This is a genomic window from Azohydromonas aeria (assembly GCF_009760915.1).
Classification (GTDB): Bacteria; Pseudomonadota; Gammaproteobacteria; order Burkholderiales; family Burkholderiaceae_C; genus Azohydromonas; species Azohydromonas aeria.
Map to the genome: position 1 here is coordinate 1 of NZ_VIDQ01000036.1, position 54,944 is coordinate 54,944.

Annotated in this window: 57 protein-coding genes and 1 pseudogene; 26 read left to right on the forward strand and 32 right to left on the reverse strand. The window is 65.5% G+C overall.

Annotated elements, in window-relative coordinates:
- Positions 1–151: 151 nt before the first annotated feature.
- From FJ694_RS19935 to FJ694_RS19950, 4 genes are read right to left on the reverse strand one after another with little or no spacing between them, the layout of a single operon-like run.
- Positions 152–706 carry a PD-(D/E)XK nuclease family protein gene (locus FJ694_RS19935; protein ID WP_157269077.1) on the reverse strand — a complete coding sequence of 185 codons (555 nt, stop codon included), beginning with the start codon at positions 704–706 and terminating at the stop codon, positions 152–154.
- Positions 706–1,164, reverse strand: a complete 459-nt coding sequence (locus tag FJ694_RS19940) for a CFI-box extended C-terminal domain-containing protein (RefSeq protein ID WP_157269078.1) — start codon at positions 1,162–1,164, stop codon at positions 706–708. Before FJ694_RS19940 ends, FJ694_RS19935 begins: the two co-directional genes overlap by 1 nt.
- Before the next feature lie 11 nt (positions 1,165–1,175).
- Positions 1,176–1,466 (reverse strand): hypothetical protein, encoded by a 291-nt coding sequence (locus FJ694_RS19945; RefSeq protein ID WP_157269079.1) that lies wholly within the window; start codon positions 1,464–1,466, stop codon positions 1,176–1,178.
- A 13-nt stretch (positions 1,467–1,479) separates the two neighbouring features.
- Positions 1,480–2,616, reverse strand: coding sequence for a PRTRC system protein D (locus FJ694_RS19950; RefSeq protein WP_157269080.1), 1,137 nt, complete (start codon positions 2,614–2,616; stop codon positions 1,480–1,482).
- A 1,206-nt stretch (positions 2,617–3,822) separates the two neighbouring features.
- Between FJ694_RS19950 and FJ694_RS19955 the strand changes: the two genes are divergently transcribed.
- Positions 3,823–5,013: an integrase domain-containing protein gene (locus FJ694_RS19955; protein ID WP_157269081.1), complete on the forward strand. Its 1,191-nt coding sequence runs from the start codon at positions 3,823–3,825 to the stop codon at positions 5,011–5,013.
- Between the two features lie 40 nt (positions 5,014–5,053).
- Here FJ694_RS19955 and FJ694_RS19960 read toward each other — a convergent pair whose 3' ends face one another.
- From FJ694_RS19960 to FJ694_RS19985, 6 genes are all read right to left on the reverse strand, one after another.
- Positions 5,054–5,713, reverse strand: coding sequence for a YkgJ family cysteine cluster protein (locus tag FJ694_RS19960; protein ID WP_157269082.1), 660 nt, complete (start codon positions 5,711–5,713; stop codon positions 5,054–5,056).
- An 8-nt stretch (positions 5,714–5,721) separates the two neighbouring features.
- Positions 5,722–6,873: a beta family protein gene (locus FJ694_RS19965; RefSeq protein ID WP_157269083.1), complete on the reverse strand. Its 1,152-nt coding sequence runs from the start codon at positions 6,871–6,873 to the stop codon at positions 5,722–5,724.
- Positions 6,866–8,161 (reverse strand): XRE family transcriptional regulator, encoded by a 1,296-nt coding sequence (locus FJ694_RS19970; protein WP_157269084.1) that lies wholly within the window; start codon positions 8,159–8,161, stop codon positions 6,866–6,868. Before FJ694_RS19970 ends, FJ694_RS19965 begins: the two co-directional genes overlap by 8 nt.
- A gap of 550 nt (positions 8,162–8,711) precedes the next feature.
- Positions 8,712–9,998: an RNA-guided endonuclease IscB gene (gene iscB / locus FJ694_RS19975; RefSeq protein WP_157269085.1), complete on the reverse strand. Its 1,287-nt coding sequence runs from the start codon at positions 9,996–9,998 to the stop codon at positions 8,712–8,714.
- A gap of 469 nt (positions 9,999–10,467) precedes the next feature.
- Positions 10,468–11,847 carry a hypothetical protein gene (locus FJ694_RS19980; protein WP_157269086.1) on the reverse strand — a complete coding sequence of 460 codons (1,380 nt, stop codon included), beginning with the start codon at positions 11,845–11,847 and terminating at the stop codon, positions 10,468–10,470.
- Positions 11,848–11,892: 45 nt separating this feature from the next.
- Complete coding sequence (locus tag FJ694_RS19985; protein ID WP_157269087.1) at positions 11,893–12,654, reverse strand: hypothetical protein; 762 nt, start codon at positions 12,652–12,654, stop codon at positions 11,893–11,895.
- Between the two features lie 683 nt (positions 12,655–13,337).
- On the opposite strand from FJ694_RS19985, the gene FJ694_RS19990 reads away from it, so the two are divergent.
- From FJ694_RS19990 to FJ694_RS20000, 3 genes are all read left to right on the forward strand, one after another.
- Positions 13,338–13,511: a hypothetical protein gene (locus tag FJ694_RS19990; RefSeq protein ID WP_157269088.1), complete on the forward strand. Its 174-nt coding sequence runs from the start codon at positions 13,338–13,340 to the stop codon at positions 13,509–13,511.
- Positions 13,512–13,519: 8 nt separating this feature from the next.
- A complete protein-coding gene (locus FJ694_RS19995; protein ID WP_157269089.1) occupies positions 13,520–13,747 on the forward strand; it encodes a hypothetical protein in 228 nt (75 codons plus the stop codon).
- Between the two features lie 238 nt (positions 13,748–13,985).
- The gene (locus tag FJ694_RS20000; protein ID WP_157269090.1) at positions 13,986–14,597 is read left to right on the forward strand and encodes a hypothetical protein; all 612 of its coding nucleotides are present in this window, start codon (positions 13,986–13,988) and stop codon (positions 14,595–14,597) included.
- Here the strand turns inward: FJ694_RS20000 and FJ694_RS20005 are convergent.
- Positions 14,580–15,221, reverse strand: coding sequence for an RNA-guided endonuclease InsQ/TnpB family protein (locus FJ694_RS20005; RefSeq protein WP_157269091.1), 642 nt, complete (start codon positions 15,219–15,221; stop codon positions 14,580–14,582). The genes FJ694_RS20000 and FJ694_RS20005 overlap by 18 nt on opposite strands.
- On the opposite strand from FJ694_RS20005, the gene FJ694_RS20010 reads away from it, so the two are divergent.
- Positions 15,220–16,022, forward strand: a protein-coding gene (locus FJ694_RS20010) for an IS5 family transposase (RefSeq protein ID WP_375140241.1) whose coding sequence is annotated in 2 segments (ribosomal slippage) — positions 15,220–15,550 and positions 15,550–16,022 — 804 coding nt in all. Because the reading frame shifts where the segments join, the coding sequence is not laid out codon by codon here. The genes FJ694_RS20005 and FJ694_RS20010 overlap by 2 nt on opposite strands.
- On the opposite strand, the gene FJ694_RS20015 is transcribed toward FJ694_RS20010, so the two are convergent.
- A complete protein-coding gene (locus FJ694_RS20015) occupies positions 16,019–16,699 on the reverse strand; it encodes an RNA-guided endonuclease InsQ/TnpB family protein (RefSeq protein ID WP_157269093.1) in 681 nt (226 codons plus the stop codon). The genes FJ694_RS20010 and FJ694_RS20015 overlap by 4 nt on opposite strands.
- A gap of 559 nt (positions 16,700–17,258) precedes the next feature.
- On the opposite strand from FJ694_RS20015, the gene FJ694_RS20020 reads away from it, so the two are divergent.
- The 5 genes from FJ694_RS20020 (at position 17,259) to FJ694_RS20035 (ending at position 19,877) form a co-directional block, all read left to right on the forward strand.
- Entirely contained in the window at positions 17,259–17,441 is a 183-nt protein-coding gene (locus FJ694_RS20020; protein ID WP_157269094.1) for a hypothetical protein, read from the forward strand.
- Between the two features lie 205 nt (positions 17,442–17,646).
- Positions 17,647–18,009, forward strand: a complete 363-nt coding sequence (locus FJ694_RS20025) for a hypothetical protein (protein WP_198320913.1) — start codon at positions 17,647–17,649, stop codon at positions 18,007–18,009.
- Positions 18,010–18,012: 3 nt separating this feature from the next.
- Positions 18,013–18,138, forward strand: a complete 126-nt coding sequence (locus FJ694_RS37630) for a hypothetical protein (RefSeq protein WP_259373173.1) — start codon at positions 18,013–18,015, stop codon at positions 18,136–18,138.
- 82 nt (positions 18,139–18,220) lie between these two features.
- Entirely contained in the window at positions 18,221–19,519 is a 1,299-nt protein-coding gene (locus FJ694_RS20030) for an IS256 family transposase (protein ID WP_157269095.1), read from the forward strand.
- A 1-nt stretch (position 19,520) separates the two neighbouring features.
- Positions 19,521–19,877 carry a hypothetical protein gene (locus tag FJ694_RS20035; RefSeq protein WP_157269096.1) on the forward strand — a complete coding sequence of 119 codons (357 nt, stop codon included), beginning with the start codon at positions 19,521–19,523 and terminating at the stop codon, positions 19,875–19,877.
- Between the two features lie 82 nt (positions 19,878–19,959).
- On the opposite strand, the gene FJ694_RS20040 is transcribed toward FJ694_RS20035, so the two are convergent.
- From FJ694_RS20040 to FJ694_RS20080, 9 genes are all read right to left on the reverse strand, one after another.
- Entirely contained in the window at positions 19,960–20,385 is a 426-nt protein-coding gene (locus FJ694_RS20040; protein WP_157269097.1) for a hypothetical protein, read from the reverse strand.
- A gap of 34 nt (positions 20,386–20,419) precedes the next feature.
- Positions 20,420–21,889, reverse strand: a complete 1,470-nt coding sequence (locus tag FJ694_RS20045) for a UvrD-helicase domain-containing protein (protein WP_157269098.1) — start codon at positions 21,887–21,889, stop codon at positions 20,420–20,422.
- Positions 21,890–22,060: 171 nt separating this feature from the next.
- Positions 22,061–22,876, reverse strand: coding sequence for a hypothetical protein (locus FJ694_RS20050; RefSeq protein WP_157269099.1), 816 nt, complete (start codon positions 22,874–22,876; stop codon positions 22,061–22,063).
- Between the two features lie 11 nt (positions 22,877–22,887).
- Positions 22,888–23,736: a PRTRC system ThiF family protein gene (locus tag FJ694_RS20055; protein WP_157269100.1), complete on the reverse strand. Its 849-nt coding sequence runs from the start codon at positions 23,734–23,736 to the stop codon at positions 22,888–22,890.
- 87 nt (positions 23,737–23,823) lie between these two features.
- On the reverse strand, positions 23,824–24,558 hold the full coding sequence (locus FJ694_RS20060; protein ID WP_157269101.1) for a PRTRC system protein B: 735 nt from the start codon (positions 24,556–24,558) through the stop codon (positions 23,824–23,826).
- 10 nt (positions 24,559–24,568) lie between these two features.
- Positions 24,569–25,597, reverse strand: coding sequence for a PRTRC system protein F (locus FJ694_RS20065; protein ID WP_157269102.1), 1,029 nt, complete (start codon positions 25,595–25,597; stop codon positions 24,569–24,571).
- Between the two features lie 228 nt (positions 25,598–25,825).
- Positions 25,826–26,032, reverse strand: a complete 207-nt coding sequence (locus tag FJ694_RS20070) for a PRTRC system protein C (RefSeq protein WP_157269103.1) — start codon at positions 26,030–26,032, stop codon at positions 25,826–25,828.
- Between the two features lie 11 nt (positions 26,033–26,043).
- Entirely contained in the window at positions 26,044–26,556 is a 513-nt protein-coding gene (locus tag FJ694_RS20075) for a PRTRC system protein E (protein WP_157269104.1), read from the reverse strand.
- 94 nt (positions 26,557–26,650) lie between these two features.
- Entirely contained in the window at positions 26,651–28,609 is a 1,959-nt protein-coding gene (locus FJ694_RS20080; RefSeq protein ID WP_157269105.1) for a PRTRC system ParB family protein, read from the reverse strand.
- 492 nt (positions 28,610–29,101) lie between these two features.
- On the opposite strand from FJ694_RS20080, the gene FJ694_RS20085 reads away from it, so the two are divergent.
- From FJ694_RS20085 to FJ694_RS20095, 3 genes are read left to right on the forward strand one after another with little or no spacing between them, the layout of a single operon-like run.
- Entirely contained in the window at positions 29,102–29,800 is a 699-nt protein-coding gene (locus tag FJ694_RS20085; RefSeq protein WP_157269106.1) for an RNA-guided endonuclease InsQ/TnpB family protein, read from the forward strand.
- Positions 29,801–29,818: 18 nt separating this feature from the next.
- The gene (locus FJ694_RS20090) at positions 29,819–30,376 is read left to right on the forward strand and encodes a zinc ribbon domain-containing protein (protein WP_157269107.1); all 558 of its coding nucleotides are present in this window, start codon (positions 29,819–29,821) and stop codon (positions 30,374–30,376) included.
- Between the two features lie 26 nt (positions 30,377–30,402).
- Complete coding sequence (locus FJ694_RS20095) at positions 30,403–30,705, forward strand: hypothetical protein (protein ID WP_157269108.1); 303 nt, start codon at positions 30,403–30,405, stop codon at positions 30,703–30,705.
- 36 nt (positions 30,706–30,741) lie between these two features.
- On the opposite strand, the gene FJ694_RS20100 is transcribed toward FJ694_RS20095, so the two are convergent.
- Positions 30,742–31,626, reverse strand: a complete 885-nt coding sequence (locus FJ694_RS20100; RefSeq protein ID WP_157269109.1) for an N-6 DNA methylase — start codon at positions 31,624–31,626, stop codon at positions 30,742–30,744.
- 366 nt (positions 31,627–31,992) lie between these two features.
- On the opposite strand from FJ694_RS20100, the gene FJ694_RS20105 reads away from it, so the two are divergent.
- From FJ694_RS20105 to FJ694_RS20115, 3 genes are read left to right on the forward strand one after another with little or no spacing between them, the layout of a single operon-like run.
- Positions 31,993–32,586 carry a JAB domain-containing protein gene (locus FJ694_RS20105; protein WP_157269110.1) on the forward strand — a complete coding sequence of 198 codons (594 nt, stop codon included), beginning with the start codon at positions 31,993–31,995 and terminating at the stop codon, positions 32,584–32,586.
- Entirely contained in the window at positions 32,583–32,777 is a 195-nt protein-coding gene (locus FJ694_RS20110; protein ID WP_157269111.1) for a hypothetical protein, read from the forward strand. Before FJ694_RS20105 ends, FJ694_RS20110 begins: the two co-directional genes overlap by 4 nt.
- Positions 32,778–32,820: 43 nt before the next feature.
- The gene (locus tag FJ694_RS20115; RefSeq protein ID WP_157269112.1) at positions 32,821–33,279 is read left to right on the forward strand and encodes a hypothetical protein; all 459 of its coding nucleotides are present in this window, start codon (positions 32,821–32,823) and stop codon (positions 33,277–33,279) included.
- A 337-nt stretch (positions 33,280–33,616) separates the two neighbouring features.
- On the opposite strand, the gene FJ694_RS20120 is transcribed toward FJ694_RS20115, so the two are convergent.
- Positions 33,617–34,366 carry a hypothetical protein gene (locus tag FJ694_RS20120; RefSeq protein WP_157269113.1) on the reverse strand — a complete coding sequence of 250 codons (750 nt, stop codon included), beginning with the start codon at positions 34,364–34,366 and terminating at the stop codon, positions 33,617–33,619.
- Positions 34,367–34,957: 591 nt separating this feature from the next.
- Here FJ694_RS20120 and FJ694_RS20125 point away from each other — a divergent pair.
- The 5 genes and pseudogenes from FJ694_RS20125 (at position 34,958) to FJ694_RS37180 (ending at position 37,241) form a co-directional block, all read left to right on the forward strand.
- Entirely contained in the window at positions 34,958–35,332 is a 375-nt protein-coding gene (locus FJ694_RS20125) for an antitoxin Xre/MbcA/ParS toxin-binding domain-containing protein (RefSeq protein ID WP_157269114.1), read from the forward strand.
- Complete coding sequence (locus FJ694_RS20130; protein WP_157269115.1) at positions 35,329–35,862, forward strand: RES family NAD+ phosphorylase; 534 nt, start codon at positions 35,329–35,331, stop codon at positions 35,860–35,862. The genes FJ694_RS20125 and FJ694_RS20130 overlap by 4 nt, the downstream gene beginning before the upstream one ends.
- Before the next feature lie 405 nt (positions 35,863–36,267).
- Positions 36,268–36,699, forward strand: a complete 432-nt coding sequence (locus tag FJ694_RS20135; RefSeq protein ID WP_157269116.1) for a nucleotidyltransferase family protein — start codon at positions 36,268–36,270, stop codon at positions 36,697–36,699.
- Between the two features lie 12 nt (positions 36,700–36,711).
- Positions 36,712–36,960: pseudogene (locus tag FJ694_RS37980) on the forward strand (class I SAM-dependent methyltransferase); the annotation flags it as partial.
- A gap of 14 nt (positions 36,961–36,974) precedes the next feature.
- The gene (locus FJ694_RS37180) at positions 36,975–37,241 is read left to right on the forward strand and encodes a hypothetical protein (protein WP_232540141.1); all 267 of its coding nucleotides are present in this window, start codon (positions 36,975–36,977) and stop codon (positions 37,239–37,241) included.
- Between the two features lie 208 nt (positions 37,242–37,449).
- Here the strand turns inward: FJ694_RS37180 and FJ694_RS20145 are convergent, their stop codons facing one another.
- The 7 genes from FJ694_RS20145 to FJ694_RS20175 all read right to left on the reverse strand — a co-directional run bounded on the left by FJ694_RS20145 (position 37,450) and on the right by FJ694_RS20175 (position 46,618).
- Entirely contained in the window at positions 37,450–40,038 is a 2,589-nt protein-coding gene (locus FJ694_RS20145) for an AcrVA2 family anti-CRISPR protein (protein WP_157269118.1), read from the reverse strand.
- 704 nt (positions 40,039–40,742) lie between these two features.
- Complete coding sequence (locus tag FJ694_RS20150; RefSeq protein WP_232540142.1) at positions 40,743–41,228, reverse strand: HNH endonuclease; 486 nt, start codon at positions 41,226–41,228, stop codon at positions 40,743–40,745.
- A 33-nt stretch (positions 41,229–41,261) separates the two neighbouring features.
- Positions 41,262–42,059, reverse strand: coding sequence for a hypothetical protein (locus FJ694_RS20155; RefSeq protein WP_157269119.1), 798 nt, complete (start codon positions 42,057–42,059; stop codon positions 41,262–41,264).
- Positions 42,060–42,163: 104 nt separating this feature from the next.
- On the reverse strand, positions 42,164–43,420 hold the full coding sequence (locus FJ694_RS20160) for a DUF1173 family protein (protein WP_157269120.1): 1,257 nt from the start codon (positions 43,418–43,420) through the stop codon (positions 42,164–42,166).
- Between the two features lie 27 nt (positions 43,421–43,447).
- Positions 43,448–44,326, reverse strand: a complete 879-nt coding sequence (locus tag FJ694_RS20165) for a site-specific integrase (RefSeq protein ID WP_157269121.1) — start codon at positions 44,324–44,326, stop codon at positions 43,448–43,450.
- Between the two features lie 299 nt (positions 44,327–44,625).
- Positions 44,626–45,564, reverse strand: a complete 939-nt coding sequence (locus FJ694_RS20170; RefSeq protein WP_157269122.1) for a hypothetical protein — start codon at positions 45,562–45,564, stop codon at positions 44,626–44,628.
- Positions 45,565–46,300: 736 nt separating this feature from the next.
- Positions 46,301–46,618 carry a hypothetical protein gene (locus FJ694_RS20175; RefSeq protein ID WP_157269123.1) on the reverse strand — a complete coding sequence of 106 codons (318 nt, stop codon included), beginning with the start codon at positions 46,616–46,618 and terminating at the stop codon, positions 46,301–46,303.
- Positions 46,619–48,190: 1,572 nt separating this feature from the next.
- Between FJ694_RS20175 and FJ694_RS20180 the strand changes: the two genes are divergently transcribed.
- From FJ694_RS20180 to FJ694_RS20190, 3 genes are all read left to right on the forward strand, one after another.
- Positions 48,191–48,577, forward strand: coding sequence for an HU family DNA-binding protein (locus tag FJ694_RS20180; RefSeq protein ID WP_157269124.1), 387 nt, complete (start codon positions 48,191–48,193; stop codon positions 48,575–48,577).
- A gap of 590 nt (positions 48,578–49,167) precedes the next feature.
- Positions 49,168–49,392 (forward strand): hypothetical protein, encoded by a 225-nt coding sequence (locus FJ694_RS20185; RefSeq protein WP_157269125.1) that lies wholly within the window; start codon positions 49,168–49,170, stop codon positions 49,390–49,392.
- 278 nt (positions 49,393–49,670) lie between these two features.
- Entirely contained in the window at positions 49,671–50,621 is a 951-nt protein-coding gene (locus tag FJ694_RS20190; protein WP_157269126.1) for a DUF6685 family protein, read from the forward strand.
- Between the two features lie 188 nt (positions 50,622–50,809).
- On the opposite strand, the gene FJ694_RS20195 is transcribed toward FJ694_RS20190, so the two are convergent.
- Together FJ694_RS20195 and FJ694_RS20200 are read right to left on the reverse strand one after the other, a co-directional pair.
- Positions 50,810–51,073: an SWIB/MDM2 domain-containing protein gene (locus FJ694_RS20195; RefSeq protein WP_157269127.1), complete on the reverse strand. Its 264-nt coding sequence runs from the start codon at positions 51,071–51,073 to the stop codon at positions 50,810–50,812.
- Positions 51,074–51,288: 215 nt separating this feature from the next.
- Entirely contained in the window at positions 51,289–52,029 is a 741-nt protein-coding gene (locus tag FJ694_RS20200; protein ID WP_157269128.1) for an endonuclease/exonuclease/phosphatase family protein, read from the reverse strand.
- Between the two features lie 454 nt (positions 52,030–52,483).
- Between FJ694_RS20200 and FJ694_RS20205 the strand changes: the two genes are divergently transcribed.
- Positions 52,484–52,783, forward strand: a complete 300-nt coding sequence (locus FJ694_RS20205) for a helix-turn-helix domain-containing protein (protein WP_157269129.1) — start codon at positions 52,484–52,486, stop codon at positions 52,781–52,783.
- Positions 52,784–53,254: 471 nt separating this feature from the next.
- Positions 53,255–54,859, forward strand: a complete 1,605-nt coding sequence (locus tag FJ694_RS20210; protein WP_157269130.1) for a helix-turn-helix domain-containing protein — start codon at positions 53,255–53,257, stop codon at positions 54,857–54,859.
- Positions 54,860–54,944 lie beyond the last annotated feature (85 nt).

A 54,944-nucleotide genomic window follows, 5' to 3' on the forward strand; every position in this document is an offset into this window, starting at 1 on the left:
CACCCGGCAGCACGCGTGGCCGAGCTCACGCCACGGCTGTGGAAGCAGCACTTCGCCGCCAGCCCGCTGCGTTCGGCCTTGCACGGCGTGAGCGTTTAGGCAAGGACGCCGCGCAGCGGCCGCTTACCGTCGAGGCGCTCTAAAGCCTGGGTCAAATTGCTGTGCCCGAAGGGCGGTCCTGATACACGCTGCGGCATCTGGCCAAGTGGCCGCAGCTTCTGCACATCGTTGTCCTCGCCGCCGGCTGAAGCTCAAGTGCTCGCCCTGCACGAATGCTTCGGTACCTCACGATCAACGCATCGAGCGCTTCGTCGGACAGCAACTCCACCTTGTGCGGCCGTCTGTTCTTTGTCGTAGTGCTCTCCACCAGCACCCAAGCGGTCCTTGATACCGCCTCCCCGGTCTGGTCCGACAGTGCCGCCCGCTGGACGGAAAGCTCAATCACGTCGGTGGTGAAGGCAGCGTCCCAGGCCCGCGTCTTGAGCTCCACGAGAACGATCTGGCCACCATGACGATAAGCGCGGTCGACTCTGGCCACCAACCGGCGTCTCATTGACCGAAACGTCGTTTCCGCGAAGGCCAGCGTGGCGCCGTGCAATGCATGCGGCAGCCACTGTTCTTGGGCCGATCCCCTTCGTGGCCTGATCCGCAGCAAGGGGACAAGCAGTCCAAGGAGCGCTGCAGTTGCAGCGAGCAGTAGCCACATCAGCGTCTCCGGTTCATGTGCCTGTCTACGGCTTTTGCCGCGATCGAAGCCAGTTTCTTCAGCAGCGCACGGACAACTGCCAGCGCAAGTGGGCGGCGCTCCATCCAACGACACAACCACGGGGAGAAGCGGTAGTAGGCCGCTATCAGCCATCTGCCCTTCCGTGTTCTGCGAAGGCACAGATCTCGAAAGGCTCTCAGGGCTCGCGTTTCCTCACCATCACCGAACGCTGCGGTTGCGATGAAGCAGTAGCCCTTGCGTGCACTCGCGGCTATAACCTGCTTGCTTTCCTCAAAGAACTCCGCGTGCGAGGCCAGTCCGTGCTCCTTTGCCTTTCTTTGCTCCAGGGTGTCGCGAGGACCGAGCCTGGCATAAAACTCGATTCGGCGCTCGCAGTAGCTCATCTGCGCCAGTTCACTGGCGCTGATGAAATTGTTGTCCTCTCGCTCGATGCGCACCCTTTCTCCTCTTACGTTGCGTCGGCGTCCCATTCGAGCACGTCGCCCAGGAATTTCCTTCCAGCAACTGGCCCGGTCTCGGGTGTGGGAGGAACCTGCAATTCCGGATTCATGCCTGCAGTGGGCGGCGCTGCAAGGCCATGGCTTTCCAGCAGCAGCCCCTTCGCGGCAAGCTCGCGTAGTCGGCTCGCCCGGCGTCTGGGCTCGCGTATCGCTGACAGCGCGCTATGTAGGCCCGGGCACTCCTCCCTCGCGATGGTCAGCTTGATTTCGTAGCTCGACCGATCTTGCTCTGTGCGCATGCGCAGCCTCCCATCAGGATTGGCTGCCAGGGGCAGTGCCGGATACCACATCAGCGGCTGGAAGCTGCGACGACTTCTCTTCGGGTTCCTCTTGTGGCGCTGACGGGGCAGCAGAAGGCGAAGCTGGTAGTCCGTTTGTCGCGGCGTGGTTGCGTTGGTCCTTTCGCTCTCGTACCCATTCTTCGCCTATGAGCTGGAACCCGCGGACGTTCGCATATATCGGCTGTTCGATTTCGTGTAGTGGATGCCGCGGAAACCTTCTCTTGATTGCTTTGCGGTAAAGGTACGACCCGCCTCCAACGAGCACGATCTGGTCGACGTCGTGAGTGCCGCCCAACCGTTCTGCCAGTGAGTCGAGCGCTTGGTCAGTGACTTTCTGGATCAGTGAGTCGTATCGCTTGAGGTCATGCGCCTTGCCATAGATCTTGATGGGCTTGTTCGTGCGTAGCCCAGTGTCGATCGCTTCCAGGTCTCGGTAGTCTTCCTCGATGTCGTGACTAATGGCCTCGGCGATGGTGCGCAAGATGTCAGAGACACCGCGATTCACCGAGTCGCTGAGCTTCGGGATGACACGGGTGCCGCGCGTCACAAGCCAGTCGAACGTCTTCGCACCTGGGTCGATCACCAGCTTCTTGTTTTCCGAAGAGCCATCTCCGAGACCGCCCGCAGCCGTAAACGCAATAAGCGCTCCATGCGGCTGGGCAACCGCCAGGACTTTCTTGACAAGGACAGTCCGCTTTTTCCCTACCTGAAATTCGCCGGCGAGGCTCTTCTCCAATGCGGCACGCTTGGCCAGGAACTGTGCCACCGGCAGTCCCACAACGAGAAGGTCCACCTCATCCACTTTCATGTAGTGCAAGGCGCCGGCCGTGAGAGCTCGGTACTCGGGCGTTTCGAAATAGTGGTCGTGCAGCTGCCGCGTGCGGAACCGGTCGGTGGCGAGTTCCACGTCAGGTCCTACCTCGTAGTAGAGGCCATCCACCGGCACCAAAACCGTCCGACGCCGGCCGCCAATGTCGTTGGACTTGTCAGCGTGGCTGAAGAAGGCCAGCGACGGAAAGTGGTCACAGTCCACGCGCCCCGCGGTCGACTGCTTGGTGAACTTGGTATTGCCTCGGCCCACGTCGATGGCTCTGACGATTGCGCTCATGACTGGCTCCAGTCAGTTCGGAAGTCCAGAGCATGCGGAATGCGCCGTCTCCAATCAAAGAAAAATCCCGCCGTTTTTTGCAAAGTTGCGAGCCAACCGGTCTATTGGTGTCAGCTAAGTCACCGCTAGCGGTGACTTAGCCCTGATCCAAGCCTCGTCCGGCCGAATGCTTTTCACCGTTAGCGGTGAGCTAGGTCACCGCAGGCTTGTCGCTCCTTTGCAACCGCCTAATCGGCCGTAACTAGAGGCCGACTTTTTCTGCTGTAAAGCCCCGTGGCGGTTGGCCTACGAAAATTCCGGCAAATAACGGCGGCTAGACAGGAAATTACGTTTTTCAAGGCGCGCTTGACAGCCGTGCGGGGCGAGAGTCAACTTCGCATCGAGCCTTGTGCGCCTGCCGCAAGACATCGCGTCATCGCGTTGAAGCAGGCCGGGAGATGCCCCGCAAGCACCGTAGCGCTCGTTACGCGCCCTATAGTCCCCAGCCCTGTGCTGGCAAGCAGACCGCGTCAGTCGCGGTGAGTTGAAGTACTTCGAGCTCGAGGCCGCACTTGGCCCCGAGCACTGTCGCTGTTCTGTGCTTGACGCAGTTCGGTGGCACAGCCCTTGGCGCCCGGCGTTGTCTGGCGTGCCCCTTGGGCCGCGATCGCTCCTTGAGGGCGGATTGCGGCCGCGCGTGTCGTCCCTTGGAAGAGGCTCGCGCTCAAACCCTGTTGTCGTCACCTGTCCCCTGCGAGGGGGCCTTTGCATGGCGGGCCGTCCGAATGGAGACGGCACGTGCAGAGCCAGACGGCATCCCCGAGGCGGCCTGGTGGTAGGGCTGCACTTGCACCGGGAGAGTGGGTTTCAGATCAATCCCAATTCGAAGCGTCCTGTGGGCCTGGAGCCCTGGGCGTTGCGTCATCCACCCTTGAGGTGGTTGGCGCTGGCGCTGTCATGCGCCGTGGGGAGCGTCTCGCCGAAATGCGAGCCGTTCTTCGGGATGTGTTTTTTAAAGATTACCGCTGGGCCCGTGGAGGCCCGAAACCTTGCAAGCACCCGCCAGCTCGTCGAAGGCCGAGCAGCAGGCGGACCGGTCCTATCAGCCTTTGTGAAGCCGTGCGGCCTTGGGGCGCGTCGCAGGGCTCACCAGCTCGTTGGCGCTCCCTGTCGTTGTTCTGACTTTCGGTGGCCGCCGTGGCTCGGGCGGTCCGGTTGGAGATAGAGATGGCAGTGATTCCTTTCGATCCGTCGCGCCGGCGTACGACTCAGACCCCGGTGGGCGGCGGTAGCGCTGAAGTCGCCGCTGCGCCGCAAGGCGGCCGCGACCCGGATGAGGATCTGCGGCGGCTGCCGTTGGGCACGCCAGACTACGTGCGGGTGGTGGACGCGATCCTGCGCAAGAACAACTGGCGCCACAGTACGAAGGACAAGAACGTGTCACGCAAGACGATGCGCGACCGCAGTACCTTCCTGGTGGCGTTCTTCCGCGCGCTGCGCCACGAAACCGAGTTCAAGGACGCTGATCCCAGGGAGTTGGGCGGCAGGCACGTCGAGGCCATGGTCCGGCGTTGGGTGTCCCTAGGCCGATCCACGGCAACGATCCACAACTACCTCAGCTTCTTGCGCACCTACGCAGGCTGGATCGGTAAGCCGGGCATGGTGCTCGCGCCACAACATTACGTGGGCGAAGCGTCACCACATGCTCATCGCTACCAAGTCGCGGTGAAGGACAAGAGTTGGTCTGCGGCCGACGTCGATATCGACGGCCTGATCAAGCGCGTCGGAGAGTTCGACATGTGGGTGGGCGTGCAGTTGGAGCTCTGCGCCAAGCTGGGCCTGCGCCCCAAGGAAGCGCGGCATTTCCGGCCACACGGCGCAATTGTTCCCCGCGAGCAGGCCATGGAGCGTGATGCGCAGGCGTTCCCGCACGCTCAGTGGTTCGTTCGGGTCGTGCATGGCACAAAGGGCGGGAGGCCGCGCCATGTGCCTCTGGCTAACCCGGCGCAGCGCGAATTGATCGAGCGGCTGCAGGCGCTGGTGCCCAGCGGCCTGTTCGTCGGCCGTGCGGAGCACTCGGCCGCGCAAAGCCAGCGCCGCTTCTACTACGTGCTGCAGCAGTTCGGCATCACCAAGTCGGCGCTTGGTGTGGTGGCGCACGGCCTGCGGCACCAACACGCCAACGATCTGTATGAGGCTTTGGCAAGCAGCCCTTCCCCGGTGCGGGGCGGTCAGCTTCAACCGGCGCAGGACGTGGAGGCCAGGAGCGCCACCGCTCGCGTGCTCGGGCACAACCGCCCCAGGGTGACTGGCTGCTACTTGGGTTCGAGCTGCGCTTTCACCGACCGCCTCAACCGCAATAGTGTCGATGCCGCCGATGCAGACCAGGCGTTGCCTGACCTCGGTTCACGCACTTGAGCGGTGCCTCGCAGGTGCTGTCCAGCCCTGCAGCCTTGCGCTACCGCGTGGGGAACCAATCCCGGATGTCGGCCACCTGGTCGTCGAAGAGCAACTTGGCCAACACCACCTGGAAGTCGTGCGTGTCGTAGCGCGGCATGGGCACCAGGGCGTCGGGGATCAGCTGGCACAGCAGCTCGTCCACGTCGACGTTGAGCAGCAGCCGGCAGACCAAGGGACGGTGCTGGTGGATCGAGCATCGCCCGTCCGCGTCCAGAAACGTGCACGGCATGTGGTAGCCGTAGTTCGTCGGGCCGACCGTGGGCTTCTTCACTTTCCTGGGCTTTCGACGGATCTCCCAGCCGATGAGCTGTGCCTCCGCTTCCGTCACGGACACGTGCAGGTGGCAGCAGTGGCTGCAGCCCTTGGCGCAAGCCAGGTGCGGGGCAACGATGTCCGACACCTGCCCGGCCAGGGCCCGCAGCTGCGCCAGCGCCACGCGTGGCGGCTGGCGCCTGTGCTGGATGGCCTGGAATTCGCGCTCGATGCCAGCCAGGTGAGGCGCCGACGCGGCGCGTGCACGCTCGACGCCGGCTGTCGCGTTCACGGGGATGGCGGTGAGGCGCACACGCACCGGCTGCGGCAGGGCTGAAGCTTTGGCAGCCGTAGGCTGGTCCATCGGCGCCAGCGCTGCCTGCAGCATGGATTCGCCCAGCTTCACCGTTGGCGTCAGGCGTACAAGATTGCCTGTTGCATGCCGGCTGGAGCGCTCGGCAGCCTTGAAATCCGGATTCTGCGAACCTTTGCGATATCAGCGACCACCTGAGTAATATGGTGGGTGGTATTGAGCTGGCGCCAAATTGTCGCGTTACCCGCGCTCGGGGCATTATTGCGCGCTACATCAAAAATGTAGGCGTCTGCGGCCGAGAACGTCGGTCCAGCAAAGCTCCCGCTGGCGACTATCCGCTCGAACACATTCTTCATCACCTCGTGGGTAGAACCGGTGCTATCGCCCCGAACGACCAGCCAGCTTGATGCGGTGGTATATCTTGTGTGTGGGATAGGACGTCCCCCGTTGCCACCGAATGCCATCTTGGAGCAGTCGGCTGCAAAGTCCCCGAAGACCATGTGCTCCGCGGTTGAGGGATCAAATTTCACCGCGTCGCTCCAGGCATGCCATTCGTTGCGCGGCTGGGTAATGGTCTGGCCAGGTTCTGCTGGATTTTTCTCCGGGTAGTTTGTCCCAAGGAAGACGACAACGTACCATCGGCCGAGCATCTGCAACTGCTCCAGGGCCGCACGGATGATCGGAGAAACGAGCGCAGGGTCGGATAGATCCGCATCCGAAAAATCTGCAAAGACTGCGCATTTTTCTGCCGACACATCCATGTTCTTCAGAACCTTGCGGACCCGATCGTCAAGCGACGGATCCGTCAGATCGCCGGATTCAATACGGAGACCGAACTTCAAACCAGTAACTATCGCAACCGCACTTTTAAAGGCATCCACCCCCATTCGTTCAAGCTCACCGAGGCTCGCGACCGGAACGGCCAGAACACCTTGGCTACGAGCACGGCTGAAGAGCGAGGGCAGCCAAGAGATCGCCGTGTCCACGCCGCACTCCTTAAACAGCGCCCGCGGGTCAATAAAAACTTCGCGGTCGCGCCAGTATCTGGAGAGAACGCCGCCAACATCGGGGACATCTCGGTCTGCCGCAAAAAGTGACTCCTGACTACTGCTCTTGCGCTCCTTGGCCGGTGGCACGACGAGCATCGGTGCGATGCAATCGGCGATGTCGTTTTGCAGCGACCGCAGCCCGTCCAACTCCCCCATTTTCATTCGAAGAACCGGAACGTAGATCGTCTTCTTTCGACTAACCATTGGCTACCTCGGGTACGAAGAGTTTGCGGACACTGCCTTGGCCTATCTTATCTGCGAAGATTGAATAGTTCTTTCGCTCAAATCTGATGCGGCCAAAGAGAATAGCGGGTGCAATGCCTAACTGTTTAGCAAGGTTTTCAATTGGTTTTGCTACCTTGGCAATGCGAGCCGGCGAACGAGACCAGGTTTCTTCCGGAACAAGCAGGTCAGCTGCGAACTTGTTAGCTTCCTCTTCAAGTTCGTCCACCTCGACGTTCTCAACATCATCGAAGAAACCCGCTGCCAACCCCGTCCTGTAGTGCAAGATGACGTGGGCAACCTCGTGCATCAGCGTGAACCAGAAGTTGTCCAGCGCATCACGCCGCAGGGTCAACCCGATGACTGGAATGTCTTCGACCAAGAAGGCTGCACCGTCGACTTCCATACCTGGAATGTTTCTCTCGATGACGAGCAGTACGCCATGATCCTTCAATAGCGCTTGGGCGAGCAGTGGACCGTTCTCTCGTTCGCTGAGTTTGGCCAATTGCTTTAGCCAAGAAAGTTCCAAAGGGCGGTAGGCCGGCTTTTCTTCATGGATAATTCGCTCTGCTTTCCTTGTGATTTGCGCTTTCCACGAAAGCAAAGCCCAATCCTCCGGGTGGCCTTTTACATTGAGGCCGGTGCGCAAAAGGGAAGGTGTTCCGTACCTTGCAACATGCTCTGATACGTACCGAATCAGCCGCTTGGTTCCGTCCTTCTCGTCGGATTCCACCTCTTCCAGCCATCCATGAGCACGGGCGTGCTTGAGCACCTTCTGAACTTCACTTGGATTGACATCGATTGGTGTCATCCACTTTGATAACTCAGGAGAATGGAATGTGGCCGAAAAATCAACCGACAATGCTCTCGCAACTTTCATGAAGTTGGCGAGGTTGATGTTTCGGTATCGCTCGGATTCCCACCGCTGGACTGCTTGTTCCTGCAGCCCCAACTTCCTGGCCAAATCTTTTTGCTTCCAGTTCTGCGCCAGCCGCGCAACGATTAGGATGTCGCCTAAATCGTTGCCTGCCTGTTGCTTGATTGGTTCGGTGTTTCCTGCTTGCGCCTGCCGGAACGCCTCTAACTTCTTCGAGAGTTCGCGCCGGTCTGTGGTCAGCGATCGCCGGATGCCCTCGATCGCCAACTCCGGAAGTCCGCCGATGATGGACTTGAGCGTTTGTTCGGACGACAAGGCCTGCGAGATCTGAGTGATCTCAGCCTCAAGCTCGCGCGCTTGGCGCTCGTTATAGACAAGTTCTTTGAAAGCCACTCGCTCATTCTACACAACGAAAATGTTGTGTGATCGGATGTGCGTGGCAAGCTTGCGAGGTCGACATCCTGCGCGCGCTGCCGCAGCACCCGGGCCAAGAAGGACTCCCTTGCCATCTAGCAAGCCGCTGCTTGGTGTTCGTGGGCAACCCGATCGGCCGCAGTCCTGACAGCTCGGCGGTGCTGGTACTGGTGCAGCAGTTGTTGCGCATCTTGTCCCTTGTTGGGTAAGCGCTCCGGGCATTTGGCTTTGTTTGCGTGATGCAGCGCCTTCCCGGCCAGGTGCGCGAGCAGCCAAGGCCAGTCCGCAGGCGTTTTCCCGCCATTGGCGCTGGGCGCCGCAGTGCTCACAGGTGACGGGCTGCCTGCCCGGCATACCTGCCCATTGCGTCTTGGTCGGCCGCATTCAGGGTAGCGGCGAACGCCAAATTGCCCCCTTCCATCATGTTCTCCGCGAGGGGACGCCATCCAATGAGATCAGCCGCACAGCGGCCTGGAGGCAGGCCGTGCGCACTGGGTGGCGGGGATTCGTGGAGTGAGGGTTCGTGTTCTCAGAAGTAGGCATAGCCGTCAGCCCTTTGCACGGCGGTGAGGTACTTGGGATGCACGTCGAACGTGGTGTCCTTGGAGGTCAGGCGAAATGAGGGGCGGAACCGGATGGCAATGCGTCCTGTGTGCCGGCCGGCGTACTTGCCTGTAGGCACGCGGGCGTTGACCAGATCGCCCGTCTGGAATCCCAAGAAGAACTTGGCCCTCGGCGCAGCCGTCCTAGGAAACCCGTATTTGTCGGGGCGGCACCGCTGGCGCAGGCCATGGCCGCATGCCTTGATGCGCAACGGGCGCAGGGCGGGATCGAGCGCGACCAGGGCGCCGCTCTCACCCACGCATGCCGCGTCGATCCAGTGTGCCTTGGGGTAGCCCTGTCGCGTGCGGTTGAACTTCGTGCGCGCGCCCGATCCTGCCTCGACGGCCAGCTCCGTTGCGGCAAGCGCGCTGAACAACGCCCAACGTGTCGCGTTCACGGCGGTGGTGTCCTTGAGCGGCTGCTTGAGCTTCGCCTTGATGTGTGCCAGCACGTCCGGCTTCCTGCACAGGAACTGCTCCACCGGATCGGCGCCCTTGGCCCGGTTGCAAGGCCCGCAAGACAGGGTGAGGTTGCTCACCCGGTTGGTGCCGCCGCGCGAGCGCGCCACGACATGCTCGATCTGGAGCGGCACGCGGCTGGCATCGCAGTAGGCACAGCGGCGCTGCCACTTCTCAAGCAGGTACTCCCGCACTTCGTTGCCGGCCAACTCACCCTGCTGGTATTCGGCGCCGCTGACTTCAGGGTTCTGCATCGCCTGCGTGTCGAACTTGACGCGCTCAACCGACAGCTGCGCGACGTTGGAACTGCTCCAAATGCGCCGCACCCAGGTCATGGTCGTGTCCACGCGGTGTTGCAGGGATGGCGGCAGCCAACCGTTCGCGCGGCGCCGGTTGTCAAAGCGCGGGGCGCGGTAGCGGGTCTTGCGGCTGCGGCGGTTGCGCCGGTACATGCGCCGGTCGTCCAGCCCCTTCTTGATCGACTCGCCGCGATGCTCCAACTCGGCTGCGAACACCACGCGGCCCGCCTTGTCCAGCAGCGCCAGGCCGGTCGCCTTGGAGCCCGGGTCGATCTTGAACGCCAGCGGCTTCGGGTCAGCCTGCGGCTTTTCTTCGGTGAGGATGATGGTGAACGGGTAGCGGCGCAGCACTGCGGCCTTCCCGTCGCGCAGGAGTCGGCGAGCCTGCGCTGGGCGGCAAGGCGAAAGGGGCCGCCTTGCCGCATCCAGCACGAACACAGAGTTCTCGGAATACATGGTTTCAAAACTCCTTCACGGCCTTGCGGCCGGTAATGTTTGCCTCGGCAATGTCCCAACGGCTTGTTGAGGCGGGAACCTTCGCCAGCCTTCTCCCTGCTGGCACCATGATTCCTGCCGACAGAGCCTGGGACTGGCACGCATCCTAGGGTGTCATGACCGTCTGAACGTAGTTCATCAAGATCGCTCCTGAATCACTGAGCCTGGTCAACCGGGGAGCCTGCTTTCGCAAGCTCCATCCAATTCATCGAATCGGGTGGAGTGGTTGACTTGAGAGGCGGGACGCCGAGCTGGCGGCGCTGCGGTTGCCCGGCGGCTGCTGGACTGGCCGTTGTGTCGCTCGCCACTTCCCACGTCGCCAGGTTGTCGCTGGCGCCGCTGTCCGGTCGCGGCCTGGATGTGCCGGGAGCTTCCACTGCTGATTCTTCGAGGCTGGATGTCGGAAGGTCGTCACCGGCGTGGCCATCGCTCATGCCGTGGCTTCTTGTGCCGCTATTGTCTCCTCCAACCGCGGCAGGCCTGGGACGCCTTGCGGATCGTCGTCGCACGCGATCCGCGCGACTTCCCAAGCCCGGATGGGCCCTGCGAGCACGCGGCGCAGCCACGGCCGGTAGAGGCGCTCTGCGACGACGCTGGCCATGGCCTGGGGCATCCATGTCTCGTCCGGGTCCAGCGGAGCCAGTACTTCCCGCAGTCCCTGGCCGGCTGCCGCAGCGATGAAGCGGCTGCGCCAAGCCGAATCCCGGTAGCCCAGGTGGTGCGCCACGCACTCGACCTGTTCGTCCGACAGGAACCCCGGCGTGTACAGCACATCCGTCAGGTACGTCGACAAGTCCGGCAGCACGTCGCCGTAGTCGCCCTGCTCGGCGGCTGCCACCGCGCTCTCGAGCCGCGACTTGGCCCGATCCGTCAGCCGGCGGCCGCGGCCAGCGTGCGCTGTGAGTGCGCAGGCGTCGCAGCTCAGGCGTGTCGCCGGGCTGTGCTCACCGATGTCGCGCGCCAGCTGCTGCAGGACCGAGTCGCGTGCCAGTCCCAGCAGGTGCACGCGGTCCGGACGGGCGCGGCGCACGAAGTCAACCACCTGATGCGGCCGCCACGCCCTGGCGTTTGAAGGAATGCCCAGCGTGTGTGGCCGGTCGTCCAGCAGCGCCAGCAACCGCTCGTATGCGTGCAGCGGCGCCACATTGGCATCCTGGAGGGGAAAGACCGCTTCGGCCCCGGAGTCGATCCACCGGTGGATGCGCTCGATGTGCAACTGCTGCAGCTCCAGCGTGCGCCGCTGGTCGCCTACGCAGTCAGGCATGACCAGCAGCAGCCCTTGCCGCCTTCGGGCACGGCGACACAGTTCGTCGTAGACCGGGAACACCAGTTCCTCGAAGTCCATTTCCTTGCCCGCGCGGAACGCACCGAACGCGCCCGAATCGACGAAGACGCGACCGCCGCGGTCAACGTAGGAGACGATCTTCGCTCTCACCTTCACCGTGACCTCGGTGGCCGTCACGCCCACAGGCATGCCTACGAGCGCGTACCCCAGGAAATCCCAGAACGCCGAGGCGCCCGAGCCAAAGCGCTCGATGCGCACCGGGATGCCGGCGCTGAAGAGATACAGGTTGGGGGGAGTCGCGGTCTGCTGCTCAGCGTGCCACCAGGGGTAGCGGCCAGGGCCGCTTGGGCAGCGTCGGTCGCCGGCGGCGGCGTCATCGTCAGTCAGGCCGAACATGTCGATTTGCGCAGTTGCCATCTCGCGCTCCACCATGGATCCGAACGTGGTTGCGCAAAAAACGGGCAACGCAACCAAACTCTTTTGCTGACAGCCACTTGCGGTACGTTTGCCGGTCTTGCGCGGCAAGTTCTCCACAGCGGCAGGGGATAACTCGCGACTGGGCGGCCGGTCTCAACGCAGCCACTCGTGCTCACGAAGCACCTTGACCCACATGGCGAACCCGTCGCCGCTGGACGCGTTCAGGCAGCCATCGGGCATGCGGTCCCAGCCGGCACGTATGAGCTCGAACGGCACCACGTCGGCCCTCTTGCGCCACACGAGGCGGCGAAATCCGCATTCCAGCGCCGCGCGCGAGATGGCGGCCAGGAGCAGCGACGCGCCGCCCGGCACGTCGTCCGCCACGGCGATGCCGCGAAGCTCGGCCGTCAATGCATCGTCCAGGCATTCCAGCCGCGGCTTTGACGCCACGGCAGCGCCCGCGATCGTGCCGTCACAGGCACGTGCGACGCCGACGGCCACCTCGTGGCCATGCAGCTTTCCAAGGGACCGCTGGTGCTGGCGGAACACATCGTTGGCCTCGCGCAGCTCGATCCGCTCCATCGTCCAGGCCCGCCGTTGGGACAGGGCGTGCCGGACAGCGCCGGCGCGCACGCGACGGGCGCGGGAAGTGAGGTTGCCCGGGCAGTCGTGGCCAGCCGGCACGCAAAGGGCCGACGGCGCGGCGCCTGGTGCGTCCAGGTGCAGCGCGCCTTGGGCGGCGGGCGCGGCCGCAGCAGGCAACTGCTGCAGGCCCTGGCGGCGTACCGCAGTCTCCCCGTGGTGAGTGAAAGCCTGCCGCACGCCGGCCAGCAGGCCCTTGGCGGACAGGCGGAGTTGCAATGCAGAGGGCCGTTGCGGCTCGCCGACGGCGAGCCTCTGTACGAGGGCATTCATGGATACGCTCCTTGGTGCCTTGCACCTGGCGCTGATGGGCTGGTGCTGGCAGTCGGTGGGGGTGCCGGTTGCGGTGCGTCCGCATCGACACGCTGGAGACAGGCTATGAGCCCAAGGACCGGCCTCAAGGTGGCGCTGGCCGGCGGGGCGGTGCCGTAACTGCGTAGCGCTCTGTAACCATTGCCTGCGCAAGTCGCATGAACAGCTGCCGCGTTCGGTGCAAGTGAGCATGCGACGCGATGTGATGGCCTCTACCGTGCCAACAGTCTGGGTGGCAGACTGGTTGCGCTTTGCAGTTGGCGTTCGTGCCGACTTGGCCCTTGCTTCCGCGCTCTCACGGCGCTGGTCAAGGTCTGCGGTTGCTCATGGGCACCGCGGCGTAGCGGTCGTTACCCGCCCTTGAAGGGACGTCCCTGTGACGTCCACTCGGCTGCCTTCGCAGCCGACAAGCCTGCTGCCTGCACAAGGCACACGCTCTGTGCGTCCGTACTTCGGTCGGCTGCCAGAGTTGGGACGCAAGTCCTGCTCGCGCGACGGTCTCGCCGCAGCTTCGGCTGTGCCTGCTCGTTGCCTCTTCGGAGCGAACCACCCTTGGTGCGTGACGCTCTTCAACCCGGCATGGGGAACATCGTTTCCCGTGCGGGGACTGGTGTTCCCTTTTGCTCACGCGAAAGAGAACCGCCATGTCCTGCATCGTTCACAACAACGTGATCACGTGCCGCCTGCTGGGTGGCTCTGGCCGGCCTCAGCCTCGTGCTGCGGTCGCGGTGAAGGTACCGGTCCTGTTCAAGGCAGCCGCCTGTCCGACGAAGTCGGATGCGGTTGAAGTGCTCCAAGCGTGGCCGCTGGCTGCGTGAGTTGTCCCTTGGACAAGGACGAGTGGAAGAGCTTCCTGCGCTGGCTCGATGAGGCCAATCTGCAGGAGCTGCGCGCGCGCCAGCAGCGGATCGTCGACGTCCTGGTGGAAATCAGGGATCGCGACGTTCGCAGCGATGCGCGCCGCATGCTGCGTCTGATCGATGCGGAGATCCTGGCTCATGAGAGCCGGGGTCTTCGCCGGTCAACGCCACGCAGGCGTTCGAAGAGCGCTTGAGGCGGCGGGAAAGGTCAGCCCAGTCGGGACGGTCCAACGCGGCCGCCCACAGGGCTTTCCTTTCGAGAGCCGCACGACCTCCCTCGATGACTTCGAGGGCTACGCCGGATCGCTTCATTGGTCTGGCCTTTTCTGGGTTCCGCTTGACCGCGGCTCCCGACTTTGCAACCGGCGGGGATTCGCTGTCTCCCGCCGGGGGATGGTTCGTCCCCATTTTCCACCTGGAAAGGAGTGAACCATGAACCAGCCCAACGGCTTCCAGCAGAACCGACGCTGGCAGCAAGAGGAAGCAGCCTGGATGGATCTGTACAAGAACGTCGAGGACTTGACGGTCGCTGAACAGATCGTGGAGCTGCTCGAGTCGGACGCCACCGCCCGGCACGAGCATCTGGCCCTGTACCTGCAGGCCAAGGGAACGCTCAAGCGCTGCAACGCAGCACGTGCGCGTAACCAGCGTGTCGGCGCCGCCGTACGCGCAGCGTTCTCGTTCGTTTTCGTGAAGCCGTTCAAGCTTCTCGGGACGGCTCGAAGCGCTGTGGCGGACATGGCGGTGGAGATGCTGCCGCAGCTGACCAAGACCGCGGAGGTGCCGCTCGTGCCGGCCAAGCCGAAGCGCGCGACCACCCCCCGACGCAAGCCTGATGCTGCCAAGCAAGCAGAGCCTGCGCAGGTCCAGGTCGCGGCGCTGCAGCAAGACGGCGAGCTCGGCAAGAAGCTCACCGCTGCGCCTGCGGAGTTGGCACCCGCTGAGGTAACTGGCACCGCTCAGGCGGCTAACGGGGAAACGGTCCCCAACTTGACTTCCTCCCTAGGCCTGAAGGCCCAAGAATTCCTACCGCGTCGGGGCTAAATTAGCCTTGGTCGCTTCGGTGGGTTCCTGCTTCATCGCGGCTGCGCGCCTTGCCCTTACAGGCTTGGCGCGGCTGACTTCCGCTCCACAGGCAACGGGCCTTTCGGCCCAGACCGCGAGCCCCGCGGCCAGGATGTTTTTCGCAGCATTGAGATCTGCGTTGTCGGAGTGTTCGCAGGCAAGGCAGTTGAACCGTGCCTGCGAAAGCCGGTTGTCGGCGGTCACAAAGCCGCAGCGGTGGCAAGTTTGGCTGGTGTAAGCCGCCGGCACGGGGACCACGGCACCGCCCCGGGCGGCGCACTTGTACTCCAGCTGGCGCCGGAACTCGGCCCATCCCTGATCCAGGATCGCGCGGTTGAGTCCCGCCTTCTGTCGCACGCGCTTGCCCGGCGCGTCTATTGAGCCCGCGGCGCTGGCCGACATGGCGGTTACCTTCAGGTCCTCAATGGCGATGACCGGATGCATGTCGGCCAGCTCGGTGCTGAGCTTGTGTAGCCAATCATTGCGCTGCGCGGCGATGCGCGCGTGCAGCCGCCCCAGGCGGTCCACAGCCTTGAGCCGGTTGCGCGAACCCTTAGTGTGGCTAACAAAACCGGTTCCTTGCCGAATATCATGAGCACGCATGAAGCGAGCGCTGGTAAGCAAGAAGCTGTGGCAAGAGTTGGAGCCGCTGGTGCCCAAGGTGGCGCCTTCGGCCAAGGGCGGGCGACCGCGCGCAGACGATCGGGCAGCGTTCAACGGCATCTTGTTCGTACTCTTCACCGGCATCCCTTGGGAGGACTTGCCCCAGGAATTGGGCTGGGGCAGCGGCATGACGTGCTGGCGGCGACTGCGCCAGTGGCAAGCGGCTGGCGTGTGGGAGAAGTTGCATCACGCACTGCTGAACCGGCTGCGCGAGTACGACCAGATCGACTGGCACCGCGCCAGCGTCGATGCGGCCAGCGTGGCCAGCCCCCGGGGGGCCCGGAAACGGGCCCCAACCCCACCGACCGCGGAAAACTCGGCTCCAAGCGCCACTTGATCGTCGATGGCCGGGGCACGCCGCTGGCGGTGTGCGTGAGCGGGGCTAACCGCCACGACTCGATGCTGTTCGAGGACGTCATCGACGCGGTGCCGCCTGTGGCGGGCCGGCGTGGGCGCCCGCGTCGGCGTCCCGACAAGGTCCACGCCGACAAGGGCTACGACTACCCCAAGTGCCGCCGCGCACTCTCCCTGCGTGGCATCGCGGTACGGATCGCGCGCCGTGGCATCGAGAGCAGCGAGCGGCTCGGGCGCTATCGCTGGGTGGTGGAGCGCACACATGCCTGGTTTGCTGGTTTCGGCAAACTGCGCATTCGCTTCGAACGTCAACTCGGTACCCATATGGCGCTGCTGCAACTCGCGTGCGCGGTCATCTGTCTGCGAGCCGTCGATAGGTTTTGTTAGCCACACTTAACCTTGCGCGACACAGCTCGCTGCGCGTGGCGCAGCCGGCACTGCTGCTTGCGCAGGGCATCCAGCGGCAGCACGGTGCGGCCGTCCGACATGGCCGCGAACAACGCCACGCCCAAGTCCACGCCCAGCGTGGGCCGCGCGTCTGCGCTTGGCATCACGTCTGGCAGTTCCACCTGCAACGACACGAACCACTTGCCGCGCTCGCTGGTAACGCTGGCGTTTCTAAGCACCCCGGGCACGGGCTGCGACTGGCGTAAGCGCAGCCAGCCCAGCTTCGGGAGCTTCACGCGGGCGTTGTCCTGGTCCAACGCAAACTGCTTGGGATCCGGAAAATGAAGGCTCGGCTCCTGGCTGCGGCGTTTGAAGGCCGGATAGCCTCTGTGGCCGGCGAAAAAGCGCTGGTAGGCCTGCTCCAGCCGGCGCAGCGTCTGCTGCAGCGGGTGGATCGGTGTCAGGGCCAGCCAAGCCGTCCCCGGCGCGTGGCGCCACGCGGTAAGCCACTTGCACATGACCCCGTACCCGGCAAAGCTCTCGCCGGCCTCACGCCGGCGGCGCTGCTCGGCGATCGCGGCATTCCAGGCCCAGCGGCACGAGCCCGCGTAGCGGCGCAGCGTGCGCTCGATACTGGGCCCGGTGCGAAGCTGGAAGCGGATAGCTTTGATCGACATGGCTAACCCAGCGTAGCTGCCGAAGCCGCCAGTTCAACAGACGCGCGCGCATCGCATCCGCGTGGCACGTATCGCCTTGAGCTCAAAGGGCCGCGCCCTCGACCTCGTTCCGAAGGGCGAGGCTTGCCGTGCTACTGATCAAGAGCGCCTGACGCTCTTCGTCGATGAGCCAGTGCAAGAGGCGGGTCTCCCTGGAGGTGCCCCAGTAATGCCTTTTGCACCTGGCCACGTACTCGTCCAGGTCGTGGACCGACTTCACACCCACGGGAGCAATGCCCGTGATCTTGCGAAGCCGGTCCACTTCCCGGGGGGTCAACCTGATTTGGTTTCCAAGCCTCAGCATTTCTCGACTCCAGCAGCTGCATGGCCTCCATGTGGCAGCCAATGCGCGAGTTGTAGCGCAAGGGGCGAAAAACACCGAAACACCTTGCCACCACTTCGATCAAGACCAGCGCCAGCGCACGCCTGTCCGCGGCCACGCGCGCTCCACGAAGTGGGCTCCGAACAACTGGGCGGTTGGAAGCTGCATGCCGCAGCTGCCGCCTTCAGGGAGACACCCATGGAGGTGATCTTCTTCACCCGAGGCGCGGACACGCGCTTCGTCCTACCCGCAACGAGGACCTGTGTCTTCTTCTGCGGAGGGCGGTGGCGCACCGCGGTTCTTCGCTGCGCCGCCACGTACGCGGTCGCCCTCCTCGAGCACGGCTGGCAGCGCCAGCCCGTGGAAGTCGTCGAGCGGTAGCCGCGCGCCACACGGATCTGCCGCCAGGGATGGCCGCGGCTCCGCTACCCGGCCGGGCCACCAACTTGGCTCGGCTACCGAGCTCGCCGGCGCCTGCGCGCTGACACCCAAGACCGCCGCTGCGGCGCTGCGACAGCGTCGCCGGCGCTGCAGCGGGTTCGCCGCCCACATGGACGGCGCCGATTCAACCTTGCGAGGTACTCGAATGTCTCAACGTCTCGTGAAGACCCCGTGCGACGGCCAGGCTGTCGTTGTCCAACTGGGATGGGACCGGCCGCTCGCCGGCTTCTACTGTGTCGTCGAAGCGGCTGACAACCAGGGCGACGAATACGTCTACAGCAACCTGACCGACGTCGAGCTGCTGGACTGCCACGGCTTGTCGCCCGACCTGGCCTACTTCGAGGCCGTGCTGCAGCGCCTTGGCATCAGGGTGCCCGCAGCGATGTTCCAGGCCACCCGGGAAGACGCTGCCAACAACGTCGGCAACCGGGTCGTCTGGTACGACGAGGAGCCGCCGATGGGCGGCGTGCCCGGTGCCGTGGGCTTGATCAGCCGGCCGCAGAGGTGAACCATGCCTTCTGTTGAGCTGATCGAGAGCCTGGCTCGCGTGCAGGTGTACCTGAAGGAGATCTGCAAGGCCTTCTTCGATACCCCTCTCGTGGTCCACGTGCTGGGGCAGGTGATGTCCCACGGATAGTTGGAACTTGAGGCGGCGGTTTCCCCGGTGAGTTCGACAGAATCGAGCTTGCCAACCTGAAACCATCGAAGAGGAAACCGCCATGAAGGATCGTAAGGCAAAGCCTGCCGTGAAGGTGGCGCACCGCAATGACCGCACGCAGATCAAGCGCGTGCTGGGCGAGAGCGGGCAGGCGCTGCTGCCGATGCTGGAGCTGATCGAAGGCGCACAAGCCAGCATCGACGAGCTGATGCATGAGACCGCTGTTGCGCTTGTCGAGCAGCTGCTGGTGCTGTCGGCGCAGGAATTGGCCGGAACCAAGCTGCGCGGCCGAGAAGCAGGGGCAGTGCTGTGGCACGGCAGCCAGCGCGGTGTCGTGGCGTTGGCTGAGCGGCAGCTTCGCGTGCAGCGGCCGCGGCTGCGCGACAAGAGCGGTCGTGAGGTCAACGTGCCGGCCTACGACCGGCTGCGCGACGACGCCAACATTGGCAAGCGTGTACGGGACATCATGGTGGCCGGTGTGTCCACCCGGCGCTACGCCGAGGTGCTGCCGCAAGCCGCTGGCACCGTGGGGGTGTCCAAGAGCAGCGTGTCACGGCGCTTCGTCGAGGCCAGCGCGGCGCAGTTGGCACAGCTCAACGAGCGCAGCCTGGCACAGCTGCCGGTGCTGGTGATCTACATCGACGGCATCTGCGTGGACGGCCACCACGTGATCGCCGCCGTCGGCGTGGACGATGCCGGCGACAAGCACTTGCTGGGCCTGAGTCTTGGGGCTACCGAGAACGCGCAGGTGGTCAAGGACCTGCTGCGACGGCTGATCGAGCGCGGCCTCAAAGCCGACGTGTCGTACCTGTTCGTCATTGACGGCTCCAAGGCGCTGCGCAGCGCGATCGACGAGATGTTCGGCACTCGCGCCAAGGTCCAGCGTTGCCGTACCCACAAACTTCGCAATGTGTTGGAGCGGCTGCCCAAGGTCGAAGCCGCGCAGACCAAGGCCGTGATGATGGCCGCCTACAAGCTCGAAGCCAAGGATGGCATGGCCAAGTTGCGCAAGCAGGCCCAATGGCTGCAGCGTGAGCATGCCGATGCGGCCGCTTCGCTGCTGGAAGGTCTGGAGGAGACGTTCACCGTCAACGCCCTGGGCCTGCCGCCGTCGCTCAAGCGTTGCCTGTGCACGACCAACATCATCGAGAATCCCAATGGCATCGTGCGACGCACGAGCCGCCGCGTCACTCGCTATCGTGACGCCGACATGGTGCTGCGCTGGACAGCTGCGGGCTTCCTGGAAGCGCAGAAGTCATTCCGCAAGATTCAAGGGGTGAAGGACCTCTGGATCCTCAAAGCTGCACTGGATCGAGGTATCGAGCAAGCTCGCGTTGACGAGCCAATGAAGGCCGCGTAACGTGCCCCGCACCGTCGCCGGTTGCAACTACCGCTGGGACATCGCCCTGGGGCAGCCCGAGGTCGACAAGTTCAAGGCTCTCATCGAGCAACAAGACGGCTTCGCGGCGTTGGGCTTGGCGCTGTGCCAGGCCGTCAGCCTCAACCTCGAGTGCGAAGGCTTTGATCCGACGATCTACCTCAAGCTGCTCGACGCGATGGACGGCTATCTGACCGCGCGGCGCAGCTCGCCGTCGGCGACCACGGAACTGGAGCGGCTTGCGCTCTTGAGCCGTTCGCTCGACCTGCTCGTTGACGTCTCGGAAGTGCTGCTGTACAGCGAGAGGGCTCGCCAGCTCGTCTGCGGTCGAGCCGCGTAGTCCCCGACATCGCTAACCCACCATGCATGCCTCGGTCCTCACGGGCCGAGGCATGCCTTTTTGGAGGTTCAAAGCACGCCGCTCAGCCCGGCCCAGGTGGCGCTGTCGGGTTCGCCGGCTCCGCGTGGGCGTCCCTGGCCTGCGCGGCCGCTTCGATGGCCGCAACGACCGCATCCGCCATGTCCTGCGCTGCCTCGCTGCGCGGCTGTCGATAGGAGCCGAGGCCTTGCGCTGCGCACTGGATGCGATCGAGGGCTGCTTCAGCCCCGATGTCGGAGCCGTGGAGCAGCACCCGCGCACCCCAGACCGACAGCAGCGCCCCGGCCGCAGTCAGTCCGTGCACCAGCGCGTGATGGATCAAGCCGCCGTCCTCGTAGAACGCCGGCGCCACTGTCACCGACAGCGCAACGCAGCCTATGCCGGTGAGCAGCTTCACCATCGCGCGGTAGCGACTGGCCAGGCCAGTGGCGGTCGAAGGCCGTTCAAGGTAGTCGACGGTTTCAGCCATCCATGCGCTCCTGTAGGACGTGGTCCGGCTGCCTTCAAGCCGGCAGCAGCCTGCGGTGCTCCAACCAGCGGGCGAACTCCTCTGGCAACCGGACCGCGGCGCGTGCCCGCGTCAATCCGACATAGAGCAGGTGGACTTCCTCGGTCTCGACTTCCCCGAGCTCCAGCTCCCTGCCCTCCTCGAAGAACGGCATGTAGTCGTCTGCCAGCCAGACCTGCTCGAACTCCAGACCCTTCGTCTTGTGCGTCGTACCGATGAAGATGCCGTCGAACTGGCCCCAGGCGCTCTTGTGCATCTTCACGTGGCGCGCCGTGATCTCGTCGATGAGCACCGGGATACGGCCGCCATACCGTTCGACGGCGCGCACGAGCTGTTTGAGCTCTGCGTCCTCGGCATCCAGCGCCAGCTCGGACAGCTCTGCGAAGGTCGTGAAGCTCCTGAGATAAGGATCGCGGACCATTGCCCGCTCACCCATCCAGAGGTGGTAGGCGTCGAGGATATTCTCCAGCCTGTAGCCCTCGGTGCCACCGATGAAGTGGTAGCTGCAGTCGAGGTCGAGGAAGTTCACGGCCTCTTCGAATGCCATGGCGTTCGTGCGCGTGATGATGGCGAATGGCCTGGTGACGTCGACGTCGAGCCTGGTCTTGCGAGGCTCGCCGGCGCCCACGATAGGGTGCACGAACTCCGCCTTGAAATTGCTCAGTAGCGCGTTGGCCATGTGCGCGATGCCTTCCCCGAAGCGCCAGCTGCTCATCAACGGCAACCGCTCGTCGGCGTCGAGCAGGCGAAGTGCGTTGACGCTGCCGCGGTAGCCGTTGATGGACTGCGCCTCGTCGCCAACCATCACGATGGTGGCGTCCTGGCGCGTCACGACGTCGAACGTGCAATGGTTGAGGTCCTGCGCCTCGTCGACGAGCACCACACCGAACTCCCGCAGCAGCGGCTGCTGCAGCTGGTAGAGCTTGAGATACCCGTCATGAGGCAGCCGGATCTCTGGCTCGTGGGGATCCACCATGTGCTCCCAGAGCAGCTGCGCCAGCTGCAACAGCACGCGGGGCTCGCCCAGCCTGGCCACGATGTGATTGGGCAGGTGGTCCATTCCCAGCTGCTCGTCGAGCGATCCGCACCAGGCCTGGATGGCCGCCAGTGCCGCATTGGCTGCCAGAGGGCTGCAGCCCAGTACACGCGCTACCGTGGATGGATACGTCTTCCCCACTCGCTGCTCGACACGGCTGCCGAACAGCGCGCGCGCGACCTTGTAGGCCAAGGCATGCGAGGTCCGGCAGACGACGTTGGACGGCATCCTGGCCGCGGCCTCGAGCTGGATCGCCTTGTTGTACGCCAGGCACAGCATCCGCTGCCGCGGGCGAGCAAGCGCATAGGCCTGCAGCGTCGTGGATTTGCCGGTGCCGGCGCCGGCCTGCACTACCAGGCGGCGCGCCGTGGAGGAGACGATGCGCCGCGCGTGCGCACTCAGTTGAATCAGCGCTGGGTACGCAAGCATGCGCGGGCACGAGAGTAGGCGGCCATGCGCCGATGTTGCCGATGCCCCCGCCTAGGGCCAAGGCGAAATCACGCCGAAAGTGGCCGACTTGAGGCGAGGTCCAGAAGCCGGCGGCCTTCGCGGCCCTGCGTGCCCGGCTCGGCCGCGAGGGCCGCGGCAGGCACGCCCGCTTCAGGGCTGCGGCAGCCTGGCCTTGGGATCAAGTACCGCCATCACCGTTTCCAGGTTGCGGCCCACCAGGGGATCGACTGCGAACGGAGGCTTGTCGCCTTGGAGCACGGTTCGCACGGTGAACCGATGCCGCTGCCCGTCCAGAGCCACGGTCACGAAGCTGCCGGCCTCCTGCTCGCCACGCTCGTACCGATCCTTGCCGGCTGCGAACAGTCGGGTGGGCGCCTTGCCGTTGCCGAAGAGCGCCGGCGTGACACCGCTGCCCATCATGTAGGAGCCGAAGGTCGGTGAAATCCAGCCGTTCATGATGCCCACGGCCCCTGCGACGACCCGCAGCACGTCGACGCCCCGGTTCTCAGCGCGGCCGTCGGTCTGCTGCCCGCCTGGCTGCTGCGCGGCCGCGCTGATCTCGGCCAGCAATACCCGGCGCGCGTTGAATTTGGACGTGTAGACGTAGAAGCCGCTGTCGAGCTCGACCGTGATGGCGTTGGCCGGCGCCGCGCCGGCGTCCGCGACCTGCAACCCCTGCTTGCGCGCCAGCTCGGCCAGCGTGGCGTCCACGCGCGCGAAAGCCTCCTCCGGTGGCATCCCGCTGCCAAACACGCGGCGGGCCTTGAGCACCAGGGGCCGTCCAGGGTGCGCCGCCAATGCGGCGCGTGCGGCTTCCGAGCCCTCGATGAAGACTTCAATGTCCGATGCGGCCGGGGTCGAGGCGGACGGCGTCTGGGCTGGGACCGGCTCGGCGCCGGGGTTGGCTTGGGCGCCGGCGGCCAGCGCCAGCGCCAGGGCTGCAGTGAGGTGGCTGGTGCGCAGCATGGACATTCCTTTCAAGCATCGGCCGGCGTGGCGGCTGGTTGGTTCATGGGCTCGCATTGGGCGGCCTCACTGTCTGCTGCATCGGGGACAAAGCCATACCTTGCCCACACCGCCGCATCAACATCTACCGGCCCACACCGCTTGCTCTCAAGATTCATGACAACCCCGTGGTGGCGCAGGCGCCCTTGCGAGAAAAGCTCGTAGAGCAACTGCGCCCCCATCCTGACCACCACGTCGTTGATGAACAGCCCCTGGCTGGCCAGCGACATGCGAACGGAGCACGAAGGGGTGTTGTCGTCCGGGATGGAGGGGTCCAGCAGTTCCGGGAATAGCTCGGTGATGCACGGCAGCCGCAGGCCGCCCGCGCAGCGCTTCTTTGTGCGGGGTTCGCCCAGGAGCACTTGCGCCGTGGCCTCCTTGTTGCCAAGGTCCAGCCAGTAGGCCGGGGCGTTGTCCGCTCCGAGCAGGGCTTCATGGAGGGCACGGCGCGCGGCGCGCGTATCGACACACGACACCACCACGTCAGGGTCGATGCTCACGCCGGCCTCCTTGCGGTCCTCGTAGCGGGCAGGCACGGCCTCCCAATCGAATCCGTAGAACAGGTTGAGCCGGTGGACCGTGACGACGGACTTGTACTGCCCGAGGTCGGCGCGGCTGTAGAGCTGGCGCCCCACGTTCGCCTCGGACACGCGGCCAGCGTCGAATGCCATGACGTGCAGGCCGCCCGGGTGGCCCAGGGCGCGCATCGCAATGTCCAGACGCGCCAGGCACGCGGCCATCTGTGCGCCGTTGCCGCCCACCCCGACGAGGTGGACCATGACGCGCTTCTCAAGCAGGGCCGGGTCGATGCGGTGTTCCATGCGGACGCTCCAGTGCTCCTTGTGATGGGAACCGTTTCCTGCGGGCTGCCGCTGCCTCAAGTCCCGGGCAAGCTGCGCGCTGCAGCCCTACACGGCGGCTATCTGCTTTGCCAGGGTGGTGTTCAGCGTCTTCAGCACCGCTTGCGGGAACTTGCTGAATTTCCCGTCAAGCATGTCGCGCCAGAACGCATAGGTTCCGCCCGGGTACTTCAGCAGATTGCCCGCCGCGTTCGTGTGGGTGAAGAAGGAGCCGAAGAAGCAGCGGTTCCACGCCTCGATCTGCTCAACCGGATTGCCGCTCGGCACCGTGACGTTGCCGATGCAGATCTGCCCGCCCTGCCAGACGTTGAGGTACGGTGCCTGAAACAGGGCCGTCTGAGGCGTGGGCCGGTCGTCGCCGCGCACGGCCCACACGTACCATCCCTTGTTGCCGTTGACGCAGAACACCAGTCCCGGATGCGGGACGACCTCTCCCCGCTCCGGCGCGCCCACCGCTTCGTTTCGGATGGCGATGTGCCGCGCTGCCGGCGGCGCCCACCAGGCCACCACGTCGCCGGACCAGTAGAGCAGTTCGGGCGGCATGAACCCGCCTTTGCGCGGCTGGCGCGATAGCTCCCGCACCAGCTGGGTTGAGGCCTGCACCGACAGCGCATGTCCCGACAGGATGATCGGGCCATCTTCGCCCGACATGACCCGATGCACCGTGACATGGCACTGGCCCGTGTTGCCATAGCGGTCCTTGCGCTCGTAGACGAGAAGGGCCTTGCGCAACTGCACGGCGCCCTCTCGTTCCTCGTGGATGGTGAATGCCGGCTGGGCCATGGCTAATGCTTCAAGAGTTGTCTGCCTGCAGCCAGTCTCCGTCCGATAGAAGCCCGATCAACCTGTCGAGCAGCCGGATGCACTCGAAGTGATGCTTCATGGCGCTGCCCCACTGGTGCAGCGAGGCGCAGATGTCCAAGTCGAGCGGATGAAGCCCGATGGTGTCCCGGGATTCGCTCTCGGAGGCGTAGTTGCAATAGTCGTCGTAGAGCCGCATGCTGAGGTCGTCCTCGTTCCATGCCAGCAGCGCGGCGTGCCCTGTGAACCAGCCGTCCTCCTGCGCGTCGAAGTCGGCCGTTGCGCGCGCCGCCAGGAGCCGCGCCCGCGCGGTCTTGAGGGCCAACACGTTGTCGATCACGTCGCGCTCGCGTGGCGGCAGCGCGCCCCGCTTCAGCCGGCGCAACTGATGCACCTTCAGGTTCGGGCGCTTGGAAGCAAAGTCCGTGGCCCAATTGGGAAAGGCCGCGTCGAGCTTGGCCCGGGTGATCATTTCCTCGGCCAGGTCGCGCCGCTCCTCGTCGGTTTCGCAGTTCGCCATGGCTTCCGACTCGTCGTCCTCGCCGTGCCAGTAGAACTCCCGGCAGACCTCCAGCGCGTCCCTGGGCGTGAAGATGGGCATCACATCGCTGTTCTCGTCGAACGCCGTGAGCACCGTTGCACCCAGGCCCTCGTGGACATTCTCCAGCGCCTGCAGCGCGTGGCCGATAGGCCAAAGCCCGCAGGTGGCGAACCAGCGGATTTCCGCTTCCGGCGCCATCTCTTGCTCCGCGTACCCGAAAGACCTGTCCGTTTCCGTCAAGGACCGCAGCACGAGCACGAAGGACAAATCCAGGCAGTGCAGTTCGCCAAGATGCTCGTGGAGCCAAGCCTGCAAAGCGGCCTCGCAGACCTTGAGCATGCTGCGCCGCCCGGCCTTCACCGCAGCCGCATCGATGGCGCCACCGTCAAGCAGGCCGCGTGCAAGGCGCGCCTGGAGGCGGCGGCTGGCCAGCGGCTCGATGGTCTCCGGTATGGACGGGTCCAGGCGGGGCAGGCTCAAGGGCATGCCTACGGTAGTGGGGGGAGCGATTGCCATGGTGGAAGGTGCCTGTCATCACGCCGGGTGCGCGCGGCGCCCAGGAACAGCGCGTCGGTGCAAAGCTCGTTGTAGGCCGTGGCGTGGCGCCGCACTGCCCTGGACGACATTGCCTTGACCATCTGCGCGGCGGGCCCGTCCGTGCCCTCGGCCAGGGCCTGGTTAACCGCGTTGCTGAACGCCTCGACTTCTTCAGCCCTTTGTTTCGACTGCGCGGCGGAAGGTGATTTCCTGGACGCCATCACTGATCTCCCCGTACACGATCTCGGCACTTGCCAACTCAGAGATTTCCTCCGCGTGCATGTCTCTCACGCCCTTGGCGTCCAAGCCGGGAAAGTCGGCCAACTGGACCCCGTTGTAGAAGAACCGCCGCTGGATCGGCTTGACTTCGATAGCCATTGCGTTTCCCTTCAATTGAACAGGTCGAGGGTGGTGTCGCTGGTGGTGCCGCCGCCGCCGCTGCCAGCGCCATGCTGTGCGCCGCCTTCGGCGTCGGCGTCGGCGTCGGCGTCGGCGTCGTCGCCGTCGGGTTCGCCATCGGGTGCGCTGGCGCCGGCAGTGCCTGCGGGCTTCTGTGTTGCGCCTTTGCCGCCAGAACCCTTCGCCGCTCCGCTGATCGCCTGGGTGGCCTTGCGCTGCGAGGCCGTCTTGGCTGCCGCCAGCACTTCAGCCGTCGCGGCAGCCTGCTGCGCCAGGCTGGTGTGGGCTTGCGTGTAGTCGCGCAGGGCCTGAACGAAGCCCGCGTCGAATTCCTCGGGCGTGGCCGTGAGGCTCAATGCGGTTGCCAGTGCCGGCTCGGCTGTGTCCTTCTGGACTTTCGGCTTGACATTGATCGTCATGCGGCCCGTCTTTTCGTCCGCAACGATCTGCAGCGTCAGCGCGGTGTGCTGCGCGAGTGCGTACAACTCGGTGAAAAAGCTCATTTGCGAATCTCCTTTGGCCGTGGTGTGCCCGTGGATTGATCGTATGGGGCACCCCGGGCTTGTCCAGTCCGCGCAGCAGCGCGGACCTCACTGCTCAGGCCGCTTCGGCTGCGGCGGCTTCGACTTGATCGCCGGCACTGTCGGTTGCCGCCTCGGCGACTGCAGCGCCTGCTGCTGGACCGCGCGTGTCTTCCGGCTGCGGCGAAGGCGCGGACCCGGCTTCAGCAGCGGCGGTGTCCTTGGCGCGCTTGAGCGAGCGGCGGTTGTATTTCATCGCATTGGGCACCAAGCCTGTGTAGTCGAAGCCCTTGACCTTGAGCAGTGCAGCGATGAAGTCGGGCTTCTTGCCTGCGCTGGCCTTCTTGAACTCGCTGCCCATGGCCTTCTTGATCTTGAGTTCTTCCGCGAGGCTTTGCAGCTCCGACATGGTGAGCAGTTCAAGGTAGGTGGCGTCGAGCTTGAAATGCTGTGCTTCATCGACCTTGAGGTAGTTCAGCAGCAGTTCCAGTCCGCCCTCGTCCACCCCATAGGCCGCGCTGGCGGCTACGGCCTTGAGCACGCTGTGCATGTCGCTGTCGTTGAGCGCGTCGCACTGCTCCAACGTGGCCTTGAGCGTCGTGTTTCCGAGCTTCGCGCGTGTGATCTTGTTGACTGCTTCCGTGTAGCGGCCGGTGTTGACGGCGCCAGTGTTGGACGCCAGCACCAGCGCAGCCAGCACGCGCGCGTTCTCTCGATCTGCGGCCATCAGACGGTTGGCAACCCAGGCCCGCCACTTTTCCACCCGGAACTGCTGGATGCGGCCCGAGACCTGCGCGCTGGTGACCGGCGCTGGCGCTGGCGCCGTGCTGGCACGCGCCTGCGTGCTGGCAGGGTCGCCGCTGTCGGCGCTCGGTGCCGTTGAACCGGTTGCCGAGTCGTGGGCATCTTGCGCCGACTGTCGCGCGGGGTTCGCGCCCTTGCCATGCTTGCCAGCAGTGGGTTGCCCGCTTTGTGCACCGCCTGCGGCGCTGGCTTCGCTGGTCCGCGCCGCTTCGCGCAGCGCCTGCCGGTTCGCCGCCACCTTGCCGGTGTTGCAGCCGGCGTCGAAGCAAAGCGACTCGTGGACCTTGCCCAGGGAACCGGGGACTGCGGAGACGCTGCAGCCAAAGGAAGCGCAGCCTTTGCACGCGGCGTACTGCGCTTCTCCGACGCCCAGCGCGCCTTCGGCGGTCACTTCCAGCGGCTCGAAGCCGTCGCTGGCTTTCACGATCCGCACCACCGGATACTGTTCGCGCAGGACGCCCGCGCGCTTCTCCAGTTCGGCCAGCGTCAGTTCCTCGTAGTGAGTCGGATGCTGGCAGAAGCCGTCTCCGATGCTCTCGTCGAACAAGGCTGCTTGCCGGGCCGAGTTGTGCGGGCAGCCGCTGCATTGGGCCGTGTCGAAGATGGCGTCGGCCAGGCGGCGGGCGAACTGTCCGAGTTGCAACTTGAGCAGTTCGACGGACACCTTGTGCGCCAGGATGCCGGTGAGCACCTTTTCCTGGCGGTCGGGCGGCAGTCCGGCCAGCAGTTCGGCGTGTCCGAGCTTGATGCCGCGCTTGGTCAACGCCTGTCGCACCGAAGGGATGCAGTGCAGCAGCAGCAGCCGGCGCTCCAGCGTCTCAGGGCTCATCCCCATCTGCAGCGCCGTTTCCTGCTTGTCGCCCTTGTTGAAGCGCAGCAGCTTTTCCGCTGCTTGCGCGTGCTCGACTTCGCTGGGGTTGGCGCGGTGGTGGTTCTCGATGGTAGCCAAGGCGGCGACCTCCGCGTCGGATGCCTCGCGCAGCAGCACCAGCATTTCGTAGTCCGGGCCGTAGAGGTCGCCGCACGCGTGCCACCGGCGCTCGCCGAAGATGATCTGGTACATCCCTTCTTGCTCGGGATGGCTGCGGACCATCAACGGCTCCAGCGGCTCGCCGCCTGCGGCTTCGATGCCCTGCTTCAACTCCTGCATCTCTGCTTCGTCGAAGTGCTCGCGGGGATTCGGACCCGGCGTGATCTGCCGGTGCTTGAGCGTGATCGGTTTTGACAACATGACTGGCCTCCTGGGTGCTGCGCCTTCTTGCGCTGCGAAGCCATGTTCTCGCTGGTTACGCCTGCATCAAGGTGCGGTGGCTGGGTCTTGGACCTTCCTTCGATCCGGCGTCTTGGCGTGCCCGGAGGCGACCCTGTGGCAGTGCGGCAGTGCGGCAGTGCGGCAGTGCGGCAGTGCGGCAGCCAGCCGCGCGGATTCGGGCTTTCCTGGGCGTCCGCCCTGTCTAGGCGGCTGCCAGAATCAGGTGCCGTGCCGGCGGTAACGTTGGCCTTGGCAGTTTCCACAGGCGCCGGTGCAGGTCGCCTTGCAAGTCGCCGCCGTCGCGTCCACCGAGCGCGCGGGGAGCTCCATCCAGTGAGGTCGGGCGCGTAGCGCCCTGCAGGCAAAGCCTGCCCGCATTGGGTGGCAGGGATAGCGCGCCGTCCACAGGCCGGCATTCAGTTTCCGGACTTGACTTGAATGGCTGAGAACGGTTTGTATATTCGTCCAGACATGAGCACCGAGCACAACCTTCGCAAGAGCACCTTTCGGCTGTACCCGACGCCGAAGCAGGAATTGGCCTTGCAAGCGCTCCTGCGCTCGCATCAGCAGCTCTACAACGCCGCGCTGGAAGAGCGCATCGACTGCTATCGCAAGACCGGCCAAACGCTGACCTTCGCGGCGCAGTGCAAGTCGCTTACGCTGCTGCGCAAGGAGCTGCCCGAATGGGCGCAGGCCGCCAACTGCTCCAGCCAGCAGATGACGCTGCGCCGGCTGGACAAGGCGTTTGCCGCGTTCTTTCGCCGCGTCAAGGCGGGGCAGGCACCGGGCTTCCCGCGCTTCAAGTCGCTGGCGCGCTTCCCAGGCTTCAGCTTCAAGTCGCACGGCGACGGCTGGCGCTTCACGCCGGGCGAGGACTGGCGCCACGGCACGCTCAAGCTCTCGGGTGTCGGGCACCTGTGCGCACGCGGTCAGGCCCGCCAGGGGGGCGACATTCGCGCCAACGACGTATTGCACCGCGACGGCCGGTGGTACTTGTCGCTCACGCTGGACATCGGGCAGCCGCAGCGCCAGCGCACGGGCAACGCGGCCATGGCCTTCGACTGGGGCGTGGAGACCTTCCTTACGGGCGTGGACCACGCGGGCGAGGTGATCCGCCTGGACAACCCGCGCTGGTGGCAGGCCGAGAAGGCTCATGTCGCCGAGTTGTAGCAGGCTGTCTCGCGCAAAATGGACAAGCGCAGCAGCCGCCGTCGCAAGGCCGTGCAGCGCCTCTCGCGCGCCCGCGCCAAGACCGCTCGGCGCCGCCTTGACTGGGTGCACCAGCAAACGGCCAAGCTCGCAAGTGGCTTCGCGCTGGTTGCAACCGAACAGTTGCGCATCGCCAACATAACGCGCAGCGCTGCGGGAACTCTGGAGGTACCCGGCCAAAGAGTCGCACAGAAAGCGGGCTTGAACCGCGAAGTTCTGGATACAGCCCCTGCGCTGTTCACTTCCCTGTTTCGCCTCAAAGTGATGGAGACTGGCGGCGAATGGGTAGAGGCGCCGACCCGAAAACTCAAACCAAGTCAGCGATGCCCCGCGTGCTGGGCACTGGCCAAAAAGAGCCTGTCGGATCGGATACACGTATGCGCGGATTGCGGACACAACGAGCCGCGCGACCTGGCTTCTGCACGCGTCGTGCTGAAATGGGCGCTGGGCACACATCTCGGTCAGGAACTGGCCGGTACGGGGGTGCGTGAACGCCCCTGTGAAACTCCATCCCTTGCGCAGCAAAGGTTGGAGTAGTTCATTGCAGGGAGAAGCTTGTGCAATTGCGCATCACGATTCCGGCAGACGTCAAGTTCTGCGATCTTTCCCTGTCTCGCCGGCGGGAGGACGGAGCCGTCGTTTTCGCCATGGACCCCATCGAGGCGATCTGCGACGCCAGCGGACTTGAGCTGGAGGTGGTGGTCGGCGGGCCGCAGCCGCTCGTGGGCGCTCTCATCGCAGCGTGGTACGTCGCCCATCGCGAGAGCGGCGGTGATCCCGACCCGGTGCAGGAAGACCTCATCGAGGAGCGCCGCCTGGAAGCAGAGCGCGGGGGCGGCTTCTCCTACCGGGCGGGCCACGCCTGAAAGGCTGCCTCGGCCCTGCGCCGCCTGCCGGCCCATTCAATCGGCGAAAAGGTCGATGCTGAGTTGCTGCGGGTCGGGCGTGTCGTGTGGCGCCTTCTTCTGTGGCGGGTCGCCTACCTGAGTCGCGCCCGCGGCCGCTGCTCGGGGCGCCCTCTCCTTTCGCGGCGCGCTCGCCTGTGCCGCTCTCACGGCATCGGGCGTGGGGCCGGGTTGTGCCGTCCCGCCAAGCACCTGTTGTTGCGCAGTTCGCAGCGCCGCGATGCGCGCCGGGTGCAGCGCGGGCAGCACCAGGTCAGGGCTGAGATCCCGCATGGTGGCGTGCAGCAGCACGCTCAGGCCGCTTGCCGGCCCCAGGGCGTTACCCCGGTACACCAACAGCTCCCCGACCTCCAGGCGGTGTATGAACAGGTTAGCCATGAGCTGCGCGGCGCACATCTGCGCGCACAGCCCGTCGAGGTCGATGCACGTGATGGACCAGCGGCGCCGTTCCGCTGGGTCCAGGTGCTGCAGGAAGCCCAGGACCAGTGCGCCGCTGCCGCACGCGGGCTCGCACATGCGCCAGAGCTTGCCATCCGGCGGCTCGCCCTTCGGGTGGTCCGCAAGGGCGATCTGAGCCATGAACTCGGCCACCACCGAGGGAGTGAAGAACTGGCCAAGGCCCTTGCGGTGGCCGTGGCTTGACAGTTCCTCATAGACCCGCCCCAGGATGTTCTGCAGCGGATGCTCCATGACAGCCCGCGCGTACATCGCGGAGGTCTCGCGCAGCCAGGGCAACAGGTCGGCCGGTGGCGACTCGGGTTGCTTCACGCCCATGTCCATCAAGACATCGGTTGCCAGCCACCGCAGCAGCTCGCCGGGCGAGTGGCTGTGGTTGCGAATGCACGCTTCAAAAATTCCTGTTACATGCTTGTCGGTCTGCATACAACGCCCCTTTGTCAGTGGTGCCGTCCCATCGTCTCGCTCGGCATCGCTGCTTCAAGGGCACCCCAGATTGATGCAATCGGCATCTGTCGCACGATGACTTGCTGGCGTTCGCGCAAGTGAGCATGCGACACGGCGTTGACATGGCTTGCACCTCGATGGGCGGGTGCTCATACTTGGCCGGCTGATCGATCCGTCTGGGTCGAGCCTCCTCAAGAGGCGGCATCCGCGGTGTCGAAGCCGCGGCGTAGCGGTCGTTACCCGCCCTTAAGTCCGCAGGTGCCTCGCTGGCATCTGCATGTCCCACCGGGGAGCACTCTCCCCGGCCAGGGCATGGGTGTTCCTCCTTGTCATTGGAGGATTCCCATGTCCCACATGGACCTTTGCCGGCTCAGTGCCGAGCAATTGGAAGCGCTCGTGCTCGACCCTCCCGGACCGAGTTGCGAGTTGAAGGGCTCGGACCCGGGCCTGCTCACGCTGTTGCCCGGCGGCGACGCCGAGCACAGATGCCGGCTGCGGCACGTGCTTTGCGCGGCGCACGAACTGCTGGTGCGCGTGGCGCATCAAAGCGTTGTCGGACGCCAGCTTCTCGACGAGCCAGCGCGCGTCAGGGCGTTCCTGCGGGTGCACTTCACCGGAGCGGACCGGCAGACGCTGCTGGTCGTCTTCCTCGACTCGCGCATGCGAGTCATCGCGGCGGAAAACATGTTTGCCGGCTCGACCGATCAGCTGATCGTCCACGCGCGGGAGGTCGTAAAGCGTGGCTTGCAGCTGGGGTGTGCCGCGGTATTCACCGCGCACAACCGGCCTGGAAGCGACGACGCCACGCCTGCTGTCGGCGAGGTGCAGGGCATCCACCAAGTCAGGGCCGCCCTGGCGTGCGTGGACGTTCAGGTGCTGGAGCATTACGTGGTCGCCGGGATGGACGTGGTCTCGGCCATCGAGCCGGCACTGCGATGAGCACGGTGGTCAGCGCGTCGGACGACTGGGTGCCGGCTTGCGGCGGTACGGAAACGCCGTTCACGACGCGCACCGGACGCGTGCTTCTCTACATGTGGAATCGCACGACCGGGGAGCACGCATACTACGACGTCGCGCAGGACATCTTCCTCACCAGCGAGGAAGCCTGTGCGGCGCTCGACATGTGTTGAGAGGCGCCGGCTTCGGCCGCCGCATCGACCAAGGAGACACCAAATGCTCCGATACTTTGAGCATCTCGGCGTCGGCCCTGCGCCGGCCCTGGAAGAGTGTGCGCAGGTCGGCGAGCCCGGCTACCAGGTGCGGTCGGCGCTGGAGTGCCGCGTGTACCGGCGCATGCTACGGCGACTGCACCCCGTGCCCGATGGCGTGGCTGCGGTGTTCGTGCTGAGGAAGCTTTCTCACGAATTGGGCTGCTACCGCGAACTGGCGATCACGTATGCCTGCCCGGAGGCGCTCGACTTTGCGCTGGCGGTGGAGCGTGATGCGCCGCTGGAGTGGGACGGTGTCGCCCTGTATGAGCTTGCGTGGTTCCGACGGCGCCACGAGTTGCGCCGGGCGGTATGGGAAGGACGCCTTGAGCGTGAAGCAATGCCACGGCAGTACACGGGAATCAAACCGCCCGAGCTCGATGCCGCAGCGCTGGACGCGCTTCTGATGCCGCGTCTACCGTGACGGCAGATGCCTGCGTTTTGGCCATACCATCCCGGTGGTTGCGGCGCCATGACGACAGGCACCGTAGCGCGCAGACTTGTGCTTGTTGACTCCGGTGAGGCGGGCGCTGTCAAAACGACAGATGCCCGCCTCGCTCTCAGCGACGCGATTTTCAGGTACCCAGCCGGGGTCCGGACCGAATAACAGATATGTGCCCGTTGCAGTCTGTCGCAGTCAAGAAAAGCAGACGTTCAACGTTGTAGTTATCTTTCATCAGTGAGTGTGATGAGTCGTACCCTACAGTCGTTGCCTGACCGGTCACCCGCAACGCCGTCATTGCAGGAGGGTGGTCCCATTACTAGTCTCGTGCAAGCATCTCGCTGTACCACGCGTCCATGCCTTTTTCCATCCCGTCGTCGCCGCTGCCTCGCCAATAAAAACCGGAGTCTTCTCTGCCCGCGCGCTTCGCCCTGGCTGCTGCTGCTTTTTGTTCTACGGTGCGTCGATCTTTTTTGCCCACTGAAACAAAGAAGCGATCGTAGTTGCCTTCATTGCGCTCAAACGCCTCGGCAAACCGGATGGCTCCTTCGTACAAATTAAACGTTGTGTGGGCTAGAAAATGCTGCACAAATCTGCCTTCAGCTGTAGCAACTGACGCTTGGCTGAGGGCAGGAGGAAGGGCTTGCAAGTCGGGGAGCACCTGAAAGTCGACGCCATGTTTGCGGACTAATATTCGAGCGGTCTGAATCTCGTTGTTGAAAGCGAGGACCATGCGGTACGTCGTGACCAGCGAATGGTATGGCGTCCATCCGCGCTCGCGTAATCGCGCAATAAGCATCTCTCCTGAGACTATGCCGACAGAGCGCGGAGTCCCCGGAGCGAATTGAACTCCGCGACTTGTTATTTCGCCTTCGCCTACCTTGCAAACTACTCTGGCCTTGCAGTCCCAGTCTAGATACTTGACGGCTGAAACTCTACCTATTTCAAACCGGTCGCCGAACAATTCGACAATTACGGCATCTTCGGGCTTGATGTCTGTTCGGAAGCAACGAACCGGATATTCTTTGGACGTACCGGGAAGGCGGACAAAGGCGACGATATAGCTCATTTTGCGATGAATTTCGGATACCAATTAATTTCCGACGGAATCGCTAGCAAATCCGAAGCTTCGGCGTGCCTTGGTGCAAAGTCCTGCAAAGGCTCTCGTGCGTACGACTAGTTCCGGCGCAAGCTGTCTGTGGATAGAGTTGCCGGGAATGTCGGGAACCAGCCTTGACCAGGAGCTTACCGCATTCCGACCAAGGTCCGTTCCTGGCCGCTCTGCGTCGTTCATTGCGAAAAATGACGCGCCGTCCTTGGCGACCGGAGAACTGGAGCAACTGAAACCCGGCGGCGCGCCGCTGCTCGCCGAGTCCTTCAGCCGTCCGTGGCAGCGCCTGCTGCGCACGACGGGATAGGCAAAGCATGCAGGCGCGGCGCCATCACGGAGGTGTTCTCAGCTCGCTGGGACGCCGCGGCGTTGTACTCCGATCCAGCCGCCACTGAAGGCGCGCCAAGGTTCATCTACTGAGGAAGCCGCGTAGCGGCTTGGGAGTCAGGACACGCTGACAAACAAGACGCAGGCCGCTGATTCGCCGTGCACGCCAAAGGCGTTTTGGGTGCAAAATGAGTGCAAATAGTCTGCACAAGGTGATCCATCATGTCTGCCGCCGTGTTGCAACAGCCCTTTGTCGAGCGCTTCCGCGAGCCCAACACCCCGTACCTGTCTCCGGCGCGGGTGGGTGACTTCTTCGGTTTTCGCGTCCAGGAACTGGCTGAGCGGGCACACGTACACCGCAATACCCCGACCTCACGTCCCCAGGCGCCCCAGTTGCAGAAGTACCTGCAGGACATGATCCGCGCGCTGGCGGTGGCCACGGAGATGACGGGCGACGCCGAGCGGGCCGTTTTCCTGCTGCGCAACGAACCGCTGCGAGCCTTTGGCTACAAGACTGCCGACACGCTCGTGCAGGAAGGTCGGGTCGAGGACGTCATCGCGTACCTGGAATCGCTCGCGGGCGGTGCTGCCGGATGATCCTGGCACCGCTCAACCCCGATGAGCCGCTTGCCTGCTACCGCGTCATCTCGCCGGCCTATGCGGGCGTGCCGCTGTCCGGGATGGGGGCGGAACTGCGCGGTGGTCGGTTCAACCGGCCAAGCCAAGAGGCGCTGTACCTGTCGATGGACGAGGTGACCGCCCTGGCCGAGTACAAGCAGGACAACCCCTGGTTGCCGCCGGGCACGATCTGCACCTTCATTGTCCAGGGATTGCGCATGGCCGACCTGGGGGCTGGGTTCGACCCCGAGCGCTGGCCGCGACTTTGGGCAGACTTCGCCGTGGACTGGTGTGCCGAACGGTTCGGCAAGTCCATCGAGCCGCCCACTTGGTACATGGATGATGACGTGGTGGGAGCCGGACTGGACGGCATCGTGTTTCCCTCGCAAGCGCGGCCGGGTGGCACCAATCTCGTGGTCTACGGCAGCTCCATCCGGCCGGCATCGCAACTGCGCGTCTACTACCCGGCCGGCGTGCTGAGCCGGATCACCACCTCGCCAGGCGGCTGAGTTGAACAGCTGGCCAGAGAAGACGCACCCTGTCCGAGCCCAGCCAGCACGCCCAGCAGGTTGCTACCGCTGAATGTCACGCGGCACCCAGACGCGCTCCTGGGCCGGCCTGCGCACTGCGGGCCCGGCAACTGCGTGCGCCAGCCGCCGCTCTCGCCATGGCTGCAGTGTCTGAAGCGCCGGTCGGCGTAAGACGGCCGGGCCGATGAGGCTGAAAGTAGACGAAGAAGGACCAAGCGGGAAGGAGAGCTGGACGTCATGGCATTCCGCAGTGCATCGCATCAGACGCCCGGGCAACCTGGGCGGACTGTAGCCGGCGAGGGTGAAGCCCGCACCGTTACGGCCCGTGATGAAGCATGGTCGGCATTTGATTCCTTCCCGGCTTTCAGGCCGGGGAGGAATCAAATGCAAGCGCTACCTGCCGTACCGAGCTCCGATCCCGCGCTGGATAAGCGCTGGAAGGCGCTGGCCTTGGTCGCGCATCGGCTGTACGGCGCCGGCGCGACGCGGGTGTGGCTGTTCGGATCCCTCACGCGCGGCGAAGCCTGCGACACGCGTTCGGGCCTCAACGTCGCTATCGACGGCATCGACGAGGAGACGCTGGCCGGCCTGCGCAGCGAGCTGCAGGCCCAGATGCGCTGCAAGATCGACCTGGTGGCCATGAGCGACGCCATCCCCAAGCTGCGCAACGGTATCCTGGCCTGCCGCGTGTTCCTCGCGCGCGAGGCCTGCCAGCCCGCCGTGCTGGCGCGCCTGCTGCCGCAGGTGCGCCGCGACGACGTGCCGCGGTCCCTCACTGTCATGCGCGACGCCGCCGTGCTGGACGTCATCGCCTAGAAGCGGCCGCGCTCGGTGCTGGACCTCGGCTGTGGCAGCGGCCAGCTACTGGAGCGGCTCGCCGCCTGCGACACCGTGGAGCTGCTGACCGGCGTGGACATATCCGACGAGGAGCTGGCAGTGGCGCGGCAGCGCATGGCGCGCGTCGAGCGTGCCAGCCGGAACTTGCGCGTCGCACTGCACTGTGCCTCCTGCAGCAACCCGGACCCGCACTTCCTTGGCTGCGACGCGGTGGTCGCGACCGAGCTGATCGAGCACCTGAACGAGCGGCGCCTTTGGTTTTCGGGCGCACGCTCTTCGGCTTCCTGCGACCGCCGCTGGTCGTGCTCACCACGCCGAACGCCGAATACAACGCGCGCTGGGACCCGATGGAGCTGCGCCGTCCCGACCACCGCTTCGAATGGTCGCGCGCCGGATTCCGCGCCTGGATCGCCATGCAAGACAGCGCGCAGGCATGCCGCGCCGCGATCGTTGATGTCGGTGCGCCGGAACCGGGCTTGGGCGCGGCGACACAGATGGCTGTGCTGCGGCGCACCGCCTGACTCGCCGCTCGGCATCTGCGCGACGCCACCCCAGGAGCGGCATTCAGTTCAGGGCCGTTTGCAGCCGAAAGTGACTCCTGGGCTTGCCGAGCAGAAGTATGGACGCTGGCCGATCTGAGCGGGCTATGACTTCACGCAACCGCCAGGCCGTGTCGCGCCGCCGTGCGGACCGGTGCCAGCCTCGTCGGTTGCTTCCATGGCAGTGGTCTCAGCGCACGTCGTAGCTGCGTACGGGGACATCCGTGCTCAACTGGTGGCCGGCGACAAGGCTGGGCCGGATCCAGGTTTGCCTGCGCTCACGTCGCCCAGGACCAAAAGGCTGCATCCTGAAATGCCCCCTGCGCCAGTGCACCGCCATCTTGCGGCCCGGCGTTCCTGGGTGCCCCGCCGCCATGTCGGAAGGCTCGTCGTCAAAGTGCTCCGGCCCCACCCGGATGCGATGCAGCAGGCCGGGCTGCTCCTTGGACGTGTGCACCGCGCTCTTCGACCGCAGCACCGGGTTCTCGCCGCGACCGGCGTTGGCAGAGTAATGCTTGGCTTCCCGCGTCAGCCGTGCGTCCTTCAGGCCCATGTACAGCATGACCAGCACGATGTGCTTCAACGCTGCGGCCAATGCGGCCTGGTCGATATCGTCCATCCGCTCGCCAGTGTTCCGGCCCGATGTTTGCGGATGCGCATGGCGTCGGGCCATTTCAAGGAGCAGCGAGCCCAGTGACGCGTCAGGACTCAAGCCCTCCCACCGGTAGGCGATGAAGCCGCGCACGGACCGGTAGCCCACCGTGTCGGTCGTGCTGCTCCCTGCGCGGGTCGTCGGGTATCGCGTCGCGGTCTGGCGCAGCAGGTCAAGTCCGACAGCGACCTGCATGCCGGCCTCGGTCTCGCGGGTCCAAACGTAGGCCCCGGACAACCGAGCTCCCAACGTCTTGGTTCCAGGACTCGATGGGTCACCGGGTTGCTGTACGAGCGCGATGGGCGTTGCGTAGTGAAGGTAGCTCAAGGGCGCCGGCCCGCGCAGTGTCCAGGCCGGCACGTCGTCGCTGACGTCCGTCTGCAGCAAGCGATCCTGCAAGGCAGGCCGCACTTCGACGAGTGCGTGCTGGGCCGAATCCAGGGCAAACGCCACGCACCAGAGAAACTCGGGCTGCGTCAACGCTTGCGCCAGCGAAGACGAAAGCAGTTCGGCGAGCGCCATGGCGTCCTGCGGTGCCAATTGCGCCAGGGCCTGCCCGAGCGCATGGTCGTTGCTCAGGGTCACCGGTGAGGCAGATGACAGCAGTGTCGACAACAGCGCCCTGCCTCGTGACGAGAGAGCCTCCCGTGTCCAGGTCGCCATGCCGCGGCTCAGCGCGATGGCCGGTGTTGCTTCGCCGGCCGAACGTGCGCCCCCGTAGAAATGCTCTGGCTGAACCTTGTGCCAGGCGTCCACGTCTTCCACGAGCAACGCCCCTTGCGTCCCGAAATACGCCTGCGCGCGACTGCAGGGCACGGCTTGAGCGGGATCGGGGCCGGCTTCTGCACCCGCCAGGGCGTTGACGGCCGCGGCCTGTCCCGTCCTCACCATTGCAGCGAGGCTGGCAGGGGGAGCTGCCATGAGCTCGGGCTCGAGCTGTTGTGCACACACCCAAAGTCCGACAGTGCCAGGAAGCTCCTTCGCCCACTGCCGCAGCCAATCCAGCTCTTGTGCGCCAAGATCCAGCCCAAGCTCCCGTTCACCCAGGGCACGCGGCAGCGTCGGTGCAGCCAGGAATTGCGGCCGGGACGGCACCGGAAAAAGTGGCTCCTGCGATGCTTCGGCATCAGGCTGGTGCTGCGTGGCCATACCCCCCGTTGGCGCACGAAGGATCGGCTTTTCAAAGCTGGCGTGCCGCAAGGCCGACCGTGCCGGCATGTGGTCTGCAACCAACGGGTCTTCCAAGCGCCAGGCAACCAGCCGCGTTCGCTTGTGCGGTCGACGATCAGCCACGAACAGCAGCGGTGCATGGTGTCGAGATCTGCCGCGTGGCGGTCCCCACAGCTCATTGAGGGCACTGTGCAGTTGCTGCCGCCGCCAGGCTGCGTAGGGCTCGAGCGGGTTCGACAGCTCGATGCCTTGCAGCAGTTCGTCGCGCATGGCTGCCAGACGCAGCGGGTCTCCCGGCGCAAGGGATGCAGGCGCTGCAGCCATGAACCGTTCGACCTCCTGCTTCCACAAGGATTCCAGGTGAGTCTTGACCGACGCGCCGAAGTGCTCAACCACCTCGGGTTTCAGGCGTGCCTTGAAGACCTCGCCAGGGGCTGGCGCTATCACCCAAAGAGTTTGCACCGAGGCAACGCCGTGGTCGGCGCAAGCGCAGACCCGGGGGTCGGGATGGACGCCGTTGGCCTGCAGGACCTGCGCATAGCATTCGTCAAGCGTCACCAGCATCTGCAACCGGTCGTGCAGGAACATGGTCTGCAATTCCAGGCTCAGCAGCTGGTCGCCTCCTTGTGCCACCAGGCTGATGCCGTACCGCAGGGCCGTCATGCGCCAAGCCTGGAACAACTTGTTCCAATGACCGGCCTGCAGCCCGCTCACGGTCTGCAGCCGAAGCTGGAACCCGAACCCCAGGCCGAAACGGCTTTCGTCCCGCATGGGGCCTATGCACAGTTCTCTGAGCAAGGTGGGTTCGAGCTTGTCCGCACGACTGGAGTGCTGCACGAAGTGCCCTGCCTCTGCCAGGCGCTGGCACTTGATGAGGTCGAGCCATGCTTGGAAGGCCGCATTTTCCTTGCCTGCAAGCACAGCTGCGGCCCAGGTCTGGACGAGAGGGTTGCTCATGTAGATATCCCGCGGCGATACTTCGTGCGGCAGCGCGACATTTTCTCCGCGGCGCGCCGTTGATGCCCGTATTCCTCTATCGGGCAATCGGAACGCCTGTCCATGCTTCACTGGTTGTACAGTTGTGCGAGCGCGTTCCCGCGTCGTCTCCAGTGCCACTGATCGCGGCTCGTTGAGGCCGACCGTGGGGACCCCACCACAGCAGTCCACGGGGCACAGCCTGGCGACCTGGGCCTGCTGCACATCCTGTGTGGTCCGCCCCGCAGCCAGGCTCGCACTGGTCAGCGCGGCGAAGCGGCCGGCTCAAACCGCATGTCACGCAGCCATGAAATCGGTTGCCTTTGCATCGACGCTCGGGTTTTTCCCCGCGCTTGCTGTCACCGGACCACATCACAGGCGGCCTTGGAGAAGCGGTCCGTGATCGCACTGGAATGCTTTGACAGCTTGCGCGGCCGGGCGTTGTTTCTAGAGTCACGCTTGTACAGAGTTCGCAATGCGCGGGCTGTCATGGCGACCGATCAACGCGTCGCCGCCTGGGTTTCAGGGACTGCTTCACGGTGCTCCATGGTGTGCACAAGCCGGCTCCAGCGGCTCGCACAACACGCCACGGTGCGCGGCAGGCACGGGCTCCTCGGTTCGCGGTGCCTGGTGCGCGGCTTACACGGCAGCCTGTGCTGGGTGACCCGCCTGCATCAGGGCTTCGGTCAGCACGCCATGTCCCGGTGCTGCTGCGAGGCACTTGCTTGAAGCGGCCGGTTCGTGACCCGGCTATTCACGCACAACCTGGCGAGATCGCGGTGATGCCACCGCCCCAGTGCCAGGCGCCGCTGCACCAGGGCTCGGTACTGATCCAGCGTCAAGAGACGCTTGCGAGCATGTCGCCGCCGATTGCACAGCTCGCACGCGGCCACGATGTTGTCCGCGGTGTCCTGCCCGCCGTCCACGCGGGCCACCAGGTGTTCGGCGGTGCATCGCAGGGGCCCCGCGCGACGGCGGCCCAGTCCATGGACGTGGAGCTCGCCCGCCGTGTGCAGCCACATGGGGGCGCCGCAGTAGTAGCAGCGCCCGTCTTGAAGCCTGAACGCGGCCTCGCGCAGCCGCTGGATGGTGCTGGTGTTGGGCATGTCGGTACCCTCGCGCTGGATGTTGAAGCTGGTCGTTTCGTGCACCGGACGCGACACGGTTTGCACGGCGTGCGGCCGGTCGATGCGTTGGCGACCGGGTCAGGGTGCCCCGTCGGCTGCGGCGCTTTCCGCAGCGGCTTCTTCCGCCCGGTACTGGGCCAGCGTGCTGAGCCTGGAGGTGAGGCGTCCGCAGCGCGGGCAGCGCGGGGCAGCATGGAGGGGCGCCCAGAACGCGGTACCGCCCTCCCGCCTGCAGGGCCGGGAGCGGCAGGTCACGCGCTTGAGATGAGGCGGCGCAGGCAGCCGCTCCAGCCCGAGCGCCAGGCGCGCCTCTTCAGGGGCCTGCTCGCAGTCCAGCACCTCGGGGTGGGCCCGCAGCAGCGCCCGCACCGCCTCGGCGCTGACTTGCGTCGCGCGCCCTCCTCGCCGATCCCGCGGGCGCTCCTGGGCCTGCAGCCACCCGCGCCGGATGAAGTCGCGCCAGTCGCGGGGATCCACGCCGGTGAGCCTGCGCAGCGCACCCAGCGTGAACCACCGTTCATCCGCATCGGTGAGCGGCATCCGCAGCCGGCTGTAGTGCTGCCGGATCGCACCTGCTGGGCGCCCGAGTGCGACCGACAGCTCGGCATCCGACAGGCTGCGCCAGTGCTCCAGCAGCCAGGCGTTCTCGCTTTGAGTCCACCGGCGCCGGGGAATGGCCGGGCGGTAGCCGCCACGCTGGGCCGCGCGCGTGATGTGCCGCCGCTTCAGGCCCGGCTTGCGCTCGAGCCATTGCGCCAGCAGCGTGTCGATGCGCTGCGGCGAGCCATCGTATGCACGGGCGATCTGCTGGCATTCGTCTTTCGAGAAAACCGGGGAGAGCGCGGCGCGGGACGCGCGGCGTTTGCTGGCATTCATCGCGGCCTCCGGGCTGTGGGTTCCGCGACATGCTTGATCGGGTTACTTCATCGTCAAGGGCGAGGCATGGCTCCCTGCCCGGCTGCCTCATCGCAGGCTATCGGTCACGGCATCGCGCCGGTCATGATGGGCGGCTTCGCGGTGACGGGAGCGTGGCGAGCCGGTGGCAGTTCCGGCATCGCCTCCTGCGTGCGCCAGATCCACGCGGCATCGCCCCTGTCGCGGACCGCCCTTTCCTGCAGGGCGCGCGCCTTGGTGTCGGCAAAGGCGCTGAGCACGTACATCGGCATCGGCGCCTCGGCGCAGTCGAGCAGCAGTGCCGAGGGAATGCCGGCCGACGACCGGCTGTCATAGCGCAGCGGCTTGATGAACGAGCGCCCCTGCACGACGAGCGCCTCGAGCAGCGCCAACTCGTGGAGATCGTCCAGCGGAACCCACTGGTCCGTGACCATCATCATCGACAGGGCGTCGACCTGGTAAACGAACGCCTGCCTGGCATAGACGAGGGCGATCATGAGGATGCGCGGCTTGTGCTCCACGTCGGCTTCGCAGGCCCGCAGCAGGGCACCGTAGGCGCGCTCCGTCTTGGCCCAGGCTTTGTTCTCGATGAACAGGGGACTGTCGGGCATGTGCTTGATGACCAGGCGGCGGCCCTGGTGCGTGGGCTCCGAGCCGTTGTACTGGCCGATGAGCAGTCCCATCCTGAAGGAATGGGAGTCCTCGGGCGATGTCAGCGCCGCAAGCCGGCTTCGCCTGCGCTGCGCGATCTCGTCGCGCAGCTCCACCCGGAACGGCTCGGGCACGAACAGCCTCTCGTCGAGCGGCGCGCCCTTGAGCAGCACGCCGCGAGAGGACTCCTGCAGGTACTTGTGGATCGTGCCCCAGCTTCTCCTGCCGGCCATCGCGGGATACCAGCGGTTGAACCCGGCGCGTTCGTAGAGGAAATGCAGCAAGGCACGCAGGCTCATCGCCTGGCGCGTGGCCACGACCTGGCGGACGTCCTCGCCGGCGCCGGCGCGCGGCAGGCAGGTGCCAGCCCGCCGAGTGATCGCGAAATCGGTGCGGATCTCCACCTGGTCGGGCGCGTGCTCGATGATGGCCTCGCCCTGGAGCTCGCCCAGGCCGGACATCGCCGCCTCGGGCTCGAAGGACGGGCAGCCCGGGTGGTGGCTCCCGCCCGTCTCTGGCATGCGCTTGACGACGTAGAGGCCGTGGTGGGCGACGTACATCGGCACACCCCCGGGCACGCACAGGCACCGCGGCCTCTCCGACGAGCCGTGGAGGGCGGCCAGGGCCGCCTGCAGGGCGGGGTCGCCGGCGGCGTAGTGCCGGCCGCGGATGACGAATTCCTGCTGCTCCATGTCGGCTCCCATGCGGCCCCTGCCGCTTCAGGCCAGTGCTGCCACGGCCCGGCCGAGCTCCACCGCCTCGCGCGGTCCCACGAGGCGCCGGAGGCCAGCGGCGCTGGCCAGGCCCAGCAGCTGCGCGGCTTCGGCGGGCGACGTGCCCATGCCCACCAGGCGCCTGGCCACCATGCGACGGACTTCCTGTGTCGTCAGCCCCGGCCAGCCTGCGCGCTCGAAGATGGCGTGGAACGTGGCGCACATCAGCCGACAGGTGGTGCGTGCGTCGGCGCAGGCGCGGCGGCGCAGTTCGAAGCGGTGGCCGTCTTCCGTGAGGAACAACGGGCTCGACGGGTCGAGGCCGCGGTAGGCGCCCGCACTGCCTCCGAGACCATGGCGGCGCTGCAGGCGCTGGCGCAGGTAGTCGTCCAGGGCGTCGCAGGCCCGCTGCGAGACAAAGAGCAGCGGCCGGGGCCGCGCGTTGACGCTGGCCTCGGGACGCAGCGTCGAATGGCGGCGAATGCTGCCGTCGGCCTGCAGGTAGTCGCCGACTGCCAGGCGCGCCAGCTCCAGCGGTTTCAGGCCCGTGGTGAAGAGGACGTAGAGCAGCGCCACGTCCCGGGCGCCAGTCCTGCTCAGCTCCTTCAGCCGTTGCGCTCCCTCGGCGATCTGGTGCGCGTCGGGCTCCCAGCGTCGGCGCTGGTGCCGCGCAGCGGGCTCGAAGGTCGCGAGGGCCTGCAGGACCGGCTCGCGGCACTGGCGCAGTCCGTGCGGCGTGCCGACGGACTGCCGATCGACGCTGCCGGGTCCGCTTTGGGCGACGGCTTGCCGAACCAGGGCCCGGACCTGCCTGCCGGCCGTCGAGCGGCTCAGGCCGTGGAGCCTGCCCGCGGCGCTGAAGCTCGCGCCGTCGAGTACCGCCATGAGCATGTCCCGGGCTCGCTCAACCGTCTGCTGTTTCATCGCCACCGTGCGCTCGAAGCATTGCAGTGCCTGGAGTCTGGCGCGGCATGCGGGACGAAGCCAGGAGAAATCACGCCGTTTTGGGCCGACTTGGGGCCAGGTCCCGGGACGTGCGGTGCGAACCGGATCTGGCGTCTGGCTGGCAGGAGGTGTCGGCGCTGACTCGTCATCGGGGCGCCGTCCCGTTCGTGCTGCACGGCCTGCACCGATGGAAGGCCCGCGCTCGCGGCGGGCCTTCCTACGTCGGTTGCCTGGGCAACTTACTCAGCGGTTTTCGTGCGGAGTTCCAGGACAGCGCGTGGCAGCCGATGCGACAGCGCCACCAGTTCCCTGATGTCGCGCGCCTCGGCACGCAGGCGCTTGGCGGTTTCGAAGTTGTCCCAGCAGGCCTCCGTGCTGGCCAGGTCGTCCTTGTCGCAGGCCTGCTGCAGCAGCCTGGGCCACAGTTCCCTGGCCACCGGCTGCAGCCAGCCCCGGTCGGTCCATTTCTGCAGCACCTGTGCGTGCTGGTCCAGCAGCATCAGTCCGTCCGAGGTGAAGGTGCCGTCGCCGATGTGGTCCTTGGCGTTTTCCACGGCCTGCACTTCGGCAAGCAGCTTCTGGGCGCTTTGCATCGCCTCCGGCAGGGCGAGGCCTTTGTCGAGAGCCGCTTCGAGCGTGGCAGCCAGTCGCTCAAGCCGCTCGCTCCCCGAGTCATCCGCCCGCACCATGGCGTCGAAGGCGCGGTCGCGCGCCACCTCGACGGCGTCCCGGTCCTCGTCTGTCCAGTAGGTCGCCAGTCCCGGATGCTCGTCGTACTCGTTGCGGGCCACGCAGCCGCGGATGCGGATCTCCTTGACCAGCAGCGGCCCGGTGTCGTCGGGCGCGACTTGCGGCAGGTTCGTGCCCCACAGGCTCCGCTGCCCCCGGTGAAACGCGGCCTGCAGGTCTTCCTCGTCCTGGAAGAACGCGGGCAACGCCTCGAACGGATGGGTCTGCCCCAGTTCCTGGCTGCGCAGGCAGGCCTCCTGGGCCATCACCTCGGCCTGGGCGGCGAGCATGGGGCGCAGCACGCGCGCCATGGCTGCCAGGCAGCGGATCCGCAGCGCAGCCGCGGTCACGTCGAGGCCATCCACGCCAGCCCCCAGCGTCCTGTACACGTACGCCATGCACCGGTCTTCCTGATCGAAGCCCAGGGCCGTCAGTTCGAAGTTGGTCATGAGGGTTTCCTTTGGCGGGGTGGCAGCAGGAAACGGCGCGCCCCGGCATGGGAAGCGACGTTCCCGTGCCGGGTTGAAATGAAGGCAGCGCGCGAAGGAGCGCGCCGCACGAGCAAAGGCAACGAGGCCCCGAGCCGGAGCTGCAGGGCCGCGTCGCGCGCGTGGGACTTGCGTCCGCGTCTTGACAGCCGGATGGTCCGGTGTCGGCATGCCGCCTCGCAGGAAGCGGCGGTCTTGCCGGCTGCGAAGGCAACCGGCTGGACATCACGAGGATGTCCCTTCAAGGGCGGGTAACGACCGCTACGCCGCGATGCTGGTGAGGCACCGCAGACCTTGGGGCACGCCGTGAGAGCGGCACAGCCAAGGGCCTGAGTCGGCACGAATGCCAACGAGAAGCGGGATCAGTCTGCCACCATCGACCCGGCAGCGGCAAGCCCCCCAACTGGCAGCAGCCCGCGCTGCGCACGGCAGGGCAGGTGCTGCCGGAAGAACTGCTGGCACACCAAAAATCACAACATACGGGAACCAAAACACCCCCCCCTCCACCCTCCCGAGAGCCGCCCGTACATTCAAGGAAACATGAGAAGCGCAACAGGCAACGGGGATCGGGGATCGGGCCGGCATTTGGGGAGTGGCGCGGAGACGGGGTGCTTAGGGAGGCAGTCTACGCGTATGTTGTTCGATGGGTCGGTCGAATTGGACAGGCCCGCGCAAGGACCGCGAGTACCGCTGCGCCTTACCGGCCAACGGCCGAAAGTGTCTTGCAGAACTGCATGAGCACGTCCTGCTGGTTCAGCACCATCCCGCCCGTGGTCCCGAACGCCAGCGCCAGTGACACGCGCGAGCCCGCGCCTTCCTCGGCCACCACGATGTTGTAAGGAACGCGCGCCGTGGAGCCCGCAACGCCCTGCGTCGTCGAGATCACGCCGTTGGCGTTGTCTGCACTCGCGATGACGTAGCCGTCCTGCGCCACCGAGGCCTGGGCGCGCGCGAACGCCTCTTCACGCTCCACGCTCCACGCTCCACGCTCCACGCTCCACGCTCCACGCTCCACGCTCCACGCTCCACGCTCCAGAAATCCTGCCAGGTCCTGAAGGTCATGCCCGTGGCAGGCGTCCCTTCCGCCGTGTAGTTCTCAACGCAGGGTTGCGCCTGCGGCGTCATTGATGCGGCCAGCAGCACTGCCGCAGTCCAGGCCGTCCGTCCATGGGTTCCCACTTGCAATCTCCTTCTCTTTCAACAGCGCCGTCCTGACGTTGCGGTTCGCGCAGCGCGCCAGGACACGCTGCTCAGAGCAAGGAAGAGCCTTGGGCCTGCCGCCTCAGCGCTCCCGGGCCGATGACCCCGATGGGGATGAAGTCGGGATAGCGGCTTTGCCCCGGATGGCTTCGTCCTGCACAGGTGACCTGGTGTGTCGTCTGGGCGGGTGCCGTATCCACCGCCTGGTACCGCAGGCAGCATTGCCGGCTGGGACAACCGATGCCAAAACAGGTCCAGACACCTCCTGGGTCGATGACGTGCTCGGCGCTCGGGCCATGACTCCAGTCCAATCGAAGTGCGGCACCCATCTCGGCCTCGATACAGCTTGGCCCCACGATACGCTGCATTGCGCGCTCATGAGGAGGAAAACGCATCAGCCGCGGCACACCAGATTTGTCAAAACGAACCGGGTGTTCAGCGGCCACCATCCCTGCCCTTCCTCAGCGCACCATAGGTGCTGTTTGAACGACTTCAAGCTCGGCAGCGTATGAGCCGGAACGTGGGCCGTCCACGAAAAATCCTGCCCGAAATCGTCAAGTTCAGCGTTCATCCAGGTTCCAGCTCGACGCACGACGTCATGCTGTGACTTGAAGGACGCTGTTCAAGTGCATGCACCGGCTGGCCTGCCGTCACCGCCCTTCGAGCGACATTTCGCAAGGCGACTGCTGCTCCCTCTGCTGAAAAAGGGCCAGCGTGCAGCGCGGTCGCACGCGAGGCAGCAAGTGGCGCAGCAGCTGCATGCTTCGGGCCTGGCCCAAGCTGCCGTCAGTCGTGAGACGAGCGGCAGTCACACCGCGCGGCCAAGTTGCCTGCCGCCACTGCCCGTGTCGGCTTGGGACGCGATCCCGGCCAGACGTCCCGCACGAAGGGCCGCCATGCCCATGGCCAGAAAGCCAGCCAGCATCGAGCCCACAGTGCAAGGGCCGGCGCCATCTCGGCTGCGATGATCGGCGGCGAGCTCTCAGCTTCAGGCCCTGCCATGCCGGAGGCAGCCGTCAACGAGCCTTTCGACAGTGGCACGACATCTGCGTGCAGTTGCACCAGCGCCAGCCGCACTTTCAGGGTTCTCGGGTGTTGGTCCATCGGGCTTCTTCGTCTGCAGTCCACCCCTGGTGTGGACCAGGCAGGATGGCTATTGCGGGGGATGGGCCTGGCATTGTGATCGAAGCGCCGCGCTCATCCTGCGCAGCCATGGGTGACGCCTTACCGGGCTGTGCCAGCCATGGCAGCTGCCATCCGTCCAAAAGGCCGGGACACCCACACCGTCGTCGCGTCGTAGCGCTTCAGGCAAAAGGTGCCGCTGGACGCGATGAAAGCCGCCGTGGTCCTGCGACAATCAAGAACTCCCTCCACGGACGATGCACACATGAACCGCAACGACCTCGCTGCGCTGCTTGCTGAAAATCACGAGCTTTCCAAGGCCGCGGCCGGCCGGATGCTCGACACCGTATTCGACGCCTTGTGCGCTGAGCTCAAGAAGGGCAACCCGGTGTCCCTGGCAGGCTTCGGCAGCTTCAAGCTGACCCAGCGCGCCGCGCGCACGGGCCGCAACCCAGCCACCGGCGACAAGATCAAGATCGCAGCGCGCAAGCTGGTGAAGTTCACGCCGGCCTCCGCACTGGCCGGCCTGGTCGATCCCAAGTTCGCCAAGGCCCGTGCCGAGAAGGCAGCGGCCAAGCGGGCCTCGAAGGCGCCTGCCAAGAAGGCATCGGCAAAGGCCCCGGTCAAGAAGGCGGCTGCGAAGAAGGCCTGACGGCATCGAGACGGCACCGCGACAGGTTGCGCATACCGATACCGCGCTGCCGCCTCCTCAATGAAAAAGCCCTGCACTGCAGGGCATTTTCATTGTCGCGGGCTAGGCGTTTTCAGCCCGGTCCGCCAGTCGCTCCTCACCCGCATGCAGGAGCGCTGCCGTGCAGGACACTTCGGTCCGCAGGCTTGCCCACCAACCCCATCATCTCCAACGTCGATGGCTCCGGTGCACATGGACCGGTCCTGCCACTCATATACACGACACACAGGCTCACCATGTGATGCCGATCTTTGGATGTGACAGCGCCGCAACATGAAGTGCATGCTCGCGCCTTCGCATGGCAAAGTGCCGGCCATGTCGTTGATGCCCGATCAACAACCTCCATGGTTGCCTCGGAAGTTCCAGGCACGGCTGGTGTGCCGACATGGTGCACCGGGCGTTCAACTGCGTGACTTGCCGAGAAGATGGAAGGACTCTTGCACCGCCGGCCTGGTGGCTGGGGTCGAGCGAGCCGTCACTGACATCAAGGCTCCAGAGCCGGACATGGCCTGTACAGCCTGGAGAAATTCGAGTCCACGGCGAACCTGGCCATGGGCAAGGGCGATGACGCGACGCTGGGCGTCATCGGCCTGTCGCAGCAGACAGGGGTGAACCGTGACGGCATTGCGCCCATGCCGATGCCTGCCATCACGGCGTGGAGCCGGGCACAGGCCGTGAGCGTCGCGACCGGCATCGACCTGGACTTGGCAGGCATGCCGCGAAAGTTGAATGCACCCTTTGGACCCGTGCGATCGGGACATCGGGGAGCCTGCTGACAAGGCGCGCTGCGCTGGGCAGATTCGGAGCGGCGCACCTGCGCCGAAGTTGCTGAGCCGGCCATGCCACCCCGGGCGCATGCGCGCGGTTGCCCGCGGCGCGTGCGTGGAACTTGCTTGCCGCTGGTTCGGCGAGACGCCCGCCATGCGCGACCTTGCCGCAGTCCAGTGATTGGAGTGGGTGGCAACGTTTTGGGCGAAGGAGGCAGGCGCGACCTACCAGCCACCACAGGCTGGAAGCTGCAGGAGTACGGGTTCGTCTTTTTGGAGGACGGTCGATGCTGAAGAAGGGGCTGACATTGGTCACCGGCCTGGTGCGCGAGCGCCTTGGCACGCCACCAGGCTTGCGCCAATTTCTGGACAGGAACGCCGATAAGCTGCTGGTGGACATGCTTGATCCCCAGCCGGGCGACACCACGGCCGAAGGCGTGCCGCGATGGCATGAGTGGGGACAGCCCGCGCACAGCGACGGCATCATGTTCACGGCCGGCGAACTGCTGGGATGGAAGACACACCGGAACTTTGGCTATCGCAGCTACCGCGTCGTCCGACCTGAGCTTGCAGGGTTTGGCAGTTGCCTGCGGATCCCACTCCGGTGCAACGAGGCACAGGATACTGCTCCCATCCGGGGCGTCCGCACCCCCATGGAGCCGTTCAGTTCGCTCATGGAGCGGCCACGGCCTTCCCCGCCCCGGTTGGTGGACGGTGTAGGCCACACAGGGCAGGCCCGCTTGCCGCATCGACACCAAGTCCGGCCCCTTCACCGGCAGCGCTCCAACGAACACCTGGTGTGGTATCTATGGGATGGCCGTGCCTTCGTGATCGGCGACGATGCGTCGTGCGACTTGGCGGCCGTCCATCGTGCCGCGGAGCGTCCTGGTCGACGGGTCGAGCTGGACCCGGAGCTGCACGTGTTCTCCATCGAACCGCAGGCAGTGAGCAGCCTGCGCCGTGACTTCGAGCTTTTCGCCGTGTCTGCGCGCGACGTGTTCGCCAGCGTCGGCTTCCATGATGCCCTGCGCAAGTCGCGCACGCCCTACCTGAGCAAACGCATGCCACGACCCCACCGCGACATGGAAGTCATCTTCCTGCCCCGCGTCAACCGGCGCTCGATGGCGCTGGCGGCCGAGATGCGGGCAGCCGGCTATCCCGACGTGGGCAGGCATCTGTCCACGCTGATACTGCGCCAGCACATGAACGCCGCTCGCCAGGAGGCCCGGGCCGCGTAGGCCGCTGCCCGTCATGCGGGGGTGGCGCGATACGCGGGCTTGCATCAAGCGCCGCCATCCAGTTGGCGCCACCCCGGCCGTCCGACATCGAGGGCGCAACCTGACCTTGTGCGAGGTACATACGAAAAAGCCCCGCGCTGCAGGGCTTTTCGCTAGTCTGGTCCTTGAGAAGCTCGATGGATCCCGCTTCACGCCAGGTGCTTGCCCACCAACCCCGTCATCTCGAACATCGTCACCTCGTCCTTGCCCATGACGGCCTTCAGGGCGTCATCGCACAGGATGTTGCGCTTGTTGGCCGGGTTCTGCAGGTTGTGCTGCTTGATGTAGTCCCACAGGCGCTTGGTGACCTCGGTACGGGGCAGCGGCTCGGCGCCCACGACGGATGCCAGCTGGGGGCTGGGCTTCAACGTCTTCATGAATGCGCTGTTCTTCTGGGTCTGGGCTTCGGCCATGAAAATCCTTTTGCGATTGGAATGGCCCAGCATAACGCGTTCACGGCGCCCCACCTGTTGCGAAGCGGTCGATCGCGACTGGCATGGGCAGCATGTGCAGGAACGGGCATGGTGAGGCGCATCTGGTGTCACAGGCATTGCTGCCACTTCGGCTGCGCACGCAACTCGCCAGGTGCCATGCGGCACGCCAGCCGCTGCGTGCAGCGGCCTCAGGCTCACGGCCAGGCCAGCTCGACCAGGATGCCTTCCCGGTCGCTCAGGCGATGCCCATTAACGAGGCTGGGCACGGCTGCGAGCCGGCTGGCGAGCCCGTCCTCTTCGGTGACTGCCATATGGTCCATGCCGCTAAGCGGTCCCTGGGGTGCCAAAGACCCGCGCCGTTCATCGGTGGTCAGGCATTTCATGCCGGCATCGGCCAGTCCCTGCAGGATGCTGCGCCTCGGGTCCACCGAGCCATAGCGCGCTGATGCCTCCAGGCTGGCATTGAAGTCACCGGCCACGCACAGCAGGTGGTCACGGAACTCCTGGCGCAGTCGCAGCCATTCGGCACACTGCCGCTGCACGGCGGCCTGGTGCCGCTGCCAGGCCAATGCCTGGCGCTGCAGGGCACCGCCCTGTGCATGCGTCATCACGGTGCCGTACAGCAGCAGCGGCCTCTCCAGCCCAGGCGGCTGCAGTCGCACCGCAACCGTGGACGCAGCATCCTGCGTGGCCACGGCATCCAGCGCATGCCTGGACCAGACGATGACTCGGTGCTCGCCGAGTTGATGGAACTCGGCTCCGGGCGTGGACTTGCAAGCATGTCCGTCGGGCGGCAAGTTGGCGTCATGCGCTTCCGTCAGGACCCACAGGTCCGCATCGAGCTGCCGCAGGACTTCCAGTTGTCTGGGAATACGGGTGCGGTGGAATGCGCCGGAGCGCCCCAGGTTCCAGATGCCGATCCGCAATGACTTCAATGATGTTTCTCCCCTGAATCTTCGTAGGCCATGGTGATGCTTGAGCAGCACCCTTAGAGGCCGCTTCGGGCGGCATCACAGCAATCCCTGAACTCCACACGGACAACGTCGCGGCCCATTGGCGCTCGTGTTGCCGTGGCGTGCCGGGACATCGATGCCCGTACGCCAACGTTCGCGACATTGCTTCACGGAGTCCACAGCGGCCTGGCCTGTCATGACCTGGCGAACCGGCTACCGGAGAACCCGCCCGGGAACGCACCACACGGTGCGCCGAGCTTATCGCCACAGCACAACGGGATTTGTTCACCCTGATGGCCTTCCAGTGGAGTAGATCCACCATGACACGCAGGTCGTCGTTCAGGGTGCTTCTCCTCACAGGGGGGCAAATGCTAAAATATAATTTATCTACATCGCGCAATATTTTCAATTACAGCTTATGCCACGCGCTCCAAAGATGACCCGCGAACTGCCGCCCATCATCAGCAGCACGCTCGCTACCCTGGGCGCCAACCTGCGCCTGGCGCGCGAACGCCGTGGCATCACGATCCGGGAGCTCGCCGAGCAGCTCAATGCCTCGGTGCCCACGATCATCAACCTGGAGCGGGGCGAGGCCACGGTGTCCATGGCCATCTATGCCGCGGCATTGCATTTCTATGAGCGGCTGGAATGGCTGCCCGATCTCATGGATCCCCAGTTCGACCGGGAAGCGCTGCGCATCGAGCTCGCCGGCATCCGGCCCAGGAGCCGTCGGTAGGGTTTGCACGCTCGGACCACACGTCACGAGCGATGCCGCCGCGCAAGAGAATCGTTGATGGCTCTCGACATCGGCACGGCATGCGGTTGGGTTCTCACCTAGACGGGCATCCATCGGCACCGCCCGCTGTGCCCCGATCCGTTGCCTTCGGCTGCCGCTTGCAGTCATCTTTTGTCTGGGGCAGCGACGCGACGTCTGACCGCCGAGCGGCAGCGCGGTGCGCGAAAATTTGTCCAAGTGACGCCGCGTCTGCAAGGCCAAGGTCGATGAAGCGGCGCCGCGGGCAAGGACTTCGAGACATGAACACTTCAGCACCCAGGCCTCTCGAACGCGGCGGGCAACCGGTCCTGACGTGTCGAGGGAAAAGGCGGCAGCCCGATATTGATGTGGACTTGCGCACTTCTTGCTTGAAGGCTGTTGGAGAGAGCAGGCACGACAACCTGCATGCAACCGCTACCGAGGGAGAATCATTTGGCAAAGCCTGATGGGCAACTCAAGCGCCGCGACGGCGAACGCGGCCACAACCGGGCCCGTGACTACCGCGAGCCGATGCGGGATCACGTGGTACTGCATCTGGCGTCGGGCAAACGGCCTAGCGGCCCACGACAGGACAACTCCAAGCCGCAGGTAGTCAAGCAAGGCGTCAACGGCGCCTTGCGGGCGGCGAACCTGCGCCTGCTGCTGGAGCACGCGCCCGTGAGGGAAGCCCTGGCCCTGGTGGCCGAGGTGCCCCTGGAGCGTCTTGAAGCCATGTCGCAGGGCGCGCTCTGCCCCGACGAGACCGCCTTCCATATCGAGCGGACCCTGAAGCTGCCCGGCAAGTGGCTCGATGGGCTCAACAAGGCGGTCCCTGAACGCACCCTGGAGCTGCTGAAGCATCCCGACAAGGCCGCCTTGCATGACGAGGATTTCGATGAGGACGCCACGGCATCGACCGCGGCGGCGGCATCGGTCGCGCCGGTGCTCCCGGCTGGCATTGCGCCGGCATCAGGCCGGACGCAGGCCCCCCTTCATGACACCTCGGTCGAACGCGGCCCGGCGGCAGGCGTCGTGGCGGCGGCATCCATGGAGCGCGCGACCGTGCCAGCAGGCAGTGACGAGGCCGTGGCGGTCGCTGACGCACTGCAAGCCCCGGCAACTTCTGCGGCACAAACGCCAACAGCCGCGACGGCCCAGTCAACGTCTAGGTCCAGAGACACCCACCCCATGACCTCTGCCGAACTGCGCAAGCGCAGCCTGAGCCTGCTGCTTCAGGGCAAGGGCGCCAAGAGCGCGCTGGCCCGCCTCATCGGGATCAGCCAGCCCTACATGTCCACGATTGCCAACGGCGGCAAGGTGCTGGACCAGGAGTTCTGCAGCAAGGTGGCGAAGGCGCTGGGCTTGCCCGAGAACTGGTTCGAGGCACCGCGCACGGCAGCGGACATCCCCGATACCGTTCTCAAGCTGCTGGCACCCTTGTCGCGTGGTACGGCAGCCAGCGCCAGCGCTGCCCCGGACAGTGTCCAGGGTGAAGCTGAAGCCGATCCCGCCGCCACGGGCGCTGGAGCAAGGCCTGAGGTCGCTTCTGCGCCGGCCGAGCCGGGCGAATCGGCAAGGGCCGTGGCCGCCGCTGCAGGCGATGCCACGAGCACGAGCGCCGGCCGCAAGGACACCGCCAAGCCGCCCCGCGTCCGGCCTGTCCTTCAGCGCGAGGACGACCGGCCACGCACCGAGGCCACGGCGGCGGTGCGCTCCCCTGCCACGGTGCCGGTGCAGGCCGACCTGCTGGCACAGGTCGAGCATGAGGTGCAGCCCGCGGCACCAGCCACCGGGCCGGCACTGCATGCCGAAGTCACGGCCACGCCAGCCCTTGTCCTGACCCAGTCACCGGTCGTAGCGCCTGTTTTTGAGATCGCCAAGGCGCTCGCGCAGAGGACAAACGACTTCACGCCGATGGTGTCGCAGCCCCTGGTCATCGAAGGCGGTCTGGCGCCCATCACGGAAGCGCTCATCAAGATGCTGGTGCTCAAGGCCCGGCAAGGCGCGCTCTCGGAAGACAAGGCCTTCGAGCTGCTGGGAGCGGTGCGCCTGCTTTGACCGGAGGCTGGCGTTCTTCCTACAGCCCAGTGTACTGTGCGCCAGCCGATGGGCATCGAGGGCATGCCCAAGGTGCGCCACCACC

Coding starts and splice junctions, on each gene's coding strand:
- FJ694_RS20100 (WP_157269109.1), bottom strand. CDS start 31,626: ATGCAGACCGACAAGCATGTAACAGGAATTTTTGAAGCGTGCATTCGC.
- FJ694_RS20195 (WP_157269127.1), bottom strand. CDS start 51,073: ATGGCCGAAGCCCAGACCCAGAAGAACAGCGCATTCATGAAGACGTTG.
- FJ694_RS20105 (WP_157269110.1), top strand. CDS start 31,993: ATGTCCCACATGGACCTTTGCCGGCTCAGTGCCGAGCAATTGGAAGCG.
- FJ694_RS19955 (WP_157269081.1), top strand. CDS start 3,823: ATGGCAGTGATTCCTTTCGATCCGTCGCGCCGGCGTACGACTCAGACC.
- FJ694_RS20000 (WP_157269090.1), top strand. CDS start 13,986: ATGAACCAGCCCAACGGCTTCCAGCAGAACCGACGCTGGCAGCAAGAG.
- FJ694_RS20030 (WP_157269095.1), top strand. CDS start 18,221: ATGAAGGATCGTAAGGCAAAGCCTGCCGTGAAGGTGGCGCACCGCAAT.
- FJ694_RS20080 (WP_157269105.1), bottom strand. CDS start 28,609: ATGTTGTCAAAACCGATCACGCTCAAGCACCGGCAGATCACGCCGGGT.
- FJ694_RS20120 (WP_157269113.1), bottom strand. CDS start 34,366: ATGAGCTATATCGTCGCCTTTGTCCGCCTTCCCGGTACGTCCAAAGAA.
- FJ694_RS37630 (WP_259373173.1), top strand. CDS start 18,013: ATGCCTTCTGTTGAGCTGATCGAGAGCCTGGCTCGCGTGCAGGTGTAC.
- FJ694_RS20040 (WP_157269097.1), bottom strand. CDS start 20,385: ATGGCTGAAACCGTCGACTACCTTGAACGGCCTTCGACCGCCACTGGC.
- FJ694_RS20020 (WP_157269094.1), top strand. CDS start 17,259: ATGGAGGTGATCTTCTTCACCCGAGGCGCGGACACGCGCTTCGTCCTA.
- FJ694_RS20060 (WP_157269101.1), bottom strand. CDS start 24,558: ATGGCCCAGCCGGCATTCACCATCCACGAGGAACGAGAGGGCGCCGTG.
- FJ694_RS19945 (WP_157269079.1), bottom strand. CDS start 1,466: ATGCGCACAGAGCAAGATCGGTCGAGCTACGAAATCAAGCTGACCATC.
- FJ694_RS20045 (WP_157269098.1), bottom strand. CDS start 21,889: ATGCTTGCGTACCCAGCGCTGATTCAACTGAGTGCGCACGCGCGGCGC.
- FJ694_RS20025 (WP_198320913.1), top strand. CDS start 17,647: ATGTCTCAACGTCTCGTGAAGACCCCGTGCGACGGCCAGGCTGTCGTT.
- iscB (WP_157269085.1), bottom strand. CDS start 9,998: ATGTATTCCGAGAACTCTGTGTTCGTGCTGGATGCGGCAAGGCGGCCC.
- FJ694_RS19950 (WP_157269080.1), bottom strand. CDS start 2,616: ATGAGCGCAATCGTCAGAGCCATCGACGTGGGCCGAGGCAATACCAAG.
- FJ694_RS20085 (WP_157269106.1), top strand. CDS start 29,102: ATGAGCACCGAGCACAACCTTCGCAAGAGCACCTTTCGGCTGTACCCG.
- FJ694_RS20015 (WP_157269093.1), bottom strand. CDS start 16,699: ATGTCGATCAAAGCTATCCGCTTCCAGCTTCGCACCGGGCCCAGTATC.
- FJ694_RS20055 (WP_157269100.1), bottom strand. CDS start 23,736: ATGGAACACCGCATCGACCCGGCCCTGCTTGAGAAGCGCGTCATGGTC.
- FJ694_RS19985 (WP_157269087.1), bottom strand. CDS start 12,654: ATGAATGCCCTCGTACAGAGGCTCGCCGTCGGCGAGCCGCAACGGCCC.
- FJ694_RS20170 (WP_157269122.1), bottom strand. CDS start 45,564: ATGACCAACTTCGAACTGACGGCCCTGGGCTTCGATCAGGAAGACCGG.
- FJ694_RS20090 (WP_157269107.1), top strand. CDS start 29,819: ATGGACAAGCGCAGCAGCCGCCGTCGCAAGGCCGTGCAGCGCCTCTCG.
- FJ694_RS20155 (WP_157269119.1), bottom strand. CDS start 42,059: ATGAATGCCAGCAAACGCCGCGCGTCCCGCGCCGCGCTCTCCCCGGTT.
- FJ694_RS20075 (WP_157269104.1), bottom strand. CDS start 26,556: ATGAGCTTTTTCACCGAGTTGTACGCACTCGCGCAGCACACCGCGCTG.
- FJ694_RS20135 (WP_157269116.1), top strand. CDS start 36,268: ATGCAAGCGCTACCTGCCGTACCGAGCTCCGATCCCGCGCTGGATAAG.
- FJ694_RS20180 (WP_157269124.1), top strand. CDS start 48,191: ATGAACCGCAACGACCTCGCTGCGCTGCTTGCTGAAAATCACGAGCTT.
- FJ694_RS20125 (WP_157269114.1), top strand. CDS start 34,958: ATGTCTGCCGCCGTGTTGCAACAGCCCTTTGTCGAGCGCTTCCGCGAG.
- FJ694_RS20185 (WP_157269125.1), top strand. CDS start 49,168: ATGGGCAAGGGCGATGACGCGACGCTGGGCGTCATCGGCCTGTCGCAG.
- FJ694_RS19965 (WP_157269083.1), bottom strand. CDS start 6,873: ATGGTTAGTCGAAAGAAGACGATCTACGTTCCGGTTCTTCGAATGAAA.
- FJ694_RS20190 (WP_157269126.1), top strand. CDS start 49,671: ATGCTGAAGAAGGGGCTGACATTGGTCACCGGCCTGGTGCGCGAGCGC.
- FJ694_RS20145 (WP_157269118.1), bottom strand. CDS start 40,038: ATGAGCAACCCTCTCGTCCAGACCTGGGCCGCAGCTGTGCTTGCAGGC.
- FJ694_RS20005 (WP_157269091.1), bottom strand. CDS start 15,221: ATGCGTGCTCATGATATTCGGCAAGGAACCGGTTTTGTTAGCCACACT.
- FJ694_RS20110 (WP_157269111.1), top strand. CDS start 32,583: ATGAGCACGGTGGTCAGCGCGTCGGACGACTGGGTGCCGGCTTGCGGC.
- FJ694_RS19935 (WP_157269077.1), bottom strand. CDS start 706: ATGTGGCTACTGCTCGCTGCAACTGCAGCGCTCCTTGGACTGCTTGTC.
- FJ694_RS20050 (WP_157269099.1), bottom strand. CDS start 22,876: ATGCTGCGCACCAGCCACCTCACTGCAGCCCTGGCGCTGGCGCTGGCC.
- FJ694_RS20165 (WP_157269121.1), bottom strand. CDS start 44,326: ATGGCGGTACTCGACGGCGCGAGCTTCAGCGCCGCGGGCAGGCTCCAC.
- FJ694_RS20070 (WP_157269103.1), bottom strand. CDS start 26,032: ATGGCTATCGAAGTCAAGCCGATCCAGCGGCGGTTCTTCTACAACGGG.
- FJ694_RS20205 (WP_157269129.1), top strand. CDS start 52,484: ATGACCCGCGAACTGCCGCCCATCATCAGCAGCACGCTCGCTACCCTG.
- FJ694_RS19990 (WP_157269088.1), top strand. CDS start 13,338: ATGTCCTGCATCGTTCACAACAACGTGATCACGTGCCGCCTGCTGGGT.
- FJ694_RS20115 (WP_157269112.1), top strand. CDS start 32,821: ATGCTCCGATACTTTGAGCATCTCGGCGTCGGCCCTGCGCCGGCCCTG.
- FJ694_RS20130 (WP_157269115.1), top strand. CDS start 35,329: ATGATCCTGGCACCGCTCAACCCCGATGAGCCGCTTGCCTGCTACCGC.
- FJ694_RS20160 (WP_157269120.1), bottom strand. CDS start 43,420: ATGGAGCAGCAGGAATTCGTCATCCGCGGCCGGCACTACGCCGCCGGC.